At 66.3% G+C, this 54,172-nt stretch carries 57 protein-coding genes (1 of these 57 running past the window's edge); 18 read left to right on the top strand and 39 right to left on the bottom strand.

Annotated elements, in window-relative coordinates:
- Window positions 1-12: 12 nt before the first annotated feature.
- From ACO06P_RS20400 to ACO06P_RS20350, 11 genes are all read right to left on the bottom strand, one after another.
- Window positions 13-723: an HAD family hydrolase gene (locus ACO06P_RS20400; RefSeq protein ID WP_420347063.1), complete on the bottom strand. Its 711-nt coding sequence runs from the start codon at window positions 721-723 to the stop codon at window positions 13-15.
- 53 nt (window positions 724-776) lie between these two features.
- The gene (locus ACO06P_RS20395; protein WP_420347062.1) at window positions 777-2,303 is read right to left on the bottom strand and encodes a bifunctional metallophosphatase/5'-nucleotidase; all 1,527 of its coding nucleotides are present in this window, start codon (window positions 2,301-2,303) and stop codon (window positions 777-779) included.
- An 81-nt stretch (window positions 2,304-2,384) separates the two neighbouring features.
- Window positions 2,385-3,323, bottom strand: coding sequence for a phytanoyl-CoA dioxygenase family protein (locus ACO06P_RS20390; protein WP_420347061.1), 939 nt, complete (start codon window positions 3,321-3,323; stop codon window positions 2,385-2,387).
- A gap of 42 nt (window positions 3,324-3,365) precedes the next feature.
- The gene (gene deoA, locus ACO06P_RS20385) at window positions 3,366-4,703 is read right to left on the bottom strand and encodes a thymidine phosphorylase (RefSeq protein ID WP_420347060.1); all 1,338 of its coding nucleotides are present in this window, start codon (window positions 4,701-4,703) and stop codon (window positions 3,366-3,368) included.
- Complete coding sequence (gene deoC / locus ACO06P_RS20380) at window positions 4,703-5,482, bottom strand: deoxyribose-phosphate aldolase (protein WP_420347059.1); 780 nt, start codon at window positions 5,480-5,482, stop codon at window positions 4,703-4,705. The genes deoA and deoC overlap by 1 nt, the downstream gene beginning before the upstream one ends.
- A complete protein-coding gene (locus ACO06P_RS20375) occupies window positions 5,479-6,303 on the bottom strand; it encodes a purine-nucleoside phosphorylase (protein WP_420347058.1) in 825 nt (274 codons plus the stop codon). The genes deoC and ACO06P_RS20375 overlap by 4 nt, the downstream gene beginning before the upstream one ends.
- A gap of 47 nt (window positions 6,304-6,350) precedes the next feature.
- Complete coding sequence (locus tag ACO06P_RS20370; protein WP_420347057.1) at window positions 6,351-6,743, bottom strand: cytidine deaminase; 393 nt, start codon at window positions 6,741-6,743, stop codon at window positions 6,351-6,353.
- Between the two features lies 1 nt (window position 6,744).
- Complete coding sequence (locus ACO06P_RS20365) at window positions 6,745-7,719, bottom strand: ABC transporter permease (protein ID WP_420347056.1); 975 nt, start codon at window positions 7,717-7,719, stop codon at window positions 6,745-6,747.
- A 3-nt stretch (window positions 7,720-7,722) separates the two neighbouring features.
- Window positions 7,723-8,853 carry an ABC transporter permease gene (locus tag ACO06P_RS20360; RefSeq protein ID WP_420347055.1) on the bottom strand — a complete coding sequence of 377 codons (1,131 nt, stop codon included), beginning with the start codon at window positions 8,851-8,853 and terminating at the stop codon, window positions 7,723-7,725.
- Window positions 8,850-10,478 (bottom strand): ABC transporter ATP-binding protein, encoded by a 1,629-nt coding sequence (locus ACO06P_RS20355; RefSeq protein ID WP_420347054.1) that lies wholly within the window; start codon window positions 10,476-10,478, stop codon window positions 8,850-8,852. The genes ACO06P_RS20360 and ACO06P_RS20355 overlap by 4 nt, the downstream gene beginning before the upstream one ends.
- Window positions 10,479-10,619: 141 nt before the next feature.
- The gene (locus ACO06P_RS20350; RefSeq protein ID WP_420347053.1) at window positions 10,620-11,627 is read right to left on the bottom strand and encodes a BMP family lipoprotein; all 1,008 of its coding nucleotides are present in this window, start codon (window positions 11,625-11,627) and stop codon (window positions 10,620-10,622) included.
- Between the two features lie 889 nt (window positions 11,628-12,516).
- Between ACO06P_RS20350 and ACO06P_RS20345 the strand changes: the two genes are divergently transcribed.
- The 4 genes from ACO06P_RS20345 to groL all read left to right on the top strand — a co-directional run bounded on the left by ACO06P_RS20345 (window position 12,517) and on the right by groL (window position 15,968).
- Complete coding sequence (locus tag ACO06P_RS20345) at window positions 12,517-12,726, top strand: hypothetical protein (protein ID WP_420347052.1); 210 nt, start codon at window positions 12,517-12,519, stop codon at window positions 12,724-12,726.
- Window positions 12,727-12,866: 140 nt separating this feature from the next.
- Window positions 12,867-13,802, top strand: a complete 936-nt coding sequence (locus ACO06P_RS20340; protein WP_420347051.1) for a sugar kinase — start codon at window positions 12,867-12,869, stop codon at window positions 13,800-13,802.
- Window positions 13,803-13,968: 166 nt separating this feature from the next.
- Window positions 13,969-14,283 carry a co-chaperone GroES gene (locus ACO06P_RS20335; RefSeq protein WP_420347050.1) on the top strand — a complete coding sequence of 105 codons (315 nt, stop codon included), beginning with the start codon at window positions 13,969-13,971 and terminating at the stop codon, window positions 14,281-14,283.
- A gap of 38 nt (window positions 14,284-14,321) precedes the next feature.
- Entirely contained in the window at window positions 14,322-15,968 is a 1,647-nt protein-coding gene (gene groL, locus ACO06P_RS20330; protein WP_420347049.1) for a chaperonin GroEL, read from the top strand.
- A gap of 87 nt (window positions 15,969-16,055) precedes the next feature.
- Here groL and ACO06P_RS20325 read toward each other — a convergent pair whose 3' ends face one another.
- The gene (locus ACO06P_RS20325; RefSeq protein WP_420347048.1) at window positions 16,056-16,934 is read right to left on the bottom strand and encodes an MBL fold metallo-hydrolase; all 879 of its coding nucleotides are present in this window, start codon (window positions 16,932-16,934) and stop codon (window positions 16,056-16,058) included.
- 175 nt (window positions 16,935-17,109) lie between these two features.
- Here ACO06P_RS20325 and ACO06P_RS20320 point away from each other — a divergent pair, with 175 nt between their 5' ends.
- From ACO06P_RS20320 to ACO06P_RS20310, 3 genes are read left to right on the top strand one after another with little or no spacing between them, the layout of a single operon-like run.
- Window positions 17,110-17,442 carry an ArsR/SmtB family transcription factor gene (locus ACO06P_RS20320; protein ID WP_420347047.1) on the top strand — a complete coding sequence of 111 codons (333 nt, stop codon included), beginning with the start codon at window positions 17,110-17,112 and terminating at the stop codon, window positions 17,440-17,442.
- Window positions 17,443-17,456: 14 nt separating this feature from the next.
- The gene (locus ACO06P_RS20315) at window positions 17,457-17,987 is read left to right on the top strand and encodes a rhodanese-like domain-containing protein (RefSeq protein ID WP_420347046.1); all 531 of its coding nucleotides are present in this window, start codon (window positions 17,457-17,459) and stop codon (window positions 17,985-17,987) included.
- A gap of 45 nt (window positions 17,988-18,032) precedes the next feature.
- Complete coding sequence (locus tag ACO06P_RS20310; protein WP_420347045.1) at window positions 18,033-18,782, top strand: DUF2161 family putative PD-(D/E)XK-type phosphodiesterase; 750 nt, start codon at window positions 18,033-18,035, stop codon at window positions 18,780-18,782.
- On the opposite strand, the gene ACO06P_RS20305 is transcribed toward ACO06P_RS20310, so the two are convergent.
- Window positions 18,769-19,500, bottom strand: coding sequence for a DUF6683 family protein (locus ACO06P_RS20305; protein ID WP_420347044.1), 732 nt, complete (start codon window positions 19,498-19,500; stop codon window positions 18,769-18,771). The genes ACO06P_RS20310 and ACO06P_RS20305 overlap by 14 nt on opposite strands.
- A 267-nt stretch (window positions 19,501-19,767) precedes the next feature.
- Between ACO06P_RS20305 and ACO06P_RS20300 the strand changes: the two genes are divergently transcribed.
- A complete protein-coding gene (locus ACO06P_RS20300) occupies window positions 19,768-20,259 on the top strand; it encodes a PAS domain-containing protein (RefSeq protein ID WP_420347043.1) in 492 nt (163 codons plus the stop codon).
- Window positions 20,260-20,274: 15 nt separating this feature from the next.
- Here the strand turns inward: ACO06P_RS20300 and ACO06P_RS20295 are convergent, their stop codons facing one another.
- Window positions 20,275-21,180 (bottom strand): ribokinase, encoded by a 906-nt coding sequence (locus ACO06P_RS20295; protein ID WP_420347042.1) that lies wholly within the window; start codon window positions 21,178-21,180, stop codon window positions 20,275-20,277.
- Window positions 21,177-22,004 carry a class II aldolase/adducin family protein gene (locus tag ACO06P_RS20290; RefSeq protein WP_420347041.1) on the bottom strand — a complete coding sequence of 276 codons (828 nt, stop codon included), beginning with the start codon at window positions 22,002-22,004 and terminating at the stop codon, window positions 21,177-21,179. Before ACO06P_RS20290 ends, ACO06P_RS20295 begins: the two co-directional genes overlap by 4 nt.
- Before the next feature lie 240 nt (window positions 22,005-22,244).
- Between ACO06P_RS20290 and ACO06P_RS20285 the strand changes: the two genes are divergently transcribed.
- Complete coding sequence (locus tag ACO06P_RS20285; protein WP_420347040.1) at window positions 22,245-22,793, top strand: hypothetical protein; 549 nt, start codon at window positions 22,245-22,247, stop codon at window positions 22,791-22,793.
- Between the two features lie 12 nt (window positions 22,794-22,805).
- Here the strand turns inward: ACO06P_RS20285 and ACO06P_RS20280 are convergent, their stop codons facing one another.
- From ACO06P_RS20280 to ACO06P_RS20230, 11 genes are all read right to left on the bottom strand, one after another.
- Complete coding sequence (locus ACO06P_RS20280; protein WP_420347039.1) at window positions 22,806-23,252, bottom strand: RbsD/FucU family protein; 447 nt, start codon at window positions 23,250-23,252, stop codon at window positions 22,806-22,808.
- Window positions 23,253-23,284: 32 nt separating this feature from the next.
- Entirely contained in the window at window positions 23,285-24,814 is a 1,530-nt protein-coding gene (locus tag ACO06P_RS20275) for an FGGY-family carbohydrate kinase (protein WP_420347038.1), read from the bottom strand.
- Window positions 24,811-25,419: a dihydroxyacetone kinase subunit L gene (locus tag ACO06P_RS20270; RefSeq protein ID WP_420347037.1), complete on the bottom strand. Its 609-nt coding sequence runs from the start codon at window positions 25,417-25,419 to the stop codon at window positions 24,811-24,813. Before ACO06P_RS20270 ends, ACO06P_RS20275 begins: the two co-directional genes overlap by 4 nt.
- A 7-nt stretch (window positions 25,420-25,426) precedes the next feature.
- Complete coding sequence (locus tag ACO06P_RS20265) at window positions 25,427-26,419, bottom strand: dihydroxyacetone kinase subunit DhaK (protein WP_420347036.1); 993 nt, start codon at window positions 26,417-26,419, stop codon at window positions 25,427-25,429.
- 192 nt (window positions 26,420-26,611) lie between these two features.
- A complete protein-coding gene (locus ACO06P_RS20260; protein ID WP_420347035.1) occupies window positions 26,612-28,150 on the bottom strand; it encodes an ABC transporter substrate-binding protein in 1,539 nt (512 codons plus the stop codon).
- A gap of 109 nt (window positions 28,151-28,259) precedes the next feature.
- Window positions 28,260-29,366 (bottom strand): ABC transporter ATP-binding protein, encoded by a 1,107-nt coding sequence (locus ACO06P_RS20255; RefSeq protein WP_420347034.1) that lies wholly within the window; start codon window positions 29,364-29,366, stop codon window positions 28,260-28,262.
- Between the two features lie 3 nt (window positions 29,367-29,369).
- The gene (locus ACO06P_RS20250) at window positions 29,370-30,488 is read right to left on the bottom strand and encodes an ABC transporter ATP-binding protein (RefSeq protein WP_420347033.1); all 1,119 of its coding nucleotides are present in this window, start codon (window positions 30,486-30,488) and stop codon (window positions 29,370-29,372) included.
- A gap of 4 nt (window positions 30,489-30,492) precedes the next feature.
- On the bottom strand, window positions 30,493-31,332 hold the full coding sequence (locus ACO06P_RS20245) for a carbohydrate ABC transporter permease (protein WP_420347032.1): 840 nt from the start codon (window positions 31,330-31,332) through the stop codon (window positions 30,493-30,495).
- A 7-nt stretch (window positions 31,333-31,339) separates the two neighbouring features.
- The gene (locus tag ACO06P_RS20240; RefSeq protein WP_420347031.1) at window positions 31,340-32,362 is read right to left on the bottom strand and encodes a carbohydrate ABC transporter permease; all 1,023 of its coding nucleotides are present in this window, start codon (window positions 32,360-32,362) and stop codon (window positions 31,340-31,342) included.
- 377 nt (window positions 32,363-32,739) lie between these two features.
- The gene (locus tag ACO06P_RS20235; RefSeq protein ID WP_420347030.1) at window positions 32,740-33,654 is read right to left on the bottom strand and encodes a hypothetical protein; all 915 of its coding nucleotides are present in this window, start codon (window positions 33,652-33,654) and stop codon (window positions 32,740-32,742) included.
- A gap of 196 nt (window positions 33,655-33,850) precedes the next feature.
- Window positions 33,851-34,765: a hypothetical protein gene (locus ACO06P_RS20230; protein ID WP_420347029.1), complete on the bottom strand. Its 915-nt coding sequence runs from the start codon at window positions 34,763-34,765 to the stop codon at window positions 33,851-33,853.
- 309 nt (window positions 34,766-35,074) lie between these two features.
- On the opposite strand from ACO06P_RS20230, the gene mtnK reads away from it, so the two are divergent.
- Window positions 35,075-36,388 (top strand): S-methyl-5-thioribose kinase, encoded by a 1,314-nt coding sequence (mtnK, locus tag ACO06P_RS20225; protein ID WP_420347028.1) that lies wholly within the window; start codon window positions 35,075-35,077, stop codon window positions 36,386-36,388.
- Between the two features lie 17 nt (window positions 36,389-36,405).
- On the opposite strand, the gene ACO06P_RS20220 is transcribed toward mtnK, so the two are convergent.
- A complete protein-coding gene (locus ACO06P_RS20220; protein WP_420347027.1) occupies window positions 36,406-37,833 on the bottom strand; it encodes an FAD-binding oxidoreductase in 1,428 nt (475 codons plus the stop codon).
- Window positions 37,834-37,977: 144 nt separating this feature from the next.
- Here ACO06P_RS20220 and ACO06P_RS20215 point away from each other — a divergent pair, with 144 nt between their 5' ends.
- A complete protein-coding gene (locus ACO06P_RS20215; RefSeq protein WP_420347026.1) occupies window positions 37,978-38,766 on the top strand; it encodes a winged helix-turn-helix transcriptional regulator in 789 nt (262 codons plus the stop codon).
- Here the strand turns inward: ACO06P_RS20215 and ACO06P_RS20210 are convergent.
- Entirely contained in the window at window positions 38,739-39,023 is a 285-nt protein-coding gene (locus tag ACO06P_RS20210; protein ID WP_420347025.1) for a DUF1330 domain-containing protein, read from the bottom strand. The two genes, ACO06P_RS20215 and ACO06P_RS20210, sit on opposite strands and share 28 nt — an antisense overlap.
- Before the next feature lie 95 nt (window positions 39,024-39,118).
- Complete coding sequence (locus ACO06P_RS20205; RefSeq protein WP_420347024.1) at window positions 39,119-39,544, bottom strand: globin family protein; 426 nt, start codon at window positions 39,542-39,544, stop codon at window positions 39,119-39,121.
- A 279-nt stretch (window positions 39,545-39,823) separates the two neighbouring features.
- Between ACO06P_RS20205 and ACO06P_RS20200 the strand changes: the two genes are divergently transcribed.
- Window positions 39,824-40,690, top strand: coding sequence for a LysR substrate-binding domain-containing protein (locus ACO06P_RS20200; RefSeq protein ID WP_420347023.1), 867 nt, complete (start codon window positions 39,824-39,826; stop codon window positions 40,688-40,690).
- Between the two features lie 10 nt (window positions 40,691-40,700).
- On the opposite strand, the gene ACO06P_RS20195 is transcribed toward ACO06P_RS20200, so the two are convergent.
- Complete coding sequence (locus ACO06P_RS20195; protein WP_420347022.1) at window positions 40,701-41,117, bottom strand: globin family protein; 417 nt, start codon at window positions 41,115-41,117, stop codon at window positions 40,701-40,703.
- Window positions 41,118-41,424: 307 nt separating this feature from the next.
- On the opposite strand from ACO06P_RS20195, the gene ACO06P_RS20190 reads away from it, so the two are divergent.
- Complete coding sequence (locus ACO06P_RS20190) at window positions 41,425-42,273, top strand: phytanoyl-CoA dioxygenase family protein (protein ID WP_420347021.1); 849 nt, start codon at window positions 41,425-41,427, stop codon at window positions 42,271-42,273.
- A 175-nt stretch (window positions 42,274-42,448) separates the two neighbouring features.
- On the top strand, window positions 42,449-43,597 hold the full coding sequence (locus ACO06P_RS20185) for an IS4 family transposase (protein ID WP_420345314.1): 1,149 nt from the start codon (window positions 42,449-42,451) through the stop codon (window positions 43,595-43,597).
- A 175-nt stretch (window positions 43,598-43,772) separates the two neighbouring features.
- Here the strand turns inward: ACO06P_RS20185 and ACO06P_RS20180 are convergent, their stop codons facing one another.
- Window positions 43,773-44,186 (bottom strand): DUF1761 domain-containing protein, encoded by a 414-nt coding sequence (locus tag ACO06P_RS20180; protein ID WP_420347020.1) that lies wholly within the window; start codon window positions 44,184-44,186, stop codon window positions 43,773-43,775.
- A gap of 160 nt (window positions 44,187-44,346) precedes the next feature.
- Window positions 44,347-44,997 (bottom strand): LysE family translocator, encoded by a 651-nt coding sequence (locus ACO06P_RS20175; RefSeq protein WP_420347019.1) that lies wholly within the window; start codon window positions 44,995-44,997, stop codon window positions 44,347-44,349.
- Between the two features lie 147 nt (window positions 44,998-45,144).
- Here ACO06P_RS20175 and ACO06P_RS20170 point away from each other — a divergent pair, with 147 nt between their 5' ends.
- Complete coding sequence (locus ACO06P_RS20170; protein WP_420347018.1) at window positions 45,145-45,993, top strand: DUF2189 domain-containing protein; 849 nt, start codon at window positions 45,145-45,147, stop codon at window positions 45,991-45,993.
- Window positions 45,994-46,046: 53 nt separating this feature from the next.
- Here ACO06P_RS20170 and ACO06P_RS20165 read toward each other — a convergent pair whose 3' ends face one another.
- A complete protein-coding gene (locus ACO06P_RS20165) occupies window positions 46,047-47,003 on the bottom strand; it encodes an SRPBCC family protein (protein ID WP_420347017.1) in 957 nt (318 codons plus the stop codon).
- Between the two features lie 134 nt (window positions 47,004-47,137).
- Between ACO06P_RS20165 and ACO06P_RS20160 the strand changes: the two genes are divergently transcribed.
- Window positions 47,138-47,947: a helix-turn-helix domain-containing protein gene (locus ACO06P_RS20160; protein ID WP_420347016.1), complete on the top strand. Its 810-nt coding sequence runs from the start codon at window positions 47,138-47,140 to the stop codon at window positions 47,945-47,947.
- 174 nt (window positions 47,948-48,121) lie between these two features.
- On the opposite strand, the gene mtnA is transcribed toward ACO06P_RS20160, so the two are convergent.
- From mtnA to ACO06P_RS20140, 4 genes are all read right to left on the bottom strand, one after another.
- Complete coding sequence (gene mtnA / locus ACO06P_RS20155) at window positions 48,122-49,219, bottom strand: S-methyl-5-thioribose-1-phosphate isomerase (RefSeq protein WP_420347015.1); 1,098 nt, start codon at window positions 49,217-49,219, stop codon at window positions 48,122-48,124.
- Window positions 49,220-49,290: 71 nt separating this feature from the next.
- Window positions 49,291-49,986, bottom strand: coding sequence for an MIP/aquaporin family protein (locus ACO06P_RS20150; protein WP_420347014.1), 696 nt, complete (start codon window positions 49,984-49,986; stop codon window positions 49,291-49,293).
- A 7-nt stretch (window positions 49,987-49,993) separates the two neighbouring features.
- Complete coding sequence (locus ACO06P_RS20145; RefSeq protein ID WP_420347013.1) at window positions 49,994-50,503, bottom strand: arsenate reductase ArsC; 510 nt, start codon at window positions 50,501-50,503, stop codon at window positions 49,994-49,996.
- 99 nt (window positions 50,504-50,602) lie between these two features.
- Window positions 50,603-50,980 carry an ArsR/SmtB family transcription factor gene (locus tag ACO06P_RS20140; protein ID WP_420347012.1) on the bottom strand — a complete coding sequence of 126 codons (378 nt, stop codon included), beginning with the start codon at window positions 50,978-50,980 and terminating at the stop codon, window positions 50,603-50,605.
- A 182-nt stretch (window positions 50,981-51,162) separates the two neighbouring features.
- On the opposite strand from ACO06P_RS20140, the gene ACO06P_RS20135 reads away from it, so the two are divergent.
- Both ACO06P_RS20135 and ACO06P_RS20130 read left to right on the top strand, forming a co-directional pair.
- Complete coding sequence (locus tag ACO06P_RS20135; RefSeq protein ID WP_420347011.1) at window positions 51,163-52,374, top strand: acetate/propionate family kinase; 1,212 nt, start codon at window positions 51,163-51,165, stop codon at window positions 52,372-52,374.
- A gap of 8 nt (window positions 52,375-52,382) precedes the next feature.
- Window positions 52,383-53,273, top strand: a complete 891-nt coding sequence (locus ACO06P_RS20130) for a TIGR01459 family HAD-type hydrolase (protein WP_420347010.1) — start codon at window positions 52,383-52,385, stop codon at window positions 53,271-53,273.
- Window positions 53,274-53,392: 119 nt separating this feature from the next.
- Here the strand turns inward: ACO06P_RS20130 and ACO06P_RS20125 are convergent, their stop codons facing one another.
- Both ACO06P_RS20125 and ACO06P_RS20120 read right to left on the bottom strand, forming a co-directional pair.
- The gene (locus ACO06P_RS20125; RefSeq protein WP_420347009.1) at window positions 53,393-53,983 is read right to left on the bottom strand and encodes a hypothetical protein; all 591 of its coding nucleotides are present in this window, start codon (window positions 53,981-53,983) and stop codon (window positions 53,393-53,395) included.
- A 121-nt stretch (window positions 53,984-54,104) separates the two neighbouring features.
- On the bottom strand, window positions 54,105-54,172 hold the 3' end of the coding sequence (locus ACO06P_RS20120; protein WP_420347008.1) for a hypothetical protein. 1,351 nt of this gene lie beyond the right edge of the window; only the last 68 of its 1,419 coding nucleotides appear in the window; its start codon lies beyond the right edge, outside the window; the stop codon is at window positions 54,105-54,107.

The following is a 54,172-nucleotide window of genomic DNA, read 5'->3' as shown; positions in this document are numbered from 1 at the left end:
TAGCTGAATTGATTATGAAGAGCGCCCGGAGGCCCCGAGCCGCTGCAAGAGCCTCGGAAGGTCCTCCAGCCGTTCCAGGCGGTGGAATCGTTCGCTGACGGGGTCGGCATCATGGGCCTCGTGAGCCCAGAGGATGGCATAGGGCACGTGGACGGCGAAGCCGCCGAGTTCCAGCACCGGCAGCACGTCCGACGGCACGGAGTTGCCGACCATCACGGTGCGCAACGCATCGACGCCGTGACGGTCGAAGACCCGGCGATAGGTCGCCGCGTCCTTGCGCGGCACGATCTCCACCTGATCGAAGTGACCGGCGAGGCCGGAGCGTTCGATCTTGCTGGTCTGGTCCACCATGTCGCCCTTGGTGATGAGCAGCGTGCGGTAGCGTCCGGAGACAGCGTCCAGCACCGCCTCCACACCCTCCAGCAGGTCGACCGGCGCGGTCATCATCGTCTTACCGAGCTGCACGATCTCGTGGATCTCGTCCGCTGCGATGCGCCCGCGCGTCAACTCGATGGCCGCCTCCACCATGGAGAGGGTGAAGCCCTTGATGCCGTAACCGAAAAGCGCGAGGTTGCGCATCTCCACGGCATAGAGGGCTTCGGCGATGTCCTCCCCCGGGCGGTGGCGGCCGACGATTTCCGCAAGCTTCTCCTGCGTATCCTGAAACAGGTGCTCGTTGTGCCAGAGCGTATCGTCGGCATCGAAGGCGAGCGTTTCGATCATCGTTCGATTCGCACCGGCCTGCGCTTGTCGCCGCCCCTCCAATCCACCGCTTTCTAGTCGACAGCCGTCACCCGGCCCTCCACCTTGGGGGAGACCTCGCCGGTGGCGGCGACGAAGTCCATCACCATGGTCGCCATCAGACGCGCGGAGATGCCGTCGATCAGCGGCACCGCCTCGGTAAAGACGGCATAGCCGTCGCCGCCGCGCGCGACGAAGTCGTTGGTCGCCAGGGTGTAGCTCGCCTCCGGGTCCAGAAGCTTGCCGCCGACGGTGACGGAGCGCACACGCTGACCCGCCGGGGCCGAACGGCTCCAGGTCACGGTCATGCCGGAGACGCTGGGAAAGCGCCCGGCCCCCTCCTCCACCTTGCTGAAGCCGTGCTCCAGGGCCTGCATCAACTGCGCGCCCGTCAGCTCCAGCTTCACGGTCTTGTTGCCGAAGGGCAGCTCGGTCTGGATGTCGCGGCGGGTCAGGGTGATGCCGGCGTCGTAGGTCTTGTCGCCGCGGATGCCGCCGCCGTTGGTGAGCGCCACGTCGGCCTCGACGCCTTGTCGCATGGCATCGGTGATGAGGTTGCCGATGGCCGTCTCGCCGCCGCGTACGGAGGCGCGCCGGCTGTCGAGGGCGGTCAGCGCAGTGCCGATGGGCACGTCCAGCTCCTCGCTCAAACGGTCGAGGTAGACCTGCACCTTGGCCGCCATGGCCGCATCGGGCTCGACACTGCGGCTGTCGACGATACGGAAGGCCGGCTCCCAGACGAAACGTTGCTGCCCGCGGCTTTCCACCGTGTTGAGGGTCACATCGACCACAACGAGTTGCTCGCCCTGCGATCCGGACTCGATGAAGGCACGCTGGCCGTCGTAGTAGGTCACCAGCAGGTGGTCGTGGCCGGACATCAGAATGTCGATGCCGCTGTCGGCACGCATCAGCATGAGATCCTCCTCGACGCCGGTGTGGGCCACGGCCACCACCAGGTCCGCGCCCTCATCGCGCAGTTGCTGGGAGTAGTCGCGGGCCGACTGCAGCAGCGGTTCGAAGGTCACCGTGCCGGGGCTGGAGATGTCCGCGGTCTCCGGCGTCGTCAGGCCGAAGAAGCCGATCTTGTAGGGCCCGGCTTCGGCCATCCAGGTGGCGGCGGTGCCGTCCAGCGGCTCGCCGTCGCTGTCGCGGCTGTTGCTGGCCAGCACGGTGAAGCGGGCTTCGCTTACCCGCTGCTTGGCCACCTCGGGACCGAAGTCGAACTCGTGGTTGCCCATCACCAGCAGGTCCAGTTCGGCCTCGTTGTAGAGGTCGATCATGTGGGCACCCTTGTCGAAGGAGGACAGCAGCGAGGGCGAGATGGTGTCGCCGCCGTGGGTGAAGATCACGGTGTCGGCGCGGGCGCGTTCCTGCTGCACCAGGGCCATGACCCGGGCTATGCCGCCCTTGCCCTTGGATTCCTCGATGCGGTCGAGATCGTTGATGTGCATGAGGCTGACCGTGACCGGTTCCGCGGCTGCGGGAAGGGCCGGGATCAGAAAGGCCGAGGCTATGAGAGCCGCGGTGAAAACGCACTGCCGGAGGCTGCGAGAAAGAGTCATCTTCTTCTCCAATCCAAAAGCAATCTGCGGCGCAGACGGGCGGCGCAGGCGGGCGGCGCGGAAACGCCGGCCCCATAAACTCTATTGCGGCACCTGCACGCCGCCGGCGGTGAGACCGCGCAGCGGCAGCGCCGGGCTGCGCTGCAGCCAGTTGTCCGCCGGATAGTCGCAGGCCCCGTCGATCACATGCAGGGTATAGGCGTGGCGCGAGCGCTCGGAGCGGTTGGGCAGGCTGCCGTGGGGCAGCTTGCCGTGCAGCACCACCATGGCGCCCCGGCGCACCTCCAGCGGCACCGCCGTCTCCTCGTCCCAGAGTGTCTCGTCCAGGGATTCCATCACCAGACGCTCACCAACGCGGCGCCAGCGCTGGCGCAGCGGACCCTTGTGGGCACCCGGCAGCGCCCAGAGGCAGCCGTTCTCCAGCGTGGCGTCTTCCAGCGAGAACCATAGGCCGAGCACGCTCAGGGGCTCGGTATAGAGGAAGGTCGAATCCTGATGCCAGCCGACCTCGCCGCCAATGCGCGGCTGCTTGAAGATGTACATCGACTGCAGCGCCAGGGGGCAGGCACAGCCCAGCGCCTTGACGGTGTTGTCGAAAGCGCGGCGGTGCGAAAACGCGGCGAAGACGGGATCGAGATCGTGCTGGGCATGGCCGATCTTGTTGATCGACAGCCGCTTGGCCTGGCGCAGCGCGCCCGCGGCGTCGAAGGCCTCCTCTTCAAAGAAGAAGCGGACCTTGTCGCCGGAGTCCTGGAAGTAGCGGTCGCGGCCATGGACCTGGCCCTGGGTCGAAAAGATCGAAGCGACGCTGGCCGGCTGGAAATCCTCTACCATGGCCTCGGCGCGGGCGATCAGGGCTTCGCAGTCTGCCTGAGGCACCATGTCCTCCAGCACCAGAAAGCCGTCGCGTTCAAAGGCCTGCACCATCTCCGCCGTCAGCCGGCCGCCGGAAGGCGCAGCAAAGCGCGCCGCTTCGGCTCGCGGTGTCATGCGCTGCTGGGCTGCCGTCGCCTCAAACATACGCGGGGGGCTTTCCTCTCGTGCGCTTCTAAGCGTCTGCTTTTAAACATCCGCGGCGGTGATGCGCTGCCGCACCACCGGCCCGCCGGCGTCTTCGACAGTCTGACCGAAGGTGAAGGCTTCCTGCAAGCGCCGGCTTGCCGCCTCCGCGGCCTCTTCGGTGGCAGCGTGGACCACGGCCAGGGGATCGCCGGACTGTACGGCGCTGCCCAGGGGCAGCAGGTCGCTGAAACCGACCGCGTAGTCGATGCTGTCTTCGACCCGCCGCCGCCCGCCGCCCAGTTCCACCACCGCCAGGCCGACCGCGCGGGTGTCGCAGGCGGTCAGGCGCCCGGCCGCCTCCGCCGCCACCGGGCGCTGGACCGGGGCCTTGGGAAGATAGTCATCAGAGCGTTCGACGAAGTCCGCCGCTCCGCCAAGGGCGGCCACCATGGCGCCGAAGCGTTCAGCCGCCGCGCCGGATGTCAGCGCGGCCTCCGCTTGCTGAGCCGCCGCCGCGGCCTCCGGCGCCAAGCCGCCGAGCACCAGCATCTCGGCTGCCAGCGCGATGACCAGTTCGCGCAGGCGCGCGTCGCCCTGGCCGGTCTTCAGCATGGCCACCGATTCGGCGACCTCCAGGGCATTGCCCGCGGTGCTTCCCAGCGGCTGGTTCATGTCGGTGATCAGCGCCGTGGTGGGCAGGCCCGCCCCGCCGGCGACGGCGACGATGCTCTCCGCCAAGGCCCGCGCCTCCTCCACCGTCGCGGCGAAGGCGCCGTTGCCGGTCTTTACGTCCATCACCAGGCCCTGGAGACCGGCGGCCAGCTTCTTGGAGAGAATGGACGCCGTGATCAGCGGGATGGATTCTACCGTCGCGGTGACGTCACGGATGGCATAGAGCCGCTTGTCGGCCGGCGCCAGGTCGGCGGTCTGGCCGATGATGGCGCAGCCGGCGGCCTTGACCGTCTGGCGGAAGCGATCGACATCCGGCGCGGTGGTATAGCCGGGAATGGCGTCCAGCTTGTCCAGCGTGCCGCCGGTATGGCCGAGCCCCCGGCCCGAAATCATCGGCACGTAGCCGCCGCAGGCCGCCACCAGCGGCCCGAGGATCAGGCTGACCTTGTCGCCGACGCCCCCGGTGGAATGTTTGTCGACGCAGGGGCCCGGCAGGTCCAGGCCCTGCCAGTCCAGGCGCTGGCCGGACTCGGTCATGGCGCGGGTCAGGGCCACCGCTTCGGCCCGCGCCATGCCACGCAGGAAAACCGCCATGGCAAAGGCCGCAACCTGGCCCTCGCCGATACTGTCATCGGCGATGCCGGCCACGAAGGCGGCGATCTCCTCCTGCGAAAGGGCCGCACCGTCGCGCTTGCGGCGGATGATCTCCTGGGGCAGCAGCGCCATCAGTAGCCCTGCTCCGCGGCCGGCGCCGCCGCCTCGTCTCCGAGCACGGCCAAAAGATCGTTCAGCAGACCGGAGGCGCCGAAGCGGAACCGCCAGGGGTCGACCCAGTCCGGGCCCATGATCCGGTCGGCGAGGGCCAGGTAGACGCCCGCCGCCGCCGTGTCGCGTATGCCGCCCGCCGCCTTGAAGCCGACATCGCGGCCGGAGTCCTTGATCGCCCGCAACATGGCCTCGGCAGCCTCCAGGGTGGCAGACACTGCGATCTTGCCGGTCGAGGTCTTGATCATATCGGCGCCGGCGGCGATGGCATCGCCGCTGGCTTCATAGATCGTCTCCGCAGCGTCCAGCCGGCCGGTTTCGAGGATGACCTTGAGGCGCGCTGTGTCGCCGCAGGCCTGCTTGCAGTCGGCGATCATCCGCTTGGCCAGATCCCGCTCCCCGGCCAGCCACTTCGTGTAGGGCATCACAAGGTCCACCTCGTCGCCGCCGGCCTGGACGATCTCCCGCGTGTCGCTCAGCGCCGCGGCGATGTCGTCGCCGCCGGCGGGGAAGTTCGCCACCGCCGCAACCTTGATGCCGCTGCCATGCAGCAGGTCTTTCGCCTGCGCCACGAAACGCGGCCAGATGCAGACGGCGGCCACGGGGCCGAATGGCGTCCTCGCCCTTTCGCAGAGCGCGTCGACCACCGCCGCATCGTCGTCGTCATTGAGGCTGGTGAGGTCGAGCAGGCCGAGGGCCCGCGCCGCCACGGCTTTCATCGCCTTCGTGTCATCTGTCATGGCTCGGGTCCATCATGGGCCAGGGTCTCCAGATAGGCGGTCAGGAGGCGCGCCATATCGGCGGCGGCCGCCGTCGCGTGCTGCATGGTGTGGTCGTGGGAGAGCGGCTCCGCGGACATCCCGGCGGCCAGGTTTGTGATCATCGACAGCGCGGAAACCTTCAGGCCCAGCAGCCGTGCGACAATGACCTCCGGCACCGTCGACATGCCCACCGCATCGCCGCCGAGGACCTGCGCCGCGCGGATTTCCGCCGGGGTTTCGAAATGCGGCCCGCAGAACCAGACGTAGACGCCCTCGGCCAGCGGCAGGCCCAGGCGCCCGGCGACGTCGACGATGGCGGCGCGCGCCGCGGGGTCGTAGGCGTCGACCAGATCGACGAAGCGCGCGTTGCCGGCAAGCCCGAAAAGCGGCGAGACGCCGGCGAAGTTGATGTGGTCGCGGATCAGCATCAGGCGCCCCGGCCCGACGTCGGCGCGCAGGGAGCCGGCGGCATTGGTCAGAATGAGCCGCGCGCAGCCGAGTTCCTTCAGCACCGCCAGAGCCAGGTTCATGCCATCGGCGCGCCCGCTTTCGTAGTAGTGCGCGCGGCCCTGAAGCACCGCCACCGGCAGTCCGGCGATGCGCCCCAGGATCAGGCTGCCGCCGTGCCCTGCGACCGAGGGGCGCGGGAAACCCGGCAGGTCCCGGTAGGCGAGGGTCTGCGGCGCCTCCACCGCATCGGCGACGGCGCCGAGGCCGGAGCCCAGCACCAGCGCCACCTTCGGCACGATGCCGGCCTGTCGGCGGATCATGGCGGCGGTTTCGGCCGCTTCCTCGAACATCAAAGACACCTCACTGAGACGCGTTTTTACCTGCCGGAGCCTAACGGTCAGTCCAGATTGTCCGGACCGAACGAAAGCGGCAAGAGCTCGCCCAGGGTCACCGTCCGGCGCAGTCCTTCGGGCCCGCAGACATGGATGACAAGATCGTCGCCGGCGAACTCCCGCAGGCGCTGGCGGCAGCCGCCACAGGGTGTACAGAGCCCCGCACCGCCGCCCGCCACCGCGATCTCCACAATGCGCGTCTCCCCGGCCATGATCATGGCGGCGATGGCGCTGGTCTCGGCACACCAGCCCTGCGGGTAGGCCGCGTTCTCGACATTGCAGCCCGAAAACACCGCGCCGTTCTGCGCCCGCAGCGCGGCGCCCACGGGGAAGTTCGAATAGGGCGCGTAGGCCCGCTCCATGGCAGCGATCGCCAGGGTAACCAGATCCTCGGCCATGCTAGCGTTCTTTTACGTAAGGAATGCCGCTGGCCTTGGGGGCGATGGCCCGGCCGATGAAGCCGGCCAGCAGAACGACGGTCAGCACATAGGGCAGCGCCTGGATGAGCTGCACCGGGATCGGCCCGATCACCGGCACCTCGACGCCCTGCAGGCGGATCGCCACGGCGTCCAGGAAACCGAACATCAGGCAGGCGAGCATGGCCGGCACGGGCCGCCACTTGCCGAAGATCATCGCCGCCAGGGCGATATAGCCCTGCCCGGCCGTCATGTCGCGCACGAAGGCGGCGTTCTGGGCGATGGAGAGATAGGTGCCGGCGATGCCGCAGAGCGCGCCGCAGCAGAGCATCGCCGCATAGCGCAGGCCGCTGACCGAAATCCCCGCCGTGTCGACCGCGTTGGGGTTCTCGCCGACGGCGCGCAGGCGCAGGCCGAAGCGGGTACGATAAACCACCCACCAGGTGAGCGGGACGATGAGGAAGGCGACATAGACCAGCAGGTTGTGGCCGCTGAGCAGCTCGCTGTAGATCGGGCCGAGGATCGGCACGCCGGCCAGCGTCTCGGCGCCGGGCCAGGTGATCGGCGTGAAGCGGGCTTCGTTGGAGACGGAGGGAGTCTGGCCGCCACGGGCGAACCAGGCGATGCCCAGGACCACGGTGAGGCCGGAGACCAGGATGTTGATGGCCACGCCGCTGACAACCTGGTTGCCGCGGTGGGTGATGCAGGCAAAACCGTGCAGCAGGGCCAGGGCCACGGAGACGACCATGCCGGCGCCGAGCGCCAGCCAGGCCGAGCCGGTGACCGCCGCCATGGAGGCCGCGGCGAAGGCGGCGGCCAGCATCTTGCCCTCCAGGCCGATATCGATGACGCCGGAACGCTCGGCGAAGAGCCCGGCCATGGCGCAGAGCACCAGCGGCGTCGCGACCCGGAAGGTGGCGTCGATGGAAAGCAGCAGGTTGAAGAGCAGCCCCTCCACCGATCAGCCCTCCTGCCCCGCCGGGCGCTGGAAGCCGCCGGCGATGCGCAGATAGGCCCGCTCGATGGGGCCCTTCATCATGAAGGCCAGTGCACCGGAGAAGAGGATCACCAGGCCCTGGATGGTCACCACCAGTTCGCGGGTCACCTTCGGCTCCTCGAAGGCCAGTTCCGCGCCGCCCTGGTAGAGCATGCCGAAGAGCAGGCTGGCGAGCACGATGCCGACGGGGTGGTTGCGGCCCATCAGGGAGACCGCGATGCCGGTGAAGCCGTAGCCGGCGGTGAAGTTCAGCAGCAGGCGGTGGTGGACGCCCATCACCTCGTTGATGCCGACGAAGCCGGCCAGCGCGCCGGACACGGCCATCGCCAGCATGATGACACGGCGCGGATCGATGCCGGCATAGATGGCCGCCGTCTCGTTGGCGCCGACGGTGCGGATCTGATAGCCCCAGCGGGTGCGCCAGATGAAGGCCCAGACGAGTACGCAGCAGATTGCCGCCCAGACGACAGAAAGGTTCAGTGGCGAGGGCGTGACCTGCATGCCGAACCAGCCGAAGACCTCGTGCATGAACGGCAGTTGACCGGAAGCCGCGAACTCGCGGCTTTCCGGCGACATGGAGCCCGGCTGAATGAGGATGTTCACCATCAGGTAGACCATCAGCGCCGAAGCGATGAAGTTGAACATGATGGTGGTGATGACGATGTGGCTGCCGCGATAGGCCTGCAGGTAGGCCGGAATCGCCGCCCAGCCGGCGCCGAAGGCGGCGGCCAGCAGGATCGAAAGCGGCAGGATCAGCACAAACGGGAGAGTCGTGTCGACGAGCAGGATGCCGAGGCCGACGCCCAGGCCGCCGATGTAGGCCTGGCCTTCGCCGCCGATGTTGAACAGCCCGGCGTGAAAGGCGACCGCCACCGCCAGTCCGGTGAAGACGAAGTTGGTGGTGTAGTAGAGCGTGTAGCCGATCGCCTCGTCGTAGCCGAAGGCGCCGAAGAGAATGATCTCCACCGCGGTGAAGGGATCGACGTCGATGGTCCAGAGGATGATGCCGGAGACGAAGAAGGCCAGCGCGATGTTGACCAGCGGAATGAGGCCGATATCGACCCAGCGCGGAATGCTGCCCGGCGCCGCGCTCATGCGCCCGAGACCTCCGGCGTGTCCGCGGCCGGCAAGGCGTCTTCGCCGCGTGCCGGCGCCGCGTTGGCCATCATCAGGCCGAGCAGGCGCTCGTTGGCTTCATGGGCCGGCAGCTCGCCGACGATGCGCCCTTCGAACATCACGACGATGCGGTCGCTCAGCGACATGATTTCCTCCAGCTCCACGGAAACCAGCAGCACGGCGGAGCCCGAATCGCGCATGGCGATGATGTTGCGGTGAATGAACTCGATGGCGCCGATGTCGACGCCGCGGGTCGGCTGGCCGACCAGAAGAAGGCGCGGGCTGCGCGAGATTTCCCGCGCCAGGATCAGCTTCTGCTGATTGCCGCCGGAGAAGTTGGCGGTCTTCAGGCTGGCGTTCTGCGGACGCACATCGAAATCCGCCATCTTCCTGGCGCAGTCCTCGTGAATCACCTCTTGGTTCATGAGTACGCGCCCGTTGTAGGCGGGGTCGTTGTGGTAGCCCAAGATCGCCGATTCCTCGGCGGCGAAGGTGCGCACGAGGCCGCTGCGCAGCCGGTCCTCCGGCACGTGCGCCACCTTGAGGTCGCGCATGGTGGCGGGGTCGAGCGGATGGCCCGCGGAGAAGGTCTGCCCCATCATGGTAAAGCGTCCGGCGCTGATCGGGCGGATGCCGGACAGCAGATCCAGAAGCTCGCTCTGGCCGTTGCCGGAAACGCCGGCGATGCCGACGATCTCCCCGGCGCGCACCGAGAAGCTGACGTTGTCGACGCGCTTCACGCCCACACGGTCCACGAAGGTCAGGCTCTCCAGCGCCAGAACGGTCTCGCCGGCCTGGGGCGCCGCCTTGTCGACCCGCAGCAGCACCTTGCGCCCGACCATCAGCTCTGCCAGCTCTTCCTTGCTGGTCTCGCTGGTCCTGCGATGGGCGATCATCTCGCCGCCGCGCATGACGGAGACATGGTCGGTGACTGCCATGATCTCCTGCAGCTTGTGGGTGATCAGAACGATGGTCACCCCCTGCTGACGCAGGGAATCGAGAATGCGGAAGAGTTGATCGGTTTCCTGCGGGGTGAGCACGCCGGTCGGCTCGTCGAGGATCAGGATGTCGGCGCCGCGGTAAAGCGCCTTCAGGATCTCGACGCGCTGCTGCTGGCCCACCGGCAGTTCGCCGGCCAACGCATCCGGGTCGACCTCCAGATCGTAGTCCCGTTCCAGGCGCTCCAGTTCGGCGCGCGCGGCGGCGACGCTGGAGGTCAGGATCGCGCCGGATTCCGCGCCCAGCATGATGTTCTCCACGACGGACATGTTGTCGACCAGCATGAAGTGCTGGTGGACCATGCCGATGCCGGCGGCGATGGCGTCGTTGGAAGAGCGGATCCGCGTCGGCACGCCGGAAATGAGAATTTCGCCGCTGTCGGCTTCGTAGAAGCCATAGAGGATGCTCATCAGGGTCGACTTGCCGGCGCCGTTTTCGCCGATGATGCCGTGGATCGACCCCGGGCGGATGTTCAGCGAGACGTCCTTGTTGGCCTGAACCGGCCCGAAGGCTTTGCTGATCCCCCGCAGCTCGATGGCGGGCGAGTCGCCGGCGCCTCCCGGCGGGCCCGCATGCTGTTCCTGGCTTTCTTGTTGATGAGACAAGGGTCGTTCCCGGGCCGGCGGCGGCAGCACCCAGAAAACGCACCCGAACCACGGCAGGAAGCCGAGAGGTCAGTTCCTGCCGTGTTCGGGTCCGGACATCTGGATCAAGCCTGGTGGATCAAGCCTGGACGACGGCTGCGCCTAGTAGGAGCAGCTGTTGTCGCTCATATAGTCGTGGACGCTGAGCTTGCCGGAAACAATGTCCGCGGCCGCGGCTTCCACCTTTGCCATCATGTCCGCCGAGACCAGGTCCTTGTTGTACTCGTCAAGCGCCCAGCCCACACCCTCTTCGGCCAGGCCCAGCACCTGGATGCCGGGGGCCCAGCTGCCGTCATGAGCGTCCTTGAAGGCCTTGTAGGCCGCGACATCCACGCGCTTGAGCATGGAGGTCAGCATGGTGCCCGGCTGCAGGTGGTTCTGGTTGGAGTCGACGCCGATGGCGAACTTGCCGCTGTCCTTGGCGGTCTGGTAGACGCCGACGCCGGTGCCGCCGGCAGCCGCGTAGATCACATCGACGCCGCGGTCAAACTGGCTCTTGGCCAGTTCCGACCCGCGCGTCGGATCGTTCCAGGCGGCCGGCGTGGTGCCGGTCATGTTCTGCAGCACCTCGGTGTTGCCGCTCACGTGCTTGGCGCCCTGCTCGTAACCGCAGGCGAACTTGCGGATCAGCGGGATATCCATGCCGCCGACGAAGCCGACCTTGCCGGACTCCGACTTCAGCGCCGCAATCATGCCGACGAGGAAGGAGCCCTCGTGCTCCTTGAACACCACCGAACGGACGTTCGGCAGGTCGACAACGGAATCGATGATCGTAAAGCGGGTGTCCGGAAACTCCTTGGCCACCTTTTCGAGGGCCGGCGCCTGGGCGAACCCGACCCCGATGATCGGGTCGGCGCCGCGCTGGGCCATGCGCCGCAGCGCCTGTTCGCGCTGGGTTTCGTTGGTGACCTCAAACTCCCGATAGGAAACGCCGGTTTCCTTCTTGAACTTCTCGACCCCGTTGAAGACGCCCTCGTTGAAGGACTTGTCGAACTTGCCGCCCATGTCGAAGACGACCGCCGGATTGATGTCGTCGGCGACCGCGGCCGTGGCCGCAAGGGAGGTCGAAACGAGCAAGGCCGCCGCCGCGGCCGTCAAAGTGCGTACCATGAAGATGCCTCGCCTGAGTTCTTGTTCTTCGCTTCGTTCCGCAGTGCAAAATCCCGCCGGTAAGGCCCGGAATCCGCTGCGTCCAAGCGCCTACGCTACCATGCTCGCACAGAAGCGCCAGTTGAATTTCGCGCGCCTTCGGGGGACGCCTTCAGGGGCGGCGGATGCTGACCTGGGGTTCCGGAAGGGGCTGTGGAAAAAGGAAGCCGGGCCACCCCGAAATCGGAGAGCCCGGCCAGTTGGCTAGGGATCTAAACCACTGTGAGGCCCGGGACGTCGCGCATGTGGCTGTTCGCACCTGCACAGCGACCCGGGACCCGGGTACCCGTACGGGCAAATCGTACGGGGGAGTTCCGGTTGGGGGGTGAACCGGATGCTGACGTTCCGTTGTCGCACGACCCGAGGGTCACGGGGCCAAGCATGCTGCCGGCTGTGGGCGGATATCCGACCGCCGCGATGCCGGCGAATTGCGCTTCAGGCCGCTCTGACCGCCTGCCCTGCATCGGCGCCAACGGGTAAACGCTAACCCGCCTTTGTTAGAGACATCTTTCCGCGGCATGACAATTCTGTCACAGGCGCTGCCGCCTGCGGGCGGCAGGGCGGAGAGGCCGGAGCCCGGAAGGCTTCATATTCGATTTTCAATTTTAGGTTGTTTTCTGATATTGTTTTTGTAGGAAAATCTCCGCGCCCGCTACAACCAAGGGCAGCAGTCAAATTGTCACAAATAGATCAGATCATTCTCATACCTATGGTCCACTATGTCTAAAGTGGTTCGCGATGGAAGCTTTGCTTGCGAATGACTGTCTCTTCTCAGGGTGACCAACGCGTCGAACAGTGAGCCCGGTCCAGCGGGCTCTCCGGAAGCCAACTCTTCAGAAAGGCAGACTTCATGATCAATCCCTTCGCAGTTCGTTACAGTGCCGGTGCCGGCTCCGCCTGGATTCAGGGAGAGCCGGAGATCGAGGAGATGCTGCGCGATGCAGTCATCCAGGCGGTACTGAAACGCGACGGACTGACGGAAGAGGATGTGATCGCCGCGATCGCCCTTGGCCGCCGGCGCCTGCGCCCTGCGCCGGCAGCGGCCATCTGCGCCGCATGATACCCGACATCTGCGGCTGATCGATCGGGTCCGCCGCGCTTGCCCTGCGCCGAGCCAGCCGCTATTGCCTAGGCCGTCGTCCCTGACGGGCATGCCCCAAAGGGACGGCAGGTCTTCAACAGCACGGCGGCTTCCTTCCCATGCTGCGCATCGCAAGCCTTGGCGAGTGCATGATCGAGCTTTCGGAAAGCGCCGGTGGCCCGGAAAACGGCCGGGAAGCAGGGGCCGCCGCCATGCAGCGCACCTTCGGCGGGGACACCCTGAACACCGCGGTCTATCTCGCCCGCGCGCTGGCGCCGGAAAGCGGCCGGGTCTCCTACGTGACGGCCCTGGGCGACGATCCGTTCAGTTCGGAGATGATCGCAGCCTGGCAGCGCGAAGGCCTGGAAACCGGCCTGGTCGCACGGCTGCCGGGCAGGTTGCCGGGTCTCTACATCATCCGCACCGATGGGCAGGGCGAACGGACCTTCCATTACTGGCGCAGCGCCGCCGCCGCCCGCGACATGCTTCAGGCGGAGCGGACGGCCGGTCTGGCCGAGGCCCTCGCCGGCTTCGATCTGATCTATCTGTCTGGGATCACACTGGGAATCCTCGATGCCGGAAGCCGGGAACGGCTCTACGAACTGCTTGAGCGCCTTCGCGCCGGCGGCAGCCGCCTCGCCTTCGACACCAACTACCGCCCGCGGCTGTGGCGCGACCCCTCGGAGGCGCAGGAGGCGGTGCGCCGCACGCTGTCCCTGGCCGACCTGGCTCTGCCGACCCACGAAGACGAGGCGGCGCTGTTCGGCGACACATCGCCCGAGGCCACGGCCGAGCGGCTGCACAGCCTGGGGGTCGGCGAAGTGGTGGTCAAGTGCGGCGCTGGGCCTTGCCTTGTCAGTGTTGAAGGCCGGCAGTCAAGGGTTGCCGGCGAGACGGTCGCGCGGCCGGTGGACACCACCGCCGCCGGGGACTCCTTCAACGGCGCCTATCTGGCGGCGCGCCTGGGCGGCAGCGGTGCCGAAGAGGCCGCCGCAGCGGGCCACGCCCTCGCCGGCCGGGTGATCCGGACCAAGGGCGCGATCATCCCGGCCTAAGCCCCGGCCTGAAGCCCCCCGCAAGGGACCGAAAATAACCCCACCCGCGCTCTTGACGCAGGCGCCGGAGATCCCAAGTGCATCCTACATTAGCACTCTTGAAACGAGAGTGCTAAGATCGTCCCAATCCACACCAAACGTCCACACCAAAAAAGGGGAAAGTTCGATGAAATTCAGGCCTTTGCATGACCGGGTCGCCGTTCGCCGCGTCGACGAAGAAGAGAAGACCGCCGGTGGCATCATCATCCCGGACACCGCCAAGGAAAAACCCAGCCAGGGTGAGGTCATCGCCGTCGGGCCCGGCGCACGCAACGACAAGGGCGAACTGATCGCGCCGGACGTGAAGGTCGGCGATCTGGTTCTCTTCGGCAAGTGGTCCGGCACCGAGGTGAAGGTCGGCGGTGAAGACCTCCTGATCATGAAAGAGTCCGACATCATGGGCGTGCTCGAAAAGACCAAGGCCTCCAAGAAGGCCGCCTGAGCGACGCCGGCAACCAAAACACGGAGGAGCATCCCAAGATGGCTGCAAAAGACGTCAAGTTTTCGACCGATGCCCGCGAGCGCATGCTGCACGGCGTCGACGTTCTGGCGGATGCGGTCAAGGTCACCCTGGGTCCCAAGGGCCGCAACGTCGTTCTCGACAAGTCCTTCGGTGCCCCGCGGGTGACCAAGGACGGCGTGACCGTCGCCAAGGACATCGAACTGAAGGACAAGTTCGAGAACATGGGCGCCCAGATGGTCCGCGAGGTCGCGTCCAAGACCAGCGATATCGCCGGCGACGGCACCACCACGGCCACGGTACTGGCCCAGGCGATCGTCCGCGAGGGCGTGAAGGCGGTGGCCGCCGGCATGAACCCGATGGACCTGAAACGGGGTATCGACAGCGCCGTGGAAGCCGTGGTGGCTGACCTGCAGAAGCGTTCCCGCAGAATTGCGTCCAACGACGAAATCGCCCAGGTCGGCACGATCTCGGCCAACGGCGATGCCGAGGTCGGGGCAATGCTGGCCGAGGCCATGGAGCGCGTCGGCAACGAGGGCGTGATCACGGTCGAAGAGGCCAAGTCGCTGGAGACCGAACTGGAAGTGGTCGAAGGCATGCAGTTCGACCGCGGCTACCTCTCGCCCTACTTCGTCACCGATGCCGACAAGATGCAGGCGGTGCTGGAAGACCCCTACATCCTGGTCCACGAGGCCAAGCTCAGCGGGCTGCAGTCCATGCTGCCGCTGCTGGAATCGGTGGTGCAGTCCGGCAAGCCGGTGCTGGTGATCGCCGAGGATGTGGAGGGCGAGGCGCTCGCCACCCTGGTGGTGAACCGCCTGCGCGGCGGCCTGAAGGTGGCGGCGGTCAAGGCGCCGGGCTTCGGCGACCGGCGCAAGGCCATGCTGCAGGACATCGCCATCCTGACCGGCGGCACCGCGGTCTCGGAAGACGTCGGGATCAAGCTGGAGAACGTCACCCTGGACATGCTGGGCCGCGCCAAGCGGGTGATCATCACCAAGGACGAGACCACCATCGTCAGCGGCGCCGGCAAGAAGAGCGACATCCAGGCCCGCTGCAGCCAGATCAAGGCGCAGATCGAGGAAACCACCTCGGACTACGACCGCGAAAAGCTGCAGGAGCGCCTGGCCAAGCTGTCCGGCGGCGTGGCGGTGATCCGCGTCGGCGGCGCCACCGAGGTCGAGGTGAAGGAGCGCAAGGACCGCGTCGACGACGCGCTTCATGCGACCCGTGCCGCGGTCGAGGAAGGCATCGTGCCGGGCGGCGGCGTCGCCCTGCTGCGCGCGGCCGCCAAGCTCGACAAGCTGGAGGGCGAAAACGAGGACCAGAAAGTCGGCATCCGCATTGTCCGCAAGGCGCTGGAGTCGCCGCTGCGCCAGATCGCGGTCAATGCCGGCGCCGACGGCTCCATCGTGGTCGGCAAGGTGCGCGAGCAGAAGGACCAGCAGGCGGGTTACAACGCCCAGAGCGGCCGCTACACCAACCTGGTGAAGGACGGCGTTATCGACCCCACCAAGGTGGTGCGCGCGGCCCTGCAGGATGCGGCCTCCATCGCCGGTCTGCTGATCACCACGGAAGCCATGGTCGCCGAAAAGCCGGAAGACAAGGCCCCGGCCATGCCCGGCGGCGCCCCCGGAATGGGCGGCATGGGCGATATGGGCTTCTAAGAGAAAGCCGAGTCAAAGCTCCGGGGCCGGTCGTCGACCGGCCCCTTTCTTTTTGTCCGGGGCCGGTTTCGGACTCCGACGTGCCGGTCAGACCCCGTCGACCGGGATCTTCAGGTAGGAGATGCCGTTGTCTTCCGGCGGCGGCAGGTGACCGGCGCGCATGTTCACCTGCACCGCCGGCAGCAGCAGCACCGGCATGGAGAGCCCGGCATCGCGCCCTTCGCGCAGGGCGACAAAGTCCTCCTCCCCCACCCCGTCGTGCAGGTGGATGTTCTTTTCCCGCTGCTCGGCCACCGTCGTCTCCCAGGCGAAGACATCGCGCCCCGGCGCCTTGTAGTCGTGGCAGAGGAACAGCCGCGTCTCGGACGGCAGCGCGAGAATGCGCCGGACGGAGCGGTAGAGCTGGCGCGCGTCGCCGCCGGGAAAGTCGGTGCGCGCCGAACCGTAGTCCGGCATGAAGAGGGTATCACCGACGAAGGCGGCATCGCCGATGACATAGGTGATGCAAGCCGGCGTGTGGCCCGGCGTCGACATCACTTCTGCCGTCAGGCCGCCGATGGAAAGCCTCTCGCCGTCCCGGAAAAGATGGTCGAACTGGCTGCCATCGGCGGCGAAGCCCCCATCCAGATTGTAGACACTGCGAAAGGCTTCCTGCACACGGCAGACCTCGGCGCCGATGCCGATGGTCCCGCCGAGCTGCTGCTGCAGGTAGGGCGCCGCCGTCAGATGGTCGGCATGGACATGGGTTTCCAGGATCCAGTCGACACCCAGACCCTGCGTCCGCACGAAGTCGATGATCCTGTCGGCCGAGGCGGTCGAGCGACGCCCGGACTTGGGATCGTAGTCGAGGACGGAATCGATGACCGCGGCCCGCCCGCCTCCGGGCTCGGCCACCACGTAGCTGACCGTGAAGGTCGCCTCATCGAAAAACGCCGTCACCTCGGGCCGGCCGGCCGCTTCATTCATCTCTGCACTCCCTGGCCGAATCGCTCATCGAGTCCCTGATATCGGAGCCGCTGCCTGCCTCTTCCATAACCTGCCCGCACGGGCCGCCACAATCCCAGCAGTACACCGCCGCAGTCCAGCCGTCCTTGACTGAACCCGATATCTTCATATATATGAATATATGAATGTTCAATCGATGCAGCAGTCCGCCACCCTGGCTGCCGACCTGATGAAGGCGCTGGCCAGCGAGAACCGGCTGATGATCCTCTGCCAGCTGGCCGAGGAGGAGAAAACGGTGGGGCACCTGGCGGAGACCCTGGGGCTGCGTCAGGCTGCGGTTTCGCAGCAACTGGCCCTGCTGCGCAAGGACGGTCTGGTCGCCGCCCGGCGCGAGGGGCGGCAGATCCACTATCGGCTGAGCGGGCGTGAAGCGCGGGCGGTGATCGCCCTGCTCTACGACCTCTTCTGCCGCCACAATCGGGAACAGACGCAGAGCGCGCCGTCCGCGGCGCTGCAGGACGCAGGCTAAGGAGACCCAAAGCGATGCAGACACTGAAGACCATCGGCGCCGAGGCGGCGAAGACCATGCTGGATCAGGATCAGGCCGTCCTGATCGATATCCGCGAAAGCGACGAGTTCGCCCGCGAGCACATTCCGGGCGCGCATCACGTGCCGCTTTCGGGCTTCGACGCGGGCGACTTTCCCGGCGCGCGCGACAAGACCGCGATCTTCCACTGCGCCAGCGGCTCCCGCACCGCCGAAGCCGCGCCGCGCATCCTGGCCAGCGGCTTTGCCGCGGTCCGCCAGCTCGATGGCGGGCTTGCCGGCTGGAAGGCCGCCGGCATGGCCACCCGCGTCAACCGCCGGGTGCCGATCTCCATGCAGCGCCAGGTACAGATCACCGCCGGCCTGATGGTGCTGCTGGGCGTGCTGCTGGGCTTTGCCCTCTCGCCCTGGTTCTTTGTGCTGTCCGGTTTCGTCGGCGCCGGCCTCACCTTCGCAGGCCTTTCCGGCACCTGCGGGATGGCCAGGCTGCTCGGCCTCATGCCCTGGAACCGCGCCCTGACGACGTGAGTCCCCCACTGGTCCGGCCGAGGCGCGGGCGTTAGACTCACGGGCGTGGGATTCGCCAAGGAAGAAGATCTCTACGCCCCCGTCAAAGCCTTCTTCGAGGGCCAGGGCTACGTGGTGAAGGCCGAGGTGCGCGGCTGCGACCTGGTCGCCCGCCGCGGTGAGGACCCTCCGGTCATCGTCGAGTTGAAGACCGGCTTCACCCTGCCCCTGGTCCTGCAGGGCATCGACCGTCTGGCACTCAGCGATCATGTCTATCTTGCAGTCGGTGTTCCGGCCCGGCCCGCCCGCGGCAGTCTGTGGCGCCGCGAACGCCGCGGCATCCTGAAGCTCTGCCGCCGCCTGGGCCTCGGCCTGCTGGCGGTGCATGAAGCGACGGCCAGCAAGGACCCGCTGGTGGAGCCGCTGCTCGACCCCCTGCCCTACCAGCCGCGCCCCAACCGGAAGCGCCAAGGGCTGCTGCTGAAGGAGTTCGCCCATAGGATCGGCGACCCGAACACCGGCGGCCAGACGCGCCGGCCCATCGTCACCGCCTACCGCCAGGCCGCGCTCGCCTGCGCCGCCCTGCTCAGGGAAAGCGGCCCGACCAAAGCCGCCGCCGTGGCCGAGGCGACCGCCGTCGCCGGCGCCCAGCGCATCCTGCAACGGGATGTCTACGGCTGGTTCCAGCGGGTCGAGCGCGGCGTCTACGCCCTCTCGCCCAAAGGCGCGGAAGCGCTCGCCCTTTACGCCGACGTGGTGACGTCGTTATCGGAACACCGCAGACTGGATCGACCCGCCAAGGCTAGCGCGCGCTGAAGCCGCTTGCCGTCAATTTGGCCTGACGCAGATCCTGGCCGAAGGTGGTCTTCCACATCGCGTTGACCCCATCGGCGTAGCGCGCCAGGGCCGCCGGCCCTTCGCGATTGAGCGCGCTCAGCCAGCCCGCGTGCATGACCACGAAGAGACGCATCAGTTCCTCGTCCATGTCGCGCCGCAGCGCCTCCGCGGCGAAGCGCGGATCTGCCGCCATGGCCGCCGCGTTCTGGGCGAAGGCCGCCTGCACGGCGCCGGCCGGCGGTTCCTGCCTGTCGTTGGCGATCAGCCAGGCCAGCACCTCGTAGGCGGTGACCGAGCCGGCGAGGTTGCGGTGCGGCAGGCCATAGGGGCCGACGATGCCGCGGTAGACCTCGGCGAAGTCGTGCCGGGCGAACTGCCGGGCCAGCGTTTTGCCGGCCTGCGGATTGGACCGGGAAACCCGGGCAACGATCTCGGTCTCCACCTTCGCGGCCGAAATCGCGTCGCTGGTATAGGCAAAGTCTGTCGGAGCGCCGCGCTGATCGCGCAGGGTCTCCGCCTTTGCGCTGAAGGACGAGCCCGTATCGGGGGTCACCGTCAGCATCATGGCCCGGGTCGTGGTCTGCGAGGTCGTCACGCCGGCAAAATGCTGGGAACTGAGGGCGACGAAGTCCTGGGCCTGGGCTGCAAGCGGACATCCCAGGATCAGCAGCAGGGCTGCAAGATACCGTCCCGTCATGGCTGCTCCTCTCCGGTCAGCAACAGCAAAGGCCCATAGTGAACATCGCAGACATGACCGTTTGTAGATTCGCAGGAGCATTTTCCGCGGCGCCATCGACCGGGGCGCGCCGGCGGATAGCGGCGAACATGCGGACCGGCTCTTCCACCTCCGGCTCAAGATCACCGCCCCTGCAATCAAATCAATTCAATTATACTGCTTTGTTTAGATTCTCTTTCGTACTCTCGGTCATCCTGTGGTGAGAGGGAACCGTCAGAGGAAGAGTCCGTGCCGCACCCATCGCCGTCCGAGCCCGGCTTCCTGGAGCACTGCCCGAAGGAGGTCGTGGAAATCTTCCGGTACTGGGAGGCAAAGCGCGGCGACCGCCCGATGCCGCGGCGTGCGGACATCGATCCGGCAGACATCCCACGGCATCTGCCGGGCATTCTGCTGGTCGACGTCGAAAGCGTCGATAACCACGGTGTCGGCGTGTTTCGTTACCGCGTCGTCGGCACAGCGGAAGTCACCTTGCGGGGCCACGACCCCACCGGCAAGCGCATCGAGGAAGGCTTCTGGGGCCCCAGCCTCGAAGATGTCATCGACTCCTACGAGCACGTCCGCAAGAAGCGCACCTACCTTTACGACCCCAACGCCTACGTGACGCCCGGAGGCCGCCGGAGCAAGGAAAGCACGATCTTTTTGCCGCTGTCAGAGGACGGCGTCTCCGTGACCCAGGTCCTGGTCTACTCCATCAGCCACGAAAGAGGCGCCGGCGCCTGACCTGCCATCGTTTCGTCAGGTGAGCTCGGCAAGCTGGGCGGCGATCTCCTTGCCCTTGGGCAGGCTGGGCTGGGCGCCGACGGAGCGGCAGGCGAGGCTGCCGGCCACCGCACCCTGGCGCAGAGCCTGATCCATCGGCCGGCCCTGATCGAGCGCAGCCGCGAAGGCGCCGACAAAGGCATCGCCGGCGGCCGTAGTGTCGACCACTTCGGTCGGCAGGGCCGGCACCGAGAAGCGGCCGGAGGGTCCGAAGGACCGGGCGCCGGCCGCGCCCAGGGTGACGATGCAATCCAGATCGAAGTCCGCCGCGATCTTGCCGGCGACAGCCTCCGGATCGGTGTCGGCGATGCCGAGCTGCGCCCCGAGCTGGCCCGCCTCTGTCTCGTTGACAACCAGCACATCGAGCTGGCGCAGCGTCTCCTCCGGGATCGGACCGGCGGGCGCGAGGTTCAGCACCACCCGAGCGCCCTTCGCCTTGGCGATGCCCACCGCCTTCCAGTTCTCCGCATGGGTGATTTCCATCTGCAGCAGGAGAACGTCATCGGAGGTGAGGCCGGCCGCATCCAACTGCGCGGCCCTGCTGTCCAGGTTGGCGCCACTGGCGACGAAGATAAGGTTCTCGCCGGCGGCATCGACGGCGATGAAGGCGCAGGCGGTCTGCTCCGGGCTTTCGGCAACCAGGCTGAGGTCGACGCCGCCCGCGCGCATACCGGAAAGCGCAAGATCGCGGAAGCCGTCGTTGCCGACCGAGCCGATAAAGCGCACCGGTGCACCGGCCAGGGCCGCGGCCAGCGCCTGGTTGGCCCCCTTGCCCCCAGGCACCACGGTGTAAGCCGGCCCGGTCACCGTCTCTCCCGGTGCCGGCAGGTGTTTCACCTGGGTGACAAGGTCGGCACTCAGGGAGCCGAAGACAGTGATCATGCCGCTGGTTCTCGTGCCGACCTGGAGGTCTTGGCCGCCCGCTTCCCGGGCTTGCGCGCCGCCTTGGCCCTGCCGGCAGATTTCTTGGCGCCGCGTCTGGCGGTGCCGTTGGCGGCTTTTGGGGCGTCGCGGCGCGGCGGGGGTTCGACGGCCAGGGCTTCGCCCTTGGCGAGATCCTTGCTCTGCTTGCCGTAGCTCTTGAAGCGCGCCAGGACGTTGGTCATCTCGCGCTTGTTCAGGATGTTCGGCTTGCCCATCTGGCGCGCGATCCAATACTGCTGGGCCAGGGTTTCCACCTCGCCCGCCAACCACAACGTCTTGTCGAGGTCCTTGGCGAAGCAGATCATCCCGTGGTTCGCCAGCAGGCAGGCCGAGCGCCCCTGAAGCGCCTTCAGCATGTTGCCCGAAAGCTCCTGGGTGCCGAAGGTCGCATAGTCGGCGCAGCGGATGTTGGTGCCGCCGGCGACCCCGATCATGTAGTGGAAGGCCGGAATGCGCTCCTGCAGTGAGGCCAGCGCCGTGCAGTAGATCGAATGGGTGTGCACCACCGCCCCCGCTTCCGGCTTGTTCAGGTAGATGTCGTAGTGCATCCGCCATTCGCTCGACGGCAGATAGTCGCCGAAGTAGCCGCCGCCAAGGTCCATCTCGACGATCTGCTCGGGCTTCATCTTCTCGTAGGGGATGCCGGAGGGCGTGATCAGGAAGCCGCCCTCGATACGGGCGGAGATGTTGCCGGAGGTGCCCTGGTTGATGCCAAGCTCGTTCATCTTCAAACAAGCCGCGATGATCGCTTTGCGCAGGCTGAGGTGCGTTGGATTGGCCATGGTGCCCTGTCACGTGGCTGGAATGGAGCCGGCACTCTATCCGCCGCACCCCGGCGGTTCAACCACACCCCGGTGAAAAGGCCGGAAATCCGGGGCAGAGGACGGTCCTGGGCGGCCTCCGCGGCCGCCTGCCGGACTCGCCTGCGCTGATACCATTGAAACGATTACTCCCCTGAGAGGAGGTCATCGGGAAACAGCAGGCCGCCAGAGTGCAGACTCCATCCTGTCCGGAGAAAGTCGATGCCGAAGGCCCTCACCCTTTGGGCCCTGGTGCTTAGCGCCCTGGCCGCCGTTGCCTGCGAGGCCGTGCCCTTGGGCGCAAGGTCAGAGCCCCCTCCCGGGGCCGCCCTCAACCTGCAGACCCCCGAAGGCTGGACCCTGGCACAATCCATAGAAGAAGAGGGCGACCGCAGATCCCGCCTCTGGCTGCGGCGCGACGAATCCCTGGATGGTTGGACGCAGCGCGTCGCCCTGAGGTCCTGGAACGGCAAGGGTCCCGGCGAGGGCAGCCTGCGCAGGCTGCTGGACCGGCGCCTGGGCCAGTTCCAGGTGAGCTGCCCCGGCGCCCTTACCTGGCGCGTCTTGGAGGATCACGGCCACGGCCTGCTCTACGAGGTGGTCGCAGAGCCCTGCCTGGGCTTCGCGGCCCATCACATGGTTGGCTATCTGATGGAGACCGCCGATGGCCGCCACGATCTGAGCTACATCCGCAAGGGCGGCGTCCTCACCGAGGGGCCGCGCCATGCCTGGCTCACCTGGGTCCAGCAGTTGCGAAGCACAGCGATCTGAGCGTTCCGCGGACTAGAAAAAGATCACGCCTTTCTTCAGCAGGAAGCAGCCGTAGGCCCGCCCCTCCGTCGTGGCGACCACGGCATAGGCCTTTTTCGCCTCCTCGTAGAAGGCGAAGCGCTCGACGGAGGCCATGGGCAGGGCCTGACCCTCAGCATCGTCGATCTCCCGCTGCACCTCCTGCTGGACCTCCGGGATCTCATCGGGCGCGCCGACGATTTCCATACGCCGGGCCGGCGCCTCGACGAAACTGTCGAGCGGGAACACCGAGAGGATGGCGCTGACCGCCTGCACCGCATCGACGCCGTCGAGCCGCACCAGCTTGCCCACCACCGTCTGCCGCGCGACGGAATCCGCCGGGAAGTTGGCGTCGACAACGACGAGGTCGTCGCCATGCCCCATGGCCGCGAGCACCCGCAGCAGATCGGGACTCAGGATCGGATCGATGTTTTTCAACATGGCCTAGGGCCTCCCTCTTTTACGGCAGCACTCTAACCCTGATCCGGCGCCGCTGCGAGCGGCCGGATGATGCCGGAGAGCGCCGGGTAGGCGTGCTTGTAGGCCTCGTAAAAGGGCCTGTAGGCTTCGTGCCGCTGCGGATCCGGCTCCACGACCCGTTCCACCGCCACCATGGCATCGGCCGCAGTGGGGATGTCCGGAAACTGCCCGGCCGCCACGGCAGCCAGAATGGCGCAGCCCAGGCTGGGTGCGTCTGGCACCCGGGTGAGGCTCAAGGGCACGTTGGACACATCCGCATGGATCTGCAGCCAGAGGTCGGAGCGCGTGGCGCCGCCGGCGATAACGATCTCGCGCGGCTGGAAACCGTGGCCGCGCATGGTCTCCAGGATATGTTCGCTGCCGAAGGCGATGCCTTCGATGATGGCGCGGAACATGTGCCCGCGGCCGTGCTTCAGCGTCAGGCCGGCAAAGGCGCCGCGCGACAGCGGGTCGGTATGGGGCGTGCGGTTGCCCTGGAAGTGATCCTGAACGATGAGGCCTTCGGAACCGGGCGGCAGATCTCTCGCTTCCACGTTCAGGTCGTCATAGGTGACGCCGCCGCCCAACAGCTCGCGGAACCACTTCACCACCGAGCCGGTCGAGGTCTGGCCGCCCTCGACCACATGGAGGCCGGGGATGACTGCATCGGCGTAAGTGCCCCATATGCCGGCGCCGTGAAAGGCCGTCTCGCTGAGTCCGAGGTGCAGGTGGGACGAACCCGTCAGGAAAGCGAGTGAGCCCGGGCGCACGACGCCCAGCCCGATCATGCCGATGAAGGCATCGGCGCCGCCCTGGGCCACCGGCAGGTCCTTCGGCAGGCCCAGATGCTCCGCCGCGCGGGCCGTAAGGCCGCCGATCACCGCTCCCAGCGGCAGCACCTCCGACGGCCACTTGTCCATCAGCGCATCAATGCCGAGCTTAGCCAGAAGCCCGGGCTGAAAGCCGCCGTCGGCGGCCAGGTAGTGCCAGCGGATCGCCGCGTTGTTGATGCTGGCCACCCGGCGCCCGGTGAGATGATAGTTCAGGTAGTCCTGGTACTCGCAAATCGTGGCGGCGCGGTCGAAGGTCTCCGGCTCATGGCGCTGCAGCCAGAGCGCCTTGGGGATCATCCATTCCGCCGAAACCGGACCTGCCCCACCCCCGTTGATCTTCAGCGCCGCATCGCCGCTGGCGACGACGCGCTCGGTTTCCTCCGCGGAGCGCACGTCCATCCAGATCAGCGCCGGGCGCAGCGCCTCGCCCTTATCATCCAGGGCGACGACGCTGCAGCAGGTGGTGTCGAGGGCGAGCGCCGCCACCGCGTCGGGAGCAATGCCGGCCTCCTGCACCGCCTGGCGCACCGAGGCGCCGAGCGCCGCCCACCAGTCCTTCGGGTTCTGCTCCGCCCAGCCGGGCTGGGGAAAGTCCGTGCGATAGGGCGTTGCGGCGAAGGCCAGCGGCCGGCCGGCAAGGTCGAAGACACCGGCGCGCAGGGATTCCGTGCCGCCGTCGATGCCGATCACATAGGGGCCGTCACCGCTCATCCTTTCAGCCCTTCCAGAAGCGCGCGGAAGGCCAGCATGCCGGGATCGTCCAGGCCGACCGATTTCTCGGCGAACATGCGGGCGCGCCCCTGGCGCGCCGGCTGGCTGCGCATGCGCTCCATCGTCTCCTCCGTCGCCTTCAGCGCCGCCTGATGCAGCGGGCCCGGCGCGTCCAAACTCTCTGTCGCAGCACGGACCGCCTCCAGAACGTCCAGCACCGTCTTCTCGCCCAGTGCGCCCTTGCCGCGTGCCATCATCGCCTCCAGCGCGCCGCCGAGCAGCGCCGAGGTCTCCGACCAGGGCACGGCCTCGCGGCCCTTGCAGGCCTTGGCCGCAGCCATCAGCCCCGTCGCCAGGAGGGTGCCGTAGCTGGAGCCGGAGGTCTTGGTGAAGGCCTGGGCGCAGCGCATGAAGGCCATGCCCAGGTCATCCGGCAAATCGTCGGTAATCTCGATCAGCCCGCGGGCGCCGCGCTGCATGGTGACACCAAGATCGCCGTCGCCCAGCCTGGCGTCGGCCTCGTTGAGGAAGGCGGCCTGCGCCTCCAGATGCGCTGCCAGGCCTGGCAGCGCAGCCCCAAGGCCGGCACTGGTGAGCTCCGCCATGACCTGCCTAGACCTGCCAGAAGGCGCAGGCGGCCGGCGCCTTCAACAGCGCCTCCAACTCGTCGTCCAGACGGCACCAGGTGAACGTGGCGCCGGTCATCTCCATGGAGGTGGCATAGCGGCCCACCAGGGGCATGACCATGGTGACGCCGAGGTCGTCGAGCCGCGCCTTGGCGCGGCGGTACATGATGTAGAGCTCCTCCGGCGGGGTGGCGCCCAGGCTGTTGACCAGCAGGGAGATGCGCTCGCCCTTGGACAGGGGCATGTCGGCCAGCAGGCGGTCGACCATCTCGTCGGTGATGGCATCGGCGGATTTCAGCTTGTCGCGCCAGATGCCCGGCTCGCCGTGAATACCCATCCCCATCTCCATCTCGTCCTCCCCGATCTCGAAGGTGGGTTTGCCGGCCTGCGGCACCGTGCAGGGGGTGAGCGCCATGCCGATGGAGCGGCAGGCATCGGCGGTCTTTTGGGCAACCCGCGTCACCTCGCTCAGATCGGCCATCTCTTCGGCCTTGGCGCCGGCGCACTTGAAGGCATAGACCATGCCGGCGACGCCGCGGCGCTTGGCCGCCTCCTCCGGCGGCGCGGAGACGATGTCGTCGGCCAGCAGTACGGTGGTGGAGGCGATGTCCTCCATCTCCAGCATTTCGCCGGCCATGTCGAAGTTCATCACGTCGCCGCCGTAGTTGCCGTAGAGGCGCAGGATTCCGGCCCCGCCATTGGCGTGGCGCATGGCGGCGGCCATCTGCTCGACGGAGGGCGAGGCGAAAACGTCGCCGATGGCAGCCGCATCCAAGAGCCCCTTGCCGACATAGCCGGTGAAGATCGGCAGGTGACCGGAGCCACCACCGGTCACGATGCCCACCTTCCCCTGAGTGGCGCCGCCGGCGCGGGCGATCACCCGGGCTTCGGGCTGGGCGTAGAATTCCGGATGGGCCATGCAGAGGCCCTCCAGCATCTCATCCACATAGCTGAAGGGATCGTTGAGAATCTTCTTCATGATGCCTGCCCTCCGTCGGGAGCCTTACCGGCCAAACCTGCACGGCGATTGCCAACCAAAAAAGATCCCCCACCCTGACCCTCCCCCACAAGGGGGGAGGAAAGGAGACCCCAACGGCCTCTTGGTGCCCCCTCCCCCTTGATGGGGGAGGGATGGGGTGGGGGTGACGCTTACTTCCGCGATGTCAGACGCTCAGATCTTGTAGCCGAGCGCCCGGGCCCCATCGATGAAGTTCTTGTACTGCCGCTTCTGGCTGTCGAGGCCGAGCTTCTGGGCGATCTGCGCCCATTCCTCCGCCGCCTCGTCCAGCGCCTGCTGGCTGGTCAGTTCGCCGGAGACGGCCTTGGAGATGTTGCGCCCCAGGGCGTCGGCGTATTCCGGCGTGCCTTCCCAGAAGAACTGCGGATAGCCGACCTCGACGTTGGCGAGACCGGCGTCGAGGTGGTTCTTGGCGGTCTCGAAGTTCTTGAAGATGCCGGCGTTGGTCGACCACAGCTCGTTGTCGGTGCCGCGCTGCGGATTGGCCTGCAGATAGAGCTGCGCCGCGGCATCGCCGTAGTGGGTCTTGCCGTAGGGGTCGGAGCCGCAGTACTCGTCGGCCACCATCTCGTTGGAGTAGTCGGGATGGGACATGCGGTAGATGAAGTAGAAGGCCGCGTCCTTCACATCCTGCGGGATGTTCTTGGGGATGGAAGCGGTGCGGCACCACAGCGAGATCGCCCGGTTGGTGATCGAGCCGTCGTCGTTCAGCCAGCCCGGGACGATGGCACCGCGCTGGTCTTCCGCCAGTTCCGGGCCCTGCTGCTGCACCGTGAACTCTGACAGGTCGATCCACCAGACCGACATGACGTCGGAGCCGGACTGCCAGCGCTGGATGGTGGTGCCGATGTCCATGGCCTCGGCGCCCGGCGGGCCGAACTTGATGATCTCCTTGTAGATATCCAGGCTCTCCGCCGCCTTGCCCTGGTTGATGGTGGGGTTCATGTTCTCATCGAAGTAGTTCACCCCGGCGGAGGCGGCGATATCCATCCAGAAGCCCCAGCCGAAGTTCGGCGGATTCACCACCATGGAAGTGCCGTAGACGCCCTGGCTGCTCAGTTCCTCGGTGAAGAACTGGGTGGCATCGACGAAGTCGAGCCAGGTCTTCGGCACCTCCAGTTCGCGCTGGAAGCGCTTGGAGAACTTGCTGCGCAGTTCGGCATCCTGGAAGTAGCTGTTGCGGTAATGCAGGATGTGGATGTCGCCGTCCAGCATCACGCCGTAGGTCTTGTTGTCCCACTTGGTGTAGAACTCGCGGTAGGCCGGCATGACCCAGTCGAGATAGTCCTGGCTGCCTGCGTACTGCGCGAAGTAGTCGTCCAGCGGCTCCAGTTGGCCGGTCTCGGCGAATGCGCCGAAAAACAGGCTGGGGAACTGCACCCAGTCGAAGCGCGGGCGGCGGGACAGAAGCTGCGGCAGGATCTTCGCCACCGCGTCGCCGCCGTCATACATCTCGCGGCTCTTGATGCCGACGCCTGCCTCTTTCATGAGATGCGGCGAAAGCCAGAGCGGCGAGTGCAGCCAGTTGGAATCCTGGAAGTAGGTCAGCTCCACGTCCTTGAAGAGCTTCTTGCCCGGCGGCACCGCCGTTGCGCCCAATGAGGCACCGGGCATCAGACCCCCGGCCGCCGCGGCGCCGGCGGCCGCCCCTTGCAGGAACTTTCGCCGCGTAAATCCGCTAAAGAGACCCATAGCTGCTTCCTCCCTCTTCGATTGGCCGGCCCTCTTCGGTGCCGGGCGGTTCCGCGCCCTGAAAGATCGACCGCCGAGGCCGGTCCCTGCGCGCCTGTTTTCTGACCGTCTAAAGAATAATCAACTCCGTCTTGCCACTGAACACCATCACGTCGTCGAGCGCGTAGTGCACCCGTACCTTGTCGCCGCGCTGCGCTGCCGTGTCGGCATCGACTACGGCGCGAAAGGTCTGCCGGCCATTGACCATGGTGAGGATGGAGCGCTCACCCAGGTACTCGTTGATCGCCACCTCCGCCTCCAGCGCCGGCAGGCTGGGGTCGCCGCCCAGATGCAGCGCCTGGGGCCGGATCCCCACCGTCAGCTGTTTCTCGTTCCAGCGCGCGATACGCTGGGCATGGCCTTCCTCCAACGCAATCTCCAGGTCCGTGCCCTGGACCTTCAGAACCGTGCCGTTACCGCCGGTGAAGAGCTCCGCCTCGAAGAAGTTGGTCGGCGGCTCGCCGATGAAGTCGGCCACGAAGACGTTGGCGGGCGTGTGATAGAGATCGTTGCGCGTGCCCACCTGCTGCAGTTCCGCGTGGCTCATAACCGCCACCCGGTCGGCCAGCGCCAGGGCCTCGACCTGGTCGTGGGTCACATAGACCATGGTCTTCTTCATTTCCTGATGAATGGCCTTCAGGTCGAAGAGCATCTGGAACTTCAGGTGCGCATCGATGTGGCTCATCACCTCGTCGAGGATGAAGACCGCCGGGTCGCGGATGAGGGCACGGCCGAGGCTGACGCGCTGCTGCTGGCCGCCGGAAAGGGCGCTGGGCCGCTGATCGAGGATGTCGTCGATGCGCAGGATCTCGGCGATCTCCCGCGCCTTCCTGCGGCGCTCTGCCGGCGCGACTCCGCGCACCTCCAGGGGGAAGGCCAGGTTCTCCTCGATGGTGAAGTTGGGGTAGAGCGCGTAGGTCTCGAAGGCCATGGCCACGTTGCGGGCCTGGGAGTCCAGTCTGTTGACCAGGGTGTCGTCGAAATGGATCTCGCCCGAGGTGATGTCCTCCAGCCCGACGATCATGCGCAGGGTCGAGGTCTTGCCGCAGCCCGAGGGGCCGAGCAAAGCGACGAACTCGCCATCGTTGATGGTGAGGTTCAGGTCGCTCACCGCATGCACCTCGTGGTGGCGCGAGCGGTAGACCTTGTTCACGTCCTTCAGGGAAACCCGCGCCATATCTCAGGCCACCATCACGTTGCGGCCGCTGTCGGCATCGAAGTAGAGAAAGGTCTCGTTGCGCAGAGAAAGCCGCACCGGCTCGCCATGCTGGAAGACGGCGTTGGGGGGCGTCAGCGCCGTCAGCCTCACGCCACCGCTTTCCGCCACCAGAATGCCGGCAGCGCCGAGCGCTTCGTAAATCGACACCGTGGCGTCGACGACGGCATCGCCATTCGCCGTCTCTCCGTTCGCGACCACCTGGACATGCTGGGGGCGGATGCCGACGGTGATGCGCCCGGCGCCGCGGCCGGAGAGACCGGAGAGCACCGAGCGATGCGGCCCCGCCACCGGCAGGGTCAGGCTCGCGCCTTCCGCGGTGAACTTCAGGTCGTCGCCGGACGACGCCAGCGAGGCCTCGACCACGTTGATGCTCGGCTGGCCCAGGTGCTGGGCGACGAGAAGATGCTGCGGCTGCTGGAACAGCTCCCGCGCCGAGCCCACCTGAACCAGCCCGCCGTGACCCATGACGCCGATGCGGTCGCCCAGCGAGAGCGCCTCGGCATAGTCGTGGGTGACGTAGAGGGTCGCCACGGAGCGCAGTTCCTCCAGGGTGTGGAACTGCAGGCGCAGCTCGTGGCGGATCTTGGCGTCGAGATGGCTGATGGGTTCGTCCAGCAGGAACACATCGGGCTGGGCGACGAGGGTGCGGCCCAGCGCGGTGCGCTGCTTCTGCCCGCCGGAGATCTCGCCCGGGCGGCGGTTCAGCAGCTGTTCGATGCGCAGCAGCTGCGCCACCGCCACCACGGTTTCGGTGATCTGGCTCTTGGACAGGCGCCGCGCCCGCAGGGGGCTGGCGATATTCTCGAACACCGTCAGATGGGGATAGAGCGCATAGCTCTCGAAGGTCATGGCGACCTTGCGGCGGTAGGGCGGCAAAGCGGTGAGGTCGCGCCCGCCGACGCGGATGGTTCCGGCATCGGGCCGCTCCAGCCCGGCGACGAGGCGCAGCAGCGTGGTCTTGCCGATGCCGCTGGGGCCGACGACGACGAAGAACTCGCCCTCCTCCACCGTCAGGTCCAGGCGGTCGATGACCGGAAAGTCCCAGCCCTTGCAGAGTCCCTCGATTTCAAGTCTCGACATCGCTTCAGCCTTTCACAACGCCGAGAGAAAGGCCGCGCACCATGTAGCGGCGCAGCAGGATGAAGAGGAGCACCGGCGGCAGCATGGCGATGAGGCTGAAGGCCATCTGCAGGTTCCAGAGGGTCTGGCTGCCGTGGGTGAAGGTCGGGATGACGATGGTGTAGGTGCGCACGTCGGTGCCGACCAGCAGGTTGGCGAAGAGGTATTCGTTCCAGGCGAAGATCCAGCACAGCATGGCGACGGAGATCATGCCCGGCAGCACCAGCGGCAACGTCACCTTGAAGAAGGCGCGGAAGGGGGTGTAGCCGTCCAGATAGGCCGCCTCCTCCAGTTCCCGCGGCGCGTCGCGGAAAAAAACCATCATCAGCCAGGTCGCCAGCGGCATGTTGAAGACCAGGTAGAGGATGATCAGGGAGATATGGCTGTCGGTGCCCCAGGGCGTCGCGTCGAAGAGGAAGAACATCGGCAGCACCACGGCGACCGGCGGGAACATGCGGTTTGAGAGCACCCAGAAGGCCAGGTTCTCGCCACCGGCCTGGCGCGGAAAACGGGCGAAGGCATAGCCCGCCAGGGTGCCCAGGAAGAGCGAGGCCAGGGTGTTGCCGGTGGCGATGATGAAGCTGTCGACCAGGGCGTTGAAGTTGGAGGCCTCGGCGAAAACCGAGACGAAGTTCTGCGGATGCCAGACCTCCGGCCAGAAGGTCGGGATGGTGCGGTTGGTCTCCGCCGCCGACTTGAAGGCGGTGATGACCTGCCAGTAGAAGGGGAACAGCGTGATCAGCAGCCACAGGCCCATGAAGGACAGGAACAGCAGCTTGACGAGGCGGTAGTTGGATTTGCTCATGCCGCCCTCACGCAAATCCCTGCGCCTTCAGCACCTTCTTCAGATACTTCAGGAAGAGGGTGATGAGCACGGCGGAGACGATGAAGATGACGATGGCGTAGGCCGCCGCCTCGCCGATGGCGAACTCGCGGATGCCGCGCTGGAAGGCGATGTAGGCCGGCAATTCGGAAGACTGGGCCGGCCCGCCGGAAGTCATGATGAAAACCAGGTCGACGAACTTGAAGGCATCCATGAAGCGCACGATGAAGGCGATGGCAATCACCTCCTTCAGCATCGGCAGGGTGATGCGCCTGAGCGTGGTCCAGGCGCCCGCCCCGTCGACCCGCGCCGCCTCATAGACCGCCGGCGGCAGGGAGACACGGCCCGAGTAGACGATCAGCAGCGGCAGCGCCGTCCAGTTCCAGACGTCTGCGATGATGATGGTCCAGAGCGAGAGCCCGGCGTTGAACCACTCGATATGCTGGTCGATGAGCCCCAGGTTCAGGAGCGCCTGGTTGATGGCGCCGTTGGAGGGGGTGAGCAGGAACTTCCACAGCACGCCGACGATCGAGGGCGGCAGCATCATCGGCAGCACCATGGCGATCAGCAGGACGACCCGAAGGGCGTTGCTCTTCACCAGTTCATAGAGGATGAGGGCCAGGATTGTGCCGAGGATCACCTGCAGACAGGCGCCGAAGGTGAGGTAGATGCCCAGATGCACCACCGAATCGCCGAAGCGGTCGGAGTTCAGCACCGTGGCGAAGTTCTCGAAGCCGATATAGTTCCAGTTGCCCTGGAACAGTCGCATCATGTTGGTGTCATGCAGCGCATGGTAGAACATCCAGACCGTCGGATAGACCACGATGCAGAACAGCACCAGCACCGGCAGGCCGACCAGGGCGATGGGCACCCAGCGCGCGACGATCAGGTTGGCGCGCGGCTTGCGCGTCGTGAACCATTCCGGGTAGGTCGCGGGATCGCCGCGGTCCAGCGGGCCCGCCGTCTCAGGCTGCGCGCCGGGGAGTTCCGCGGCCGCGGTGGTCTCCGCCATCAGGCGCGCACCGGCGTCAGAAAGGCTTCAAAACGTCCGGATACCGCAGGGTCTCCTGCGCAGCCCGCCGTGCATTTCCCAGCGCAGTTCTCCACTGCACAATCGATTGCAGAACGGACCGAAACGACCCCCCACGCGGCCGAGGCTGCACCAGCCTGCATGCCCTCTGTCCTCCCCGGTGCCTTCTTTTTTGTTCGCGTTCCGTGCCTTGCGAAGCGCTTTGCGACGCTGAGGATATCATTCTTCGGCAGCGATGCCGAAGTCAAGGGACCAAGGCCGGCCAAGCCCCTCGCCGGCGACACGGCGCGAAGACACCAATACAAAAAAACCGGCGCCCCGTTTCCCGGGGCGCCGGCGTCTTTGCAAAGGGTTTCAGGTTAGTGGTTGGTGGAGTGAGGGTTCTTCGGCGCCTGGATGCCGCCGGCGTTGCCGTTGCAATGCACCTTCATCGGCACCCAGCCGCTCGCGGCGCCGGACGGGATCGTGGCGACCAGATACTTGCGGTTGGTGGGCTTCTTGATGGTGTAACGCTTCGTGAAAGTCACGGTGTTGGATGCGCCGGCGGTTCTTGTGACCGTCTGGACTTCGCCATCGCCGCGGTAAAGGTTGAACTTGAAGGTGCCGGGCTTGTTGGTCTTGAACTTCGCCGTCAGCGTCGCCTTCACCGGGCAACTGAAGGGCGAGCCGTCGAACTTCACCGTGAGGTCGGCGTCGATCACCCTCAAGGGCTCGGGCTTGCAGATGATTCGGACGGGAACGGATGCATAGGCGTAGCGGTAATCGAACCCATATCCGCCAATCTGCTTTCTGCGCGCTGTTAGGGAAAGCATGTAGGTCGAGCCGGATTTGATGGTCTTCCTGATCTCCTGTTGCAGGTCGCCCTCGTCTTCACAAACCTTGCGGCCCAGCTCAGTGAAGGTCTGCAATTCGGCCGGCTTGATCTCGTGCATGATCGTTTTGTCGAGTTTCTTCACGGAAAAGTTCCGGACCTGAGTGATCCGCTTTCTTTCCGAATTCATACTATCGATACGATACCCGACAATCCGAAAGCTCCTCCTCTTCTCTGCTTTCACACGGAACTTGATGGTGGCCTTCGGCCCTCCCTTCCCCAAGACGTACTTGCCATTCTTCTCCTGGAAAACCAGGGTCGGCAGATCGCCTACAGGTGTGGCCGAGAATGATGTGTTCTTCATGCCGCCGCTCGCCGCAAGAGCCGGGCCGCTCAGGACGCCGGTCACCAGGGGAGCCACCGCGGTCAGAGCCAATAAAGTCGTTTTCAGTAACCTGGACACGAAAAAATCTCCCTAGTTGGAACTGCCCCGGCGGTGGAAAGGCAAGGATTGAGGTGCGCCCCCTAACGAGGCGGTGACTAGTCTGTCGAAAAGGTTGGGGTTGGGGTTCAGACGCGGGGGTAAAAACGGTCTCGCGCGGGGCCGGGACGGAGCGGCGCAGCGCAGCACCGCTCCATCCTCTAAGACGGCCTAAGCGTCAGTAGTTGGTGGTCTGCGGCTTGGTCGGGGCCTGGAACCCGTCGATCTTCGGGTTGCAGTTCACGTTCATAGGCACCCACTGGGTGGCGACCGGGTGGCCGATCACCGCGATCAGATACTTGCGCTTCGCCGCCTTCTTGAAGGTGTAGTGCTTGGTGTAGCTGACTTTCCCGGCATTGCCGATGGTCCGGGTGACGTCCTGGGTGACGAGGTCCTGGGTGGCGGCGTCATCGCGGAAGATCCGGAACTTGAAGGTGCCGGGCTTGTTGCCCTCGAACTCGGCCTTCAGGGTGGCTTTCACCGGGCACTGGAACGGCGAGCTGTGGAACTTCACCGACAGCTTCACGTCCTTCACGGCGAAGGGCTCCGGCATGCAGACGACGCGGATCGGCACGTAATCCCAGTCCTTCCAGGTATCGGTCCTGTTCTTGTTCTGGGCTTTGATAAAGCTGGAGAACTCGAAGCGTACTCCTTTAATGGACTTGATGACTTTCTCGTCCGGCTTGCCGTGCTGCTCACAGACCTTGCGGCCCTTCGCCTCGAAGTGCTTCAGCTTGTTCCAGTCGATCTTCAAGGTGACCGTCTTATTGAGCTTCTTCAGAGAGCTGTCCTGAAAGCCATTGCTGGCGATCGTGCCACCGCCGGCGCTCGTCTCCACGATTTCCCATTTGGTGATCCGGCCATTCCACTTCTTTTCCGCCTTGAGGTGCAGCTTGACCTGGTAGTTCCCCGACTTCTGCACCTCGTATTTGCCGTTCTTGGGCACGAAGACCAGCGCCGGGGGGTTGTTCAGATAGCTGTCGGAAGCGCCGAAAGAGGCATCCTTGATGAGTTTGATATCGGCGGACGCCGGGGCACTCAGGGCCGCGGATGTCGCCAAGGCCAGCAGGCTGGCCCGAAAGAACTTGGGCACAGGGCTCTCCTAGTTTTTTAGCCTTGGCGGTGAAAGGCGTGTGGTGCGGCTTGCCCCTGAGGGGGACGATGCAGCATTGGTCGGCTGCCCATACACTATGGTTCAGGCTGATCGCGCGTACGGTGAGTTTTCCCACAGGGAGTAACACTTCCTGATACCCCGACTGCAGAATCATCCATTTCCGCTAAACGATTGACCGGACACGCCTTTACGGGTCCGTCTGGCGTCTGCGCCGCCCGCTGCTATCCTGCGGCCCGGCCAAGGCCGAGGCGAAAAAGATCGAAGCAGGCAAAAAAGGGAGGGTCTTGCATGGTGGCCAGGGAATCGACGGACGGGGAACGGACAGCCGGCGGTTTGCCGGTGCCGGAGGGCTACGAGCCGAAGAGCGAAGCCAGCCTGGCGGCCTACCTGTCCGGTGTCTCGGCCGTCGCGGCGCACCTCGGCGGCGCGGCCGGCGATTGGCGGGTGCGGGAGGTCGGCGACGGCAACCTGAACCTGGTCTTCATCGTCGAGGGACCCGCCGGCGGCGTCGCGGTGAAACAGGCCCTGCCCTACGTGCGCCTTGTCGGCGAATCCTGGCCGCTGCCGCTCAGCCGCGCCCACTTCGAGCAGATGGCGCTCGCCACCGAAGCGCAGCACGCGCCCGGCCTGGTGCCCGACATCCTGCACTACGACCAGACCCTGGCGCTCATCGTCATGGAACTGCTGCAGCCGCACATCATCATGCGCCAGGGCATGATCAAAGCGGTGCGCTATCCGGGCTTCGTTGAGGCGATCACCACCTTCATGGCGGGCACGCTCTTCGGCACCTCGGACCTCGCGCTCACGGCGGAGGAGAAGAAGGCCGCCATGGCCGAATTCTGCGGCAACACCGCGCTCTGCAAGATCACCGAGGACCTGATCTTCACCGAGCCCTACAGGATCGCCGAGAACAACCGCTGGACGACGCCGCAGCTCGACGGCATCGCCCGGGAGTTCCGCGAGGACGCGGCGCTGAAGGTGGCGGTCTCGCGCCTCAAGCTGAAGTTCCTGTCGGAGGCCCAGGCGCTGATCCACGGCGACCTGCACACCGGCTCCGTCATGGTGACCGAAGACGACACCCGGGTGATCGACCCGGAGTTCGCCTTCTACGGACCCATGGGCTTCGACATCGGCGCCGTCATCGCCAACCTGCTGATCAACTACTTCAGCCAGGACGGCCACGCGACGCCGGAGGACCCGCGCGAGAGCTATCAGGACTGGGTGCTGGCGGCGACCGAGGGCGTCTGGACCGGCTTCCGTGCCAAATTTCTGGCGCTCTGGCGTAACGGAGCGACAGGGGATGCCTACCCGGCCGCGCTCTTTGCCGATACCGCCGGCGCCGAAGCGCTGAAGGCCGAACAGGAGGCCTACATGGACCGCCTCTTCACCGACAGCGTCGGTTTCGCCGCCGCCAAGATGATCCGCCGCATCCTGGGCCTCGCTCACAACATCGACCTGGAATGGATCGAAGACCTGGACCGCCGCGCTGCCTGCGAGACCCGTTGCCTCAGGCTCGCCCGTGACATGATGGTGAACCGGGCCAACTATCCGACGATCGAGGCGGTGACGGCGGCGGCCCGGAAGATGCGGGACGCGGCCTGACGTCCTGCATGGCGCGGTTATGACGGCGCCACGTTCTGGTTGATGCGGAAGAGATTGTCCGGGTCGTAGCGGCGCTTCACTGCGGCGAGGCGCGCGTAGTTGCGGCCATAGGCCTCCCGCTCGCGGCCGACGCCCTCGGCGATGAAGTTCACGTAAGTGCCGCCGTTCGACTCCTCCGCCAGGGCCTTGCGGCAGTCGGCGATCCAGGCCAGGCAGGTTGCGTCGTCGCCCGGGTCGCTCCAGCGCGCGCCGGGGCTGAGCACGAAAACCGCATCGCGGTGAGGATAGGCGGTGGCGTCAGGCGCGACATCGTTGATCGCCCCGCCCACGAGGTGGATCATCACCTCCGACTGTGGCGTCGGCGTTCTCGATGCAAGCTCGACGAAGGCATCGAGGCTGCGGTCGCTCAGGGTCGTGTAGTTGGCCGAGGTCCAGTAGTTGCGCAGCCCGTGGCCGAAGAAGCTGTCCGAGATCGACTGCGCCTCGGTATAGGGCCGGGCCATGACCGCATCGGCGACCGGGTCGCCAAAGCCGCGCAGCGGTGCCAGCGCCGCTTCGCCGTCCTCCGGTTTGCCGGCATAGCACTGCATCACCGAGATCATCCGGGTGCCGTGATGGCGCGGGTCGAGAAAGGGAAGCGGCGGCACGGTCAGCATGTCGGCCCAGGCACAGGCCTCCGGTGGCAGGCCGGGGGCGACGTTGCGGAAGTTGCGCAGCACCGCAGCGGCCTGGTCCAGCGGATAGAGGGTCGGCCCGAACAGCACCTCCGGGCCCACGGGATGGAGACGGAACTCGAAGCCGACCGCCACGCCGAAGTTGCCGCCGCCGCCGCGCAGCGCCCAGAACAGATCGGGGTGCTCTTCCGCCGAAGCACGGATCAGCTGCCCCTCCGCCGTCACCAGTTCGACCGCCAGCAGGTTGTCGGCGGTCAGGCCGTACTTGCGCGACAGCCAGCCGAAGCCGCCGCCCAGCGTGAGGCCGGCCACGCCGGTGTGGGAGATGACGCCGCCCGGTGTCGCAAGCCCGAAGGCCTGGGTTTCGCGGTCGAGATCGCCCAGCAGGGCGCCGCCCTGCACCCAGGCGCGCTTCGCTTCCGCATCCACCCGCGCGGCGCGCATCTGCGAAAGATCGATCACAAGACCGTCGTCGCAGAGCGCCGAACCGCCGATGTTGTGGCCGCCGCCGCGCACCGCCAGGGGCAGGCCCTGATCTCGGGCGAAGGTCACGGCCTCGATCACGTCGGCGACGCCGGAACAGACGGCAATCAGCAGGGGTCGGCGGTCGATCATGGCGTTCCAGACGGCACGCACCGCCTCGTAATCGGGGGCCTGGCGGTCGACCAGGCGTCCACGCAGGCGCGCGGCGAAGGCCGCCACCGCGGCGGCGTCAAGGCTGCGATCCGAGAGGTCTGCGGCCAATGCCTGCGGGCGCAGAGAAGGGGTCATCGGGGGTGCCTCCGTGGCTCTTGAGACGCGGCTTTGGCGGCAGTCTGTCCATGCTCAGACCCGCAAACTACTCCTAAATCTGGAGTGGACGGTGGTCCGCCTTCGGCGCATCCTGAGTCTTGCCGCAGCAGAGAGGAGGCCCTCATGACCCGCGGATACGGGCAGTATTGCCCCCTGTCCCTGGCCTGCGAAGTGCTGGGGGAGCGTTGGTCCATTCTGGTGCTGAGCCGCCTTATCGACGGCTGCCGCCGCTTCAACGAAATCCACCGCGGCGTCCCGCGGATGTCCGCCAGCCTGCTGTCACAGCGCCTGGCACAGCTGGAAGACGCCGGCATCGCCGAACGGCGGCCGCTGCCCGGCGGGCGCGGCTACGCGTACTTTCCGACCGAGGCCGGCTGGGAGCTGGAGCCGCTGATCATGGATCTCGCGGTCTGGGGCCAGCGCTGGGCCCGCGACATGACGGCCGAGGACCTCGACCCCGGCTTCCTGGTCTGGAGCATGCATACCCGCCTGAATACCGAGGCCATGCCGCCGGGCCGCACCGTTCTGGCCTTCGAGTTCTCCGGGGCGCCCAGCGACTGCCGGCGCTTCTGGCTCGTGAACAGCGATGGCGAAGTGGAGATGTGCCTGAAGGACCCGGGTTACGAGGTCGACGTGAAGGTGATGGCGGACCTGCGCCTCTTCATCGAGGCCTGGCGCGGCCTGCGCTCCCTCAAGCGCGAGATCGCCAAGGGCAGCATCCGCCTGGAAGGCCCGAGCGCCAAGAAGCGCGCGCTGCCGGACTGGCTGATGCTCTCGGCCCTCGCCCCCTTCGAGCGCCAGCGCCCCGGGCGGGAGCGGGACCTGGCGCAGCACTCGCAGAAAACGCGCGGCAAGTCCCGCTCCAAAACCGGACGGTCAGACTCTCAAGCGCCCTCGACGATGGAGACGTGACGCACGGAGGAACGACCTGAGAAGGTCAGCGCCTCCGCATACTCCGGCGATTCGTAGCAGCCGACGGCGGCCTCGAAGCTCGGAAACTCCGCCACCACGTTGCGGGCATGGTCCGTCCCCTCCTTGGTGACGTGGCGTCCGCCGCGGGCGAGGAAGCGCCCGCCGTGGGCCTGCACGATCTTGCCGGCCCGCTTCACATACTCGCCGTAAACGTCTTCGTCGGTAACGGTCACATGGGCAATCCAATAGGCGACCATTGAGAGTCCTCCTGGTCTTGATGAACACGAAAAGGAAAAGCACGATCGCAGCCGTGGCAGCGAGGCGCCGGAATAGAGATCAGGCTCTATAGAGATCAGGCTCTGGCCGCCTGCTGCTCGGCAGCGGCGCGCATGGTCTCCGCGATCAGACCATAGGCGGTGGTCCAGGCTTCCTTGGCCTCCGGCGTCCAGTCGTCGCCCAGGCCCTGTTCCAGAGCCCAAAGCAAGGCGGCGCCGACAGAGTCGTAATGCGAGTCAGAAACGCCATAGTCGGCATGGCGGCGCCCGAGGTCCTGAAGCACGGGGGCCAGGCCCTCAAGATTGTCCAGGCCGCCGATGGCCGCGTTCAGAGTCTGCAGCAGCTTCTGGCGCTGCAGGGCCATGTCGGTGCCGGCGAAAAGCTGCTCGGCAGCGGGGTCGATTTCGAACAGGCGGTTGTAGAACAGCCGGGCGGCGGTATCGCCGATCGGCAGAACTTTCTGCCAGGTCGCACGCAGGGTTTCAACGTGTTGCGGGGTCATTGGTTCGCTCCAACAGTCCTCAAAGTATAGAAACCGTGCGGCGCCGCGATTCTCCCGCCCCATACGGCGGACCCGAACCGCAGACCGGCTTCTGCGTGAATACAGTCCTTAGAATAACAGCAAAGCAGCGCCTCCGGCGTCCCCAAGAGCCCGTTCAATCGGGTCCTTTCGGATAGTCTTCCCGAGCAGACTGATTGGGACGCCGTGCCGAGGTGGGTTTACCAACCTTCATACATCACATAAAATGAATTTATATGATCTAATTATTCTCTAGATGAGATGATGGACCTTTCCGACCTCAGGATCTTCCGCGCCGTCGTCGCGGAAGGCGGCATCACCCGGGCCGCCGAGCGCCTGCACCGCGTGCAGTCCAACGTCACCACAAGGGTGCGGCAGTTGGAGGCCGACCTCGGCGTCGCGCTGTTCATCCGCGAGGGCAAGCGCCTGCACCTGGCCCCGGCGGGGCAAGTGCTGTTGGACTATGCGGAGCGGCTCCTGGACCTGGCCGAGGAGGCGCGCGAAGCGGTGCAGGACTCGCGGCCGCGCGGCACCCTCCGCCTCGGCTCCATGGAGAGCACGGCGGCGGTACGCCTGCCCGCCCCCTTGAGCGCCTACATCAAGCGCCATCCGGAGGTGAACGTGGAGCTGCGCACGGGCAACCCGGTGCAGCTGGCCCGCGCCGTTCTGGCGGGCGAGTTGGATGCCGCCCTGGCGGCGGAGCCCATCGCGCCGGAGCAGTTCGACCAGATCCCGGTCTTCGAAGAGGACCTTGTTCTGATTGCCGAGGAAAGCCAGCCGCCGATCATTGCGGACAGGCCTGCACCGCGCACCATGATCGCCTTCGAACACGGCTGCCCGCATCGCAGGCTCCTGGAGGACTGGTACGCCGCCCGCGGAGAGACGCCGGCCCAGGTCCTCCAGCTCGCCTCCTACTACGCCATGCTGGGCTGCGTGCTGGTCGGTATGGGAATCACGCTGCTGCCCAGGAGCGTGCTGGCCACCTATCCGGAGCGCAAGCGCCTCTCTCTGCACCCCCTGCCCGAAGGCCAGGACAAGGTCTGGACCATGCTGTTCTGGCGCAAGGGGGCGGGCTCGGCCAAGATCGAGGCCCTGGCCGAGATCCTGACCGACAACGCGAAACGCTAAACTGTTTCTCCTAGGCCGCTTCTCTGGCCGCCTCGATCATGACCTCGGCGATCAGCGCATAGGCCGCGGCCCAGGCTTCTCTGGCGTCGTCGCTCCAGCAATTGCCCAGACCCCTCTCAAGAGTCCACAGCAGGGCGGCGCCCACGGTGTCGTAATGCCCTTCGGTCACGCCGTAGCCGGCGTGACGCCGCCCGAGATCCTGCAACACCGGCATCAGGGCTTCGGGCGCTTCAAGGCCGGCCACCACATGGTTGATGGCCTGCATCAGCTTCTGACCCTGCTTTTCCATGTCGGTCTTGGCGAAGAGGGGTTTGAGGGAGGGGTCGATCTCGAACAGGCGGTTGTAGAACACCGTTGCCGCCGCTTCGGCGATGGGCGTGATCTGCCGCCAGGTTTCCTTAATCACTTGCTTCTGTGTCGGGGTCACCGGAACTCTCCAAATACAAACGGGTGTGGGCGCAGGGGTCCCGGTCCCGGGACCCGATGCGGGCTTTGCGGCAGGGCGGTTTCAGCCGGGTAGGGCTGCAGCCGTAGTCCTAAGTCGTGGCGGCCCGCACAAAGGTTCACAGAAAAGACCCAGCCTGCGTCCCGCAGGCCCGGAGTGCAGGCCCGGACTGCAGGCCCGGACTGCCGCATCGAGATTTCGCGCGGGCTTCGTGCTATGCAGGAAGCCGGAGGGTCAGACCACTGGGTCAGATCACTGGGTCAGACCATTGGGGGGCAGTCCGGAACCGATGAACCCGGAACCGAAGAACCAGGACCATGTCGCGCAGTTCCGGGCCGAGGGCTATGCCGTGGTCCGCGGCGTTTTCGACGCCGCCGAGGTGGCGGCCATGGCGGCGGCCTTCGACCGCATTCACGCGCGGGCGCTGGCCGGCGGGCGCAGCTGGCGCGACCGCAACACCTTTTTCCGGCTGGCCGACGATCCCAAGGCCGGGCGGGTGCTGCGCCTCGCGCAGTGGCCCGGCTGGATCGACGAAGACCTGGAAGCCGTGCGCCGCGATCCGCGCCTGCTGGAAATCCTGGAGCCGCTGATCGGCCGCGACCTGAAGCAGATCATCAACCAGCTGCACTGGAAGCCGCCGGGCGCTGCGGCCGAGTTCGGCTTTCACCAGGATTCGCGCTCCCGCCGGCCGCGCGAGGCCTATCGCGATCTCGCCGCCTCCTACGTGCAGACGGGGATCGCCGTCGACCGGCAGAGCGCGGAGAACGGCGCCATGGTGGTCTGCCCCGGCAGCCACCGCCTGGGGGAATTGCCCTTCGACCCCGAGAAGCCGTCGATGCACGAAGCGCTCGATACCGCCGACCTCGCGCGCCTGGGCGTCGACACGGCAAATGTCCGCACCCTGGAGATGGCGCCGGGCGACGTTGCGCTCTGGCACGTGCACACCCTGCACGGCTCCGGCCCCAACCGTTCGGCCATGGACCGGCGCTTCTACATCAACGGCTATGTCGTGGCCGCGAACTGCGACCGCGGCGAGTGGGCTTTCCGCGGCGGCCAGCCCTGCCCCCTGGAAGGCGAGCAGAGCCTGGTTCACTACGAAGAGCTCTACACCAACCCCGGCCCCATGTTCGTGGACTAGCGGACCACCGCATCAGAGCGAAGATGGGGTACTCCATCGCCGCATCATCATCCGTCATGCTCGGGCTTGACCCACTGGTGTCCGGTTTAGATTTGGTGGACTGAGCGCACGGTGTTGATTCTACTTGTGTCCAAGCGTTTGGCGACGTCCTGGGACACGAGAAAGGAACAACACCGTGCGACACCAGAATAGCGTTTTTCACGATCTTCTAAAGCGGGTTCCCTGGGGAGAGTTCGAGCGCCTGGTGGCTGAGCACGGAGCGGACCATCGGGTTCGCCGTCTGCCAACCAAGAGCCAGTTTATAGCCTTGCTTTACGGGCAGCTTTCCGGGTCGACGAGCCTGCGGGAGATCGTTGGCGGCCTGGAGAGCCATGCCAGGCGGCTCTACCACCTGGGTGGGCGACCAGTGTCACGCTCGACTTTGTCGGACGCCAATGCCCTGCGCCCGAGCGCGGTATTCAGCGATCTCTTTGCGGCGATGGTTGGTCAAGCCCAGCGGGGCCTGCGCCGCAAAGTCGGTGAGGCGGTCTATCTGATTGATTCCACCAGTATCCGCCTCAGCGGGATTGGCTGCGAGTGGGCGCACTTTTCAGCCAAAGCCTGCGGCGCCAAGGCGCACGTCATCTATGATCCCGCCGCTGACCGGCCGATCTATGCGGCGGTCACCGCGGCCAAGGTCAACGACATCACCGTCGCCCAGACGATGCCGATAGAGGCAGGAGCTACCTACGTCTTCGATCTCGCCTACTACGATTACGGCTGGTGGGCCAGGATGGATGCCGCCGGTTGCCGCATCGTCACCCGCTTCAAGTCCAATACGCCCCTGGCTGGAGCCGTTGAACTCGACGTAGTGGAAGGCACCAGCATCCTCTCCGACCGCATCGGGCTGTTGCCGCAGCGTCAGGCTAACAGCCGCAAGAACCCCTTCAGCAGCCCGGTTCGCGAGGTGCGCGTCAAGACCCACACCGGCAAGATCTTGCGCATTCTCTCGAACGATCTCAAGGCCCCAGCCAGGGAAATCGCCGATCTCTACAAGCGCCGCTGGGCCATCGAGCTGTTCTTCCGATGGGTCAAGCAAACCCTCAAAATCCGCCACTGCCTCGGAGCCAGCGAGAACGCCCTACGCATCCAGATTGCCGTCGCCCTCATCGCTTTCCTGATCCTGCGCATGGCTCAGGGCGACCAGAAAACCATCCAAAGCCCGCTCAAGTTCGCCCGTCTCGTCCGCGCAAACCTCATGCACCGACGCCGTATAGATCGGCTGATAACCGCCCAACCCGATCCACGCGAAAACCCAAATCAAATGGCCTTGCTATGGGTTTGAATCTAAACCGGACACCAGTGGGCTTGACCCGAGCATCCATGGCAGCGCCAACCTGGAACGCTCGCGAGAAGGTTCGGGCGCACGGACTAATGGACCCTCGGGTCAAGCCCGAGGGTGACAAATGAAAGCGCGGTGACAAACGTCCGGGTAAGAAGTGCCTCAGGTCCGCTGACGCTCACAACCCGAACAGCCCGATCACCAGGCCCTGGATCAGCAGGACGCCGAGCCAGTGGGCGCCGTCGATCAGCGTGAGACTGCGCCTGGCGCCCTGGAAGCCGTGGTTCACCACCAGGGTGGTGGCGACGAAGCCGAGCCAGACGAAAAAGGCGGTGGTGAGGCCGCCGACGGCCCCCATGCCGACCGCGCCGAGGTGGCCCATGACACCGGCCAGCATGAAAGCCATGATGAGCTGCGCGAAGGCGGCCACGCCGTAGACCACCGGGCTGGCGCCGGCCTTCACCTCTGCCTCGGTCTTGCCGAGGGCCGCCATCCAGGGCTTGGCGAGCGCCATGTAGTAGGCCGCGCCGAAGGCGTAGCTGGCCACCATGGCGACCACGACCGCCAGATAATTGATCCCTTCAAAGGCCATGATCCCCTCCCCCGGTTCTTCAGCCGCTCCCGCGCGGCGACTGGTGTCCTGCCGCGCCGCCACAGCGACAGGTTCTTTGTTGCGTCGCTACTGCAACGATCTCTTTATCGCGTCGCCACAGCGACGTGCTCTTTACCGCGTCGCCACAGCGACGTGCTCTTTACCGCGTCGCCACAGCGACGCCGGCCCCCACCAGCAGACCGCCGGTCACGCGGTTCAGCCAGCGCTGCGCCCGGCTGCTCGTCATCGCCCGTCCCGCGCGCGCTGCAAGAAAAGCATAGACGCCCAGCACGGCGAACAGAACCGCGGCGACCACGGTGCCGAGCAGCAGCACGTCGCCAAGGGTCAGCGACCCCAGGTCGACGAAGGTCGGCAAAAAGGCGCCGTAGAACAGGATCACCTTGGGATTGCCCAGGGTGACGAGAAAGCCGAGTGCCAGAGACCCACGGTGGGAGGTCTTGGGCCTTGGCGTGTCGGGCGGCGTTGACTGCGCCGCCGCTCCACCGCTGCGCCAGAGGGCGATGCCGAGCCAGACCAGATAGGCCGCCCCGAGCCACTTCACCACCAGGAAGAAGTCGCCGAGGACCGCCGCCAGGGCGCTGAGCCCCAGGATCGCCAGGGCCAGAAACAGCAGATCGCCGAGAACCAGCCCCGCTGTCGCCGCAAGCCCCGCCCCGAACCCCCGGCTCATGGCACGCGCCACCACGGCCAGGAAACCCGGCCCCGGGGTCAGCGCCAGGACCAGCATGGCGACCATGAAGGCCAGCAAAGTCTCCGGAGACAGGGTGGGCAGCAGGTCGACAGCTGACATCGGCACAGGGGCTCCTCAAACAAGGGGTTCGCGCCTATGCTTAGCAGAGAGCAGCCTGTCTGGGGAGAGGCCCTAAGGGTCACGTCCGGAGAGGCGGTTTGATCCAGATCATGGGACCGTGGGGACCGCTGACCTAGGAAGGAGCGCATGAGCCAGGATCAGGACCCCGCCATCGCGCCAGGCGATGGCAGCGAGCAGCCCGTGACCGCGGCCGAGATGCCCAAACCCGCACCGCGCGTCCAGACCATCACCGCCGGCGACGTCGTCGACGCCCTGGGCCGCGGCCTGGCCGACTTCCGCGCCGCGCCGCTCTTCGGCCTGTTCTTCGGTGGCGTCTATGCGGTCGGCGGCATGGTCATCGTGCTCTGCGCCGTGGCGCTCGGCATCGGCTACCTTTCCTACCCCCTGGCGGTCGGCTTTGCCCTGATCGGGCCTTTCGTCGCCGTCGGGCTCTACGAGGTCAGCCGCCGGCGCGAGATCGGCCAGGAACTGGACTGGAAGGGCGTGCTCGGCGTGATCGTCGCCCAGCGCAAGCGCGAGCTTGGCTGGATGGCCTTCGTCAGCCTCTTCATCCTGGTGGTTTGGATGTACCAGGTGCGCATCCTCATCGCCCTTTTCATCGGGCTGCGCGCGCCGACCACCATGACGGAGTTCGTCTCGGTGGTGCTGGGAACGCCGGAGGGCCTGACGTTCCTCGCCGTCGGCCACATCATCGGCGCCGCCATGGCGCTGGTGCTGTTTTCGCTGACGGTCGTCTCCTTCCCGCTGCTGCTGGAGCGGGAGATCGACTTCGTCACCGCCATGATCACCTCCATCAAGGCCGTGGTGGCCAACCCGCTGCCGATGATCGGCTGGGCCTTCGTGATCATGATCCTGCTGCTGGTCTCCATCGGGGCGTTCTTCATCGGCCTCTTCCTGACCCTGCCGATCCTCGGCCACACCACCTGGCATCTCTATCGCAAGCTGGTGGCACCGGAAGATCCACAGCCCGCCTGACGTGACGGCGGGACCGGGCCGGGATCAAGCCGGCCGGCCCCGCACAGCTGACATCAGGCGCTTTTGCGCAGGCTTGGCTGCGCCCAGTCGGCCCGCGTTTCCTCCTGCATGCGCACACTCCAGCGCGCCAGCAGGCGGTCGCAGACCGGCAGCAGCACGGCGACCAGAAGGCGCAGCTTCAGGGCGTTCAGCAGGCCGGGCCGGGGGCGGACGACAAAGTCCATGCGCAGGATCACGGCTTCGTCCTCCGGGATCATCGACCAGCGCCCGGCAAGGTGCTGCAAGGGGTAGGGATAGTCGGGCGCGGCGGTATCGACGACAAAGGCGAAGGCCTGACCCTCTTCCCAGAGTGTGCAGCGTTCGGTCCAGGACCCGCCGGCGGTGTCGCTGCAGCGGCGAACCATGCCGAGGCCGCGCCCCCGCAGCACCTCGACCCAGGCGATGTTGTCGGCGACCTCGGCATAGCCTTTCTGATCCGCCATGACCCGCCAGACCACGGCGCTGGGCGCATCGACCGCCGTCTCCGCGGAGATATGAAACTCGCCAGCGTCATGGGCCAGCGTGATCTTCGCCGCGCCACGGTAAACCTGCCAGAGGGCGAAGCCCTGCAGCAGGGCGAAGTCCAGCGCCAGCAGTGCCGTCACCGTCACCGCCCAGAATCCTGCCGTCGTCAGGCTGTCGCCCGCAGCCGCCAAGAGAGCGACTGAAGCGGCAACCCAGAGCGCTTCCAGGGCGATCGCGGCGCGGGCCAGCGGCAGGGAGAGAGGCCGCCGCCGCGCCGCCCACCAGCAAAGCGCGGCGAAGGCCAGCACATCGATGCCGACAAGGCGCAGCAGCCAGGCGGTCGAAAGGCCGAAAACAGCCTCGGCATGCGGTGTCATCCAGGCGGCCAGGCTGCCGCCGGCCAGAACCAGAATCAGGCCGGCAGCCAGGGAGAGGGCCGCGTTGGTCTTCAGGACCGCGCGCAGCAGCCCGTCGTTGGCCTCATGGCGGTGCATCTTTGCAGACATGGGAGAATTCCTTTCTGCCGATTGGTTTGTTCCTCGTTTCGGCGGCAGACTGTCCGGCGGCGCGGCGGGCGGCAATTACCTGTCAGGTAATTGCGGCTTGCACGGAGCCCCGCCAGACTTCAGGAATGACAGCGATGACCGCCCTGAGCCGCAACGAGAGCTTCCCCCACCGCCTGAAGGCCTGGCGCCAGACCCGGCGCATCAGCCAACTGGAACTGTCGTTGCGCTGCGACGTCTCCCAGCGCCACCTCTCTTTCCTGGAATCCGGCCGCGCGCGGCCCAGCGAGGGCATGGTGATCAACCTGGGCGAAGCGCTCGACATCCCCTTGCGCGACCGCAACGCCCTGCTGCTCGCCGCCGGCTTCGCGCCGCGCTACCGGGAAAGCGACCTCTCCGAACCGGAGATGCTGGCGGTCAGCAAGGCGCTCGACCACCTGCTGGAAAAGCACGAGCCCTACCCGGCGCTGGTGATCGACCACATGGCCAACCTGCACCGGGCCAACCAGGGGGCGATGCGGCTGATGGCGCTGCTGATGGCCGAGGCCGGCGCGGACCACGCCGCCGGGGGCCGCCCGAACCTGCTGCACGCCCTCTTCAGCCCCGAGGGCTTGAGGCCCTACATCCGCGACTGGGAGAAGGTCGCTCACTTCCTGCTCTGCCGCCTGCGCGGCGAGTCCATCGCCGTCGGCGAGCCGCAGGAGATGGAGGACCTGATCGCCGCCCTCACCGCCTACCCCGATGTCCCGGACGACTGCCCGCTGGAGATCCCCGGCGAGTGGCGCGCGCCGGTGCTGACCACCACCTTCGAAAAGGACGGGCACTGCCTCAGCTTCTTCACCACCATCACCACCCTCGGCACGCCCTTCGACGTGACCCTGCAGGAGGTGCGGGTCGAGCAGTTCTTCCCGGTGGACGCAGAGACGGAAGCGTTCTTTAGGCGTTAGCGGGACCATCGCAGTAAAGCCAAGGTGCCGTAGCCATGCTTCGAGACGGTGCTTCGCACCTCCTCAGCATGAGGTCGGTTTTGCTTGCATAGGATTTCACCTCATCCTGAGGAAGCCCCGTAGGGGCTGTCTCGAAGGATGACTGCGCCAAGGCCACCAACTCTACAGAGCTCTCTAACCCCCCCGCTCCGGAAACAGCGCGGCGAGGCCTTCAGGCGAAGCCGCGGCGACGCCGCGCTCGGTGATCAGGCCGGTGACGTAGCGCCGCGGCGTCACGTCGAAGGCATAGTTGGCCACCGGGCTGCCGTCGGGGGTGATGGTGACGGTCTCGATGGCACCCGCCGCCGTGCGGCCGGTCATCTGGGAGACTTCGTCGCCGCCGCGCTGCTCGATGGGGATCTCCTTCACCCCGTCGTGCACGGTCCAGTCGATGGTGGGCGACGGCAGCGCCACGTAGAACGGCACGCCGTTGTCGTGAGCGGCCAACGCTTTCAGGTAGGTGCCGATCTTGTTGCAGACGTCGCCGGAGGCCGTCGTGCGATCGGTGCCGACGATGCAGAGATCCACCTGTCCGTGCTGCATCAGGTGGCCGCCGACGTTGTCGGCGATGACGGTGTGGGACACGCCGTGATGGCCCAGTTCCCAGGCGGTCAGCGAGGCGCCCTGGTTGCGCGGGCGGGTCTCGTCGGCCCAGACGTGGATCGGTATCCCCTCTTCGAAGGCCATGTACATCGGCGCCGTCGCCGTGCCCCAGTCGACAGTGGCCAGCCAGCCGGCATTGCAGTGGGTCAGGATGTTCACCGGCTCGCCCGCCGGCTTCTTCGCCGCGATCTCGGCGATGATCTTCAGCCCGTGGCGGCCGATGGACTGACAGATCTCGACGTCTTCGTCGCAGATCTCCGCCGCCCTCTTGTAGGCCGCCGTCAGGCGCTCGCCGCGCGGCAGGTTGCGCAGCGCCTCGCGCATCTCATCCAGCGCCCAGCGCAGGTTCACCGCCGTCGGCCGGGTGACGATGAGCTGGTCGTAGGCCTTGTCGATGCCGGCGTCACTGTCGTCGTCGCGCAGCGCGAGACAGACCCCGTAGGCCGCCGTGGCGCCGATCAGCGGCGCGCCGCGCACCAGCATCGCCTTGATGGCATGGGCAGCGTCGGCCACCGTCTTCAGGGTCACGGTTTCGAAGACGTGCGGCATCTTGGTCTGGTCGATGATCTCGACCGACCATCCGTCGTCATTCACCCAGATGGTTCTGTAGGGCTTGCCGTCGACCTTCATGACCCTGCCTCGCTCTTGACGCCTCTCTGTGCCGGCATCCTAGAACGTCATCCCGGTAAGGGCCAGGGTGCCTACTCCGCCGCCTGCTTCTGCACAGCTTCCGACTCTTTGGGCGCCAGCAGCCAGCCGAAGACCAGAGTGGCGGCGACCGCGCCGACGAGCTGAGCGGCGATGAAGGCCGGCGCATCGACGGGCCGGATGCCGGAGAAGGTGTCGGTGAAGCTGCGCGCGATGGTGACCGCCGGGTTGGCGAAGGACGTGGAGGCGGTGAACCAGTAGCCGGCGGTGATGTAGAGCCCGACGGCATAGGGCACCGCTTCGGCGCGGAAACGCAAGCAGCCGAGGATGGTCGCCACCAGACCGAAGGTGGCGACGAACTCCGCGAACCACTGCGCCGGGCCGCTGCGCAGCTTTTCGGAGACCTGCAGCAGCGGTTCCTCGAACATGGCGTGGGCGATCAGCATGCCGGCAAGGCCGCCGAGGATCTGGACGGCGACGTACAAAGCCGCCTCGCGCTTCTCCAGCTTGCCCTGCATCAGAAACGACAGCGTCACCGCCGGATTGAAGTGCGCGCCGGAGAGCGGCCCGAAGATCAGGATCAGCACGGCCAGGATCGCACCGGTGGCGATGGTGTTGCCCAGGAGCGCGATGGCCGTGTTCCCGCCGGCCAGGCTCTCGCCCATGATGCCGGAGCCGACGACGACGGCCAGCAGGAAGGCGGTGCCCAGGGCCTCGGCCGCGAGCCGGCGGGTCAGGTCAGGGGTCATGATCGTGTCAGGCCGACTGCGAGAAGTTCGTCGCCATCTCGTCCAGGCGCTTCTGCAGGCTGAGGCTGTCCAGGGCGGTGATAGGCAGATTGACGAAGATGTCGGCGCGGTTGTGGATCTGGCCGTAGACATCGGCAAAGACCTGGCGCTTCTCCGCCTCCGAACCCTCGGCCGCCGCCGGGTCCTCGAAAGGCCAGTGGGCGCGCATCGGCGCCCCCGGCCAGACCGGGCAGACTTCGCCCGCCGCGTTGTCGCAGACTGTGAAGACGAAATCCATGTCCGGCGCACCCTCGGCCGCGAAAACATCCCAGGACTTGCTGGCCAGGTGGTCGGTCGGGTGATTGAGGCTTTTCAGCAGGTCGAGCGCATAGGGATGGACGCGGCCCGTGGGATGGCTGCCGGCGCTGTGGGCCTTGAAGCGGCCGGCGCCGAGACGGTTGAGAATTGCCTCCGCCATGATGCTGCGTGCGGAGTTGCCGGTGCACAGAAAGAGCACGTTGTAGATCTTGTCTGACATGATCGCAGTTCCTCTCGATGGGAGTCTCAGCGCCGGGGGGAACCTCAGCGCCCGGGTGACGCCTGTCTTCGCGGCAGTGTCCGGCCCACCCTCGTTGCCCTATCCGCTTGACGCCTTGTTGGGCTCGGAGACCCGCTCCGCCTCCGGCACCTCGCCCATCGTCCCCGACAGCAGATTGCCGCAGACCTCCGGGCGGCCATGGCAGCAGTCCTCCAACAGGAACCCCAGGAGCCCGCGCATGGCCTCGAAGTCCGCGGCGTATAGGATCTGTCGGCTGCGCCGCTGGGATACCAACAGGCCGGCCCGCTCCAGCTGGGCGAGGTGGAAGGACAGGGTGGCCGGCTGGACACCCAGGCGTTCGGCCAGGACGCCGGCCGGCAACCCCTGCGGCCCCTCGCGCACCAGAAGGCGAAAGGCGTCGAGACGGGTGGCCTGGGCCAGGGCGCCAAGGCACCGGATGGCGGCTGTGCTCTCCATAGTTTGATAATTATAAAAATATTGAAATATGGCAAGCCAAAGAAATAAGCGATATGACAGGGGTGGGGTAGCGGCTCGACGCCGCCGGCGCCGGGCCCTTGGGAGAAACAGGCCGATCCATGCTTCCCACCGCCGTCCACGGTTGGTGCGGGGTGCGGATGCCTATGCTTGGGTAGGGTCAGGTGAGCGAAAAGCAGAGAGCGATCCTGGTGCTGAACGCGGGTTCGTCCAGCATCAAGCTGTCGCTTTTCCCCGAGTCCGCCGAGGGCGGCGACATCCCTCTTGTCCAAGGAATGATCGAGGGCATCGGGACGGCGCCGCGTTTCGCCGCCAGGCTGGCAAACGGTACAGACTGCCAACCCCCGTCCTGGGACGGTGGGGCCGAGCTCGGCCACGACAGCTTTTATGCGTTCCTGCTCGACTGGATCGGCGAGCACCTGCCGGGGATCGAACTGGCCGCGGCCGGACACCGGGTCGTTCACGGCGGCACCGGGTTTGAAAGGCCGCAGCTTGTCAACGAGACGGTCCTGCAGACCCTCGAAGGTCTCGTACCGCTGGCGCCGTTGCATCAGCCGCACAACCTCTCGGCCATTCGCGCTCTTCAGAAACGCAAGGCGGACCTGCCCCAAGTCGCCTGTTTCGACACCGCGTTCCACCGCTCGATTCCCGAACTCGATCAGTTGTACGGATTGCCGCGCGATCTCGCGCAGGAAGGCCTGCGGCGCTATGGCTTTCATGGTCTGTCGTACGAGTTTATCGCCGACGCTTTGCCGAATTATGACACCTTTGCTGCGACCGGCCGGGCCATCGTCGCGCACCTGGGCAACGGCGCCAGCCTCTGCGCGCTACGCAACGGACGCAGCCAGGCCTGTACCATGGGCTTTTCAACCCTGGACGGGCTGATCATGGGCACCCGCTGCGGCAGCCTCGATCCGGGCGTGTTGCTGTACCTGATGCGGGAAAAGGGTATGGACGCGGACGCGCTGGAACACATGCTCTACAAGCAGTCGGGCCTGCTGGGCTTGTCGGGGATCAGCAGTGATATGCGCGACCTGCTGGGGAGCAACAAGGCGGAAGCCCGCGAAAGCGTCTCCCTGTTCTGCGACCGTGTGGCCCAAAAGATCGCCGCGCTGGTGGCCATGCTGGGCGGTCTCGACGCCCTGGTCTTCACCGCCGGCATCGGCGAGCGCTCCCCCGAGATCCGCCGCGAAGTCGGCCAGCGCCTGGGCTGGCTGGGAATCGTCGTCGACGATGGCGCCAACGTCGAGGGCCGCGCGCGCATCAGCGCCACGGAAAGCAATGTCGCGGTCTGGGTGATCCCGACCAACGAGGAACTGATGATCGCCCGGCACAGCCGTGCGGTCTTGGCAAAAGCCGCGGCGGATCTTGTATAACTCACGCGATGACCTCTCCCGAACTGCTTAACGGCCTTGGTGCGGCAGCGTCGCGCTTCGATGCCTTCATCCTGGATCAGTATGGCGTGCTGCACGACGGCACCGCGCTCTATCCCGGCGTGCTCGACTGCCTCCATGCCCTGCGCGGCGCAGCGAAACGCGTGCTCATCCTCTCGAACTCGGGCAAGCTGAAGCAGCCGAACATCGACCGCCTCGCCCGCCTCGGCCTGCCGCCGGACCTCTACGACGACTTCATCACCTCGGGCGAGGCCACCCGCGCCTATCTCGGAAACGGGGCCGACCCGGTTCTGCGGCGCCGGCAGGGCGACGGACCGCTGCGCTGTCTGGCCTTGGGCGGCGCAGCGGAGAAGGCGCTGCTGGAAGGTTTGCCGATCGCCATTGTGCCTACGGTCGAAGAGGCCGACTTCATGCTGCTGGCAAGCTTCGGCGATGCGCCCCCGGCCAGCATCGACATCTTCTTAGACACTCTGGACCAGGCGCGCGCGCAGGACCTGGTGCTGGTCTGCGCCAACCCGGACATTCGCGGCATCACGGTCGACGGCCTGAGACCGGCGCCGGGGGCTTTGGCGCGCCGCTACGAGGAAGGCGGCGGCAAGGTGGTCTATGTCGGCAAGCCCCACCCGCTGATCTATGGAACGGTCCGGCAGGCCCTGGCGCCGATGCCGGCCGGTCGCATGCTTGCGGTTGGAGATTCCCTGGCCCACGACATCGTCGGCGCGGCCGGCGCCGGCATGGCCAGCGCCCTGATCCTGCAGGGCATCCACAAGGACGAACTGGGGTTGCCGGGCGGCGATGCGGACTTCGACGAACGGCTGGCCGCCCTCAGCAATCGCTACAAGGCCAGGCCCGACATCGTGCTGCGCAGCCTGATCTGGTGAGCAGCCTTACCTGGCGCGACGGCAGCGCCGGCACTTCCGTGACGGTAACGGCAAAAAAGGCGGCCATGGTCTGGCCGCCTTTTTACGCAGTGCCTGCCGCCGAGCGGGACGACGGCGCCCTAGCCGCTCTTGAAGCGGCTGCGCATCGCCATGTCCACCCGCGACGCCATGTCCACCCGCGACGACATGTCGACGCGCGATGACATCTCCGAGGGTGCGGTGGTCTTTCCGGCGGTCATGTTGCTGGAACTGCCGATGGCCGCATCGAGAAGGATCTCTTCCAGCCAGCCGCTGGTGATCTGAATCCGCACGGAGAAGTCGACCTTGTCATAGGACCACATCCTGACGCCGTCGAGGAAGCGTTCGTCCTTCATCTCGATGCCGACCCGCCCGATGTGGAGATCAGGCTCCTTGATCTCTTCGCCCTTCCCATGCACGAGAAAGACATAGGGCGCATCCAGCTTGTAGTAGCTGCCCTCGTAGGAGAAGCCGTAGATGCGCGCGAGACGCGGATCAAGCTCGGGGTGGAGCTTGTCGGTCAGGGGATTGCGGTTCTGCGGACGATTGGGGTCATTGAACGCGCCAAGACCCTCGTCGTCCAACTTCAGGCCCCGGAACTCGCGTCCAAAAAGCCTCACCTGCGAAGAGGCCAGCAGCGTCTCATCGAAAATCGAAACGTCGCGATCAGGCCTCTTGTCATCGGATATCATCTTCCCCTCCCGTGTTCGAAGCTCAAAGGTAGCGGCACCGCCGAGCCCCGCACCGGGAATCCAAAGTTTCCCCCAGCGCGGCGGATCATAACACTGCTGCACGAAGTAACAAGCAAGGTAACTACACCTCTACGCGAAAACTGTGGTTGATCATGCCGTAGACCTCGGCATGGCTGTCGGGGTCATCGC

It is taken from the genome of Pelagibius sp. (assembly GCF_965227505.1).
In the GTDB taxonomy this organism is placed as follows: Bacteria; Pseudomonadota; Alphaproteobacteria; order Kiloniellales; family Kiloniellaceae; genus Pelagibius.
This window is presented reverse-complemented; position numbering and strand designations above follow the sequence as displayed.

Bases quoted from the DNA above. Each gene is read 5' to 3' on its own strand.
- ACO06P_RS20400 (WP_420347063.1), bottom strand. From the start codon at position 723: ATGATCGAAACGCTCGCCTTCGATGCCGACGATACGCTCTGGCACAAC.
- ACO06P_RS20395 (WP_420347062.1), bottom strand. From the start codon at position 2,303: ATGACTCTTTCTCGCAGCCTCCGGCAGTGCGTTTTCACCGCGGCTCTC.
- ACO06P_RS20390 (WP_420347061.1), bottom strand. From the start codon at position 3,323: ATGTTTGAGGCGACGGCAGCCCAGCAGCGCATGACACCGCGAGCCGAA.
- deoA (WP_420347060.1), bottom strand. From the start codon at position 4,703: ATGGCGCTGCTGCCCCAGGAGATCATCCGCCGCAAGCGCGACGGTGCG.
- deoC (WP_420347059.1), bottom strand. From the start codon at position 5,482: ATGACAGATGACACGAAGGCGATGAAAGCCGTGGCGGCGCGGGCCCTC.
- ACO06P_RS20375 (WP_420347058.1), bottom strand. From the start codon at position 6,303: ATGTTCGAGGAAGCGGCCGAAACCGCCGCCATGATCCGCCGACAGGCC.
- ACO06P_RS20370 (WP_420347057.1), bottom strand. From the start codon at position 6,743: ATGGCCGAGGATCTGGTTACCCTGGCGATCGCTGCCATGGAGCGGGCC.
- ACO06P_RS20360 (WP_420347055.1), bottom strand. From the start codon at position 8,853: ATGAGCGCGGCGCCGGGCAGCATTCCGCGCTGGGTCGATATCGGCCTC.
- ACO06P_RS20350 (WP_420347053.1), bottom strand. From the start codon at position 11,627: ATGGTACGCACTTTGACGGCCGCGGCGGCGGCCTTGCTCGTTTCGACC.
- ACO06P_RS20345 (WP_420347052.1), top strand. From the start codon at position 12,517: ATGATCAATCCCTTCGCAGTTCGTTACAGTGCCGGTGCCGGCTCCGCC.
- ACO06P_RS20340 (WP_420347051.1), top strand. From the start codon at position 12,867: ATGCTGCGCATCGCAAGCCTTGGCGAGTGCATGATCGAGCTTTCGGAA.
- ACO06P_RS20335 (WP_420347050.1), top strand. From the start codon at position 13,969: ATGAAATTCAGGCCTTTGCATGACCGGGTCGCCGTTCGCCGCGTCGAC.
- groL (WP_420347049.1), top strand. From the start codon at position 14,322: ATGGCTGCAAAAGACGTCAAGTTTTCGACCGATGCCCGCGAGCGCATG.
- ACO06P_RS20325 (WP_420347048.1), bottom strand. From the start codon at position 16,934: ATGAATGAAGCGGCCGGCCGGCCCGAGGTGACGGCGTTTTTCGATGAG.
- ACO06P_RS20320 (WP_420347047.1), top strand. From the start codon at position 17,110: ATGCAGCAGTCCGCCACCCTGGCTGCCGACCTGATGAAGGCGCTGGCC.
- ACO06P_RS20315 (WP_420347046.1), top strand. From the start codon at position 17,457: ATGCAGACACTGAAGACCATCGGCGCCGAGGCGGCGAAGACCATGCTG.
- ACO06P_RS20305 (WP_420347044.1), bottom strand. From the start codon at position 19,500: ATGACGGGACGGTATCTTGCAGCCCTGCTGCTGATCCTGGGATGTCCG.
- ACO06P_RS20295 (WP_420347042.1), bottom strand. From the start codon at position 21,180: ATGATCACTGTCTTCGGCTCCCTGAGTGCCGACCTTGTCACCCAGGTG.
- ACO06P_RS20290 (WP_420347041.1), bottom strand. From the start codon at position 22,004: ATGGCCAATCCAACGCACCTCAGCCTGCGCAAAGCGATCATCGCGGCT.
- ACO06P_RS20285 (WP_420347040.1), top strand. From the start codon at position 22,245: ATGCCGAAGGCCCTCACCCTTTGGGCCCTGGTGCTTAGCGCCCTGGCC.
- ACO06P_RS20280 (WP_420347039.1), bottom strand. From the start codon at position 23,252: ATGTTGAAAAACATCGATCCGATCCTGAGTCCCGATCTGCTGCGGGTG.
- ACO06P_RS20275 (WP_420347038.1), bottom strand. From the start codon at position 24,814: ATGAGCGGTGACGGCCCCTATGTGATCGGCATCGACGGCGGCACGGAA.
- ACO06P_RS20270 (WP_420347037.1), bottom strand. From the start codon at position 25,419: ATGGCGGAGCTCACCAGTGCCGGCCTTGGGGCTGCGCTGCCAGGCCTG.
- ACO06P_RS20265 (WP_420347036.1), bottom strand. From the start codon at position 26,419: ATGAAGAAGATTCTCAACGATCCCTTCAGCTATGTGGATGAGATGCTG.
- ACO06P_RS20260 (WP_420347035.1), bottom strand. From the start codon at position 28,150: ATGGGTCTCTTTAGCGGATTTACGCGGCGAAAGTTCCTGCAAGGGGCG.
- ACO06P_RS20255 (WP_420347034.1), bottom strand. From the start codon at position 29,366: ATGGCGCGGGTTTCCCTGAAGGACGTGAACAAGGTCTACCGCTCGCGC.
- ACO06P_RS20250 (WP_420347033.1), bottom strand. From the start codon at position 30,488: ATGTCGAGACTTGAAATCGAGGGACTCTGCAAGGGCTGGGACTTTCCG.
- ACO06P_RS20245 (WP_420347032.1), bottom strand. From the start codon at position 31,332: ATGAGCAAATCCAACTACCGCCTCGTCAAGCTGCTGTTCCTGTCCTTC.
- ACO06P_RS20240 (WP_420347031.1), bottom strand. From the start codon at position 32,362: ATGGCGGAGACCACCGCGGCCGCGGAACTCCCCGGCGCGCAGCCTGAG.
- mtnK (WP_420347028.1), top strand. From the start codon at position 35,075: ATGGTGGCCAGGGAATCGACGGACGGGGAACGGACAGCCGGCGGTTTG.
- ACO06P_RS20220 (WP_420347027.1), bottom strand. From the start codon at position 37,833: ATGACCCCTTCTCTGCGCCCGCAGGCATTGGCCGCAGACCTCTCGGAT.
- ACO06P_RS20215 (WP_420347026.1), top strand. From the start codon at position 37,978: ATGACCCGCGGATACGGGCAGTATTGCCCCCTGTCCCTGGCCTGCGAA.
- ACO06P_RS20210 (WP_420347025.1), bottom strand. From the start codon at position 39,023: ATGGTCGCCTATTGGATTGCCCATGTGACCGTTACCGACGAAGACGTT.
- ACO06P_RS20205 (WP_420347024.1), bottom strand. From the start codon at position 39,544: ATGACCCCGCAACACGTTGAAACCCTGCGTGCGACCTGGCAGAAAGTT.
- ACO06P_RS20200 (WP_420347023.1), top strand. From the start codon at position 39,824: ATGATGGACCTTTCCGACCTCAGGATCTTCCGCGCCGTCGTCGCGGAA.
- ACO06P_RS20190 (WP_420347021.1), top strand. From the start codon at position 41,425: ATGAACCCGGAACCGAAGAACCAGGACCATGTCGCGCAGTTCCGGGCC.
- ACO06P_RS20180 (WP_420347020.1), bottom strand. From the start codon at position 44,186: ATGGCCTTTGAAGGGATCAATTATCTGGCGGTCGTGGTCGCCATGGTG.
- ACO06P_RS20175 (WP_420347019.1), bottom strand. From the start codon at position 44,997: ATGTCAGCTGTCGACCTGCTGCCCACCCTGTCTCCGGAGACTTTGCTG.
- ACO06P_RS20170 (WP_420347018.1), top strand. From the start codon at position 45,145: ATGAGCCAGGATCAGGACCCCGCCATCGCGCCAGGCGATGGCAGCGAG.
- ACO06P_RS20165 (WP_420347017.1), bottom strand. From the start codon at position 47,003: ATGTCTGCAAAGATGCACCGCCATGAGGCCAACGACGGGCTGCTGCGC.
- ACO06P_RS20160 (WP_420347016.1), top strand. From the start codon at position 47,138: ATGACCGCCCTGAGCCGCAACGAGAGCTTCCCCCACCGCCTGAAGGCC.
- mtnA (WP_420347015.1), bottom strand. From the start codon at position 49,219: ATGAAGGTCGACGGCAAGCCCTACAGAACCATCTGGGTGAATGACGAC.
- ACO06P_RS20150 (WP_420347014.1), bottom strand. From the start codon at position 49,986: ATGACCCCTGACCTGACCCGCCGGCTCGCGGCCGAGGCCCTGGGCACC.
- ACO06P_RS20145 (WP_420347013.1), bottom strand. From the start codon at position 50,503: ATGTCAGACAAGATCTACAACGTGCTCTTTCTGTGCACCGGCAACTCC.
- ACO06P_RS20140 (WP_420347012.1), bottom strand. From the start codon at position 50,980: ATGGAGAGCACAGCCGCCATCCGGTGCCTTGGCGCCCTGGCCCAGGCC.
- ACO06P_RS20130 (WP_420347010.1), top strand. From the start codon at position 52,383: ATGACCTCTCCCGAACTGCTTAACGGCCTTGGTGCGGCAGCGTCGCGC.
- ACO06P_RS20125 (WP_420347009.1), bottom strand. From the start codon at position 53,983: ATGATATCCGATGACAAGAGGCCTGATCGCGACGTTTCGATTTTCGAT.